The organism is Oribacterium sp. oral taxon 078 str. F0263 (genome assembly GCF_000469565.1).
In the GTDB taxonomy this organism is placed as follows: Bacteria; Bacillota; Clostridia; order Lachnospirales; family Lachnospiraceae; genus Oribacterium.
Window position 1 is genome coordinate 223997 of record NZ_KI273122.1, and the last position, 57671, is coordinate 281667.

At 56.0% G+C, this 57671-nt stretch carries 51 protein-coding genes (1 of these 51 cut by a window edge); 49 read left to right on the top strand and 2 right to left on the bottom strand.

The features are described 5' to 3' along the window. The first annotated feature begins 355 nt into the window (after window positions 1–355). The 49 genes from HMPREF1986_RS08285 to HMPREF1986_RS08530 all read left to right on the top strand — a co-directional run bounded on the left by HMPREF1986_RS08285 (window position 356) and on the right by HMPREF1986_RS08530 (window position 56273). A complete protein-coding gene (locus HMPREF1986_RS08285; protein ID WP_021774384.1) occupies window positions 356–1075 on the top strand; it encodes an MBL fold metallo-hydrolase in 720 nt (239 codons plus the stop codon). A gap of 53 nt (window positions 1076–1128) precedes the next feature. Beyond that, the gene (locus HMPREF1986_RS08290; RefSeq protein WP_021774385.1) at window positions 1129–1929 is read left to right on the top strand and encodes a L,D-transpeptidase family protein; all 801 of its coding nucleotides are present in this window, start codon (window positions 1129–1131) and stop codon (window positions 1927–1929) included. Window positions 1930–2198: 269 nt separating this feature from the next. Beyond that, a complete protein-coding gene (locus HMPREF1986_RS08295; protein WP_021774386.1) occupies window positions 2199–3050 on the top strand; it encodes a YitT family protein in 852 nt (283 codons plus the stop codon). 1 nt (window position 3051) lies between these two features. Then, the gene (locus HMPREF1986_RS08300; RefSeq protein WP_021774387.1) at window positions 3052–4173 is read left to right on the top strand and encodes an SLC13 family permease; all 1122 of its coding nucleotides are present in this window, start codon (window positions 3052–3054) and stop codon (window positions 4171–4173) included. A gap of 53 nt (window positions 4174–4226) precedes the next feature. Next, window positions 4227–5708, top strand: a complete 1482-nt coding sequence (locus tag HMPREF1986_RS08305; protein ID WP_021774388.1) for a DUF1846 domain-containing protein — start codon at window positions 4227–4229, stop codon at window positions 5706–5708. A 272-nt stretch (window positions 5709–5980) separates the two neighbouring features. Beyond that, entirely contained in the window at window positions 5981–6316 is a 336-nt protein-coding gene (locus HMPREF1986_RS13570; RefSeq protein WP_021774389.1) for a hypothetical protein, read from the top strand. A gap of 89 nt (window positions 6317–6405) precedes the next feature. After that, a complete protein-coding gene (locus HMPREF1986_RS08315; protein WP_009214758.1) occupies window positions 6406–7323 on the top strand; it encodes an ABC transporter permease in 918 nt (305 codons plus the stop codon). Between the two features lie 13 nt (window positions 7324–7336). Next, window positions 7337–8392: an ABC transporter permease gene (locus HMPREF1986_RS08320; RefSeq protein WP_021774390.1), complete on the top strand. Its 1056-nt coding sequence runs from the start codon at window positions 7337–7339 to the stop codon at window positions 8390–8392. Between the two features lie 12 nt (window positions 8393–8404). Further along, window positions 8405–9424, top strand: a complete 1020-nt coding sequence (locus HMPREF1986_RS08325; protein ID WP_009214756.1) for an ABC transporter ATP-binding protein — start codon at window positions 8405–8407, stop codon at window positions 9422–9424. Continuing rightward, window positions 9417–10418 carry an ABC transporter ATP-binding protein gene (locus HMPREF1986_RS08330; RefSeq protein WP_021774391.1) on the top strand — a complete coding sequence of 334 codons (1002 nt, stop codon included), beginning with the start codon at window positions 9417–9419 and terminating at the stop codon, window positions 10416–10418. Before HMPREF1986_RS08325 ends, HMPREF1986_RS08330 begins: the two co-directional genes overlap by 8 nt. A 252-nt stretch (window positions 10419–10670) precedes the next feature. Further along, window positions 10671–12374 (top strand): peptide ABC transporter substrate-binding protein, encoded by a 1704-nt coding sequence (locus HMPREF1986_RS08340; RefSeq protein WP_036599846.1) that lies wholly within the window; start codon window positions 10671–10673, stop codon window positions 12372–12374. A 213-nt stretch (window positions 12375–12587) separates the two neighbouring features. Beyond that, on the top strand, window positions 12588–14285 hold the full coding sequence (locus HMPREF1986_RS08345) for a peptide ABC transporter substrate-binding protein (protein ID WP_021774393.1): 1698 nt from the start codon (window positions 12588–12590) through the stop codon (window positions 14283–14285). A 154-nt stretch (window positions 14286–14439) separates the two neighbouring features. Beyond that, a complete protein-coding gene (pyrH, locus tag HMPREF1986_RS08350) occupies window positions 14440–15147 on the top strand; it encodes a UMP kinase (protein WP_036599992.1) in 708 nt (235 codons plus the stop codon). 85 nt (window positions 15148–15232) lie between these two features. Beyond that, entirely contained in the window at window positions 15233–15787 is a 555-nt protein-coding gene (gene frr / locus HMPREF1986_RS08355; RefSeq protein ID WP_009214751.1) for a ribosome recycling factor, read from the top strand. After that, window positions 15784–16569, top strand: coding sequence for an isoprenyl transferase (locus HMPREF1986_RS08360; protein WP_021774395.1), 786 nt, complete (start codon window positions 15784–15786; stop codon window positions 16567–16569). Before frr ends, HMPREF1986_RS08360 begins: the two co-directional genes overlap by 4 nt. After that, window positions 16562–17422: a phosphatidate cytidylyltransferase gene (locus HMPREF1986_RS08365; protein ID WP_330365144.1), complete on the top strand. Its 861-nt coding sequence runs from the start codon at window positions 16562–16564 to the stop codon at window positions 17420–17422. The genes HMPREF1986_RS08360 and HMPREF1986_RS08365 overlap by 8 nt, the downstream gene beginning before the upstream one ends. 57 nt (window positions 17423–17479) lie before the next feature. Continuing rightward, the gene (gene dxr / locus HMPREF1986_RS08370; RefSeq protein WP_021774397.1) at window positions 17480–18634 is read left to right on the top strand and encodes a 1-deoxy-D-xylulose-5-phosphate reductoisomerase; all 1155 of its coding nucleotides are present in this window, start codon (window positions 17480–17482) and stop codon (window positions 18632–18634) included. Beyond that, a complete protein-coding gene (locus HMPREF1986_RS08375; RefSeq protein ID WP_021774398.1) occupies window positions 18631–19821 on the top strand; it encodes a M50 family metallopeptidase in 1191 nt (396 codons plus the stop codon). Before dxr ends, HMPREF1986_RS08375 begins: the two co-directional genes overlap by 4 nt. A gap of 129 nt (window positions 19822–19950) precedes the next feature. Further along, window positions 19951–21009 carry a flavodoxin-dependent (E)-4-hydroxy-3-methylbut-2-enyl-diphosphate synthase gene (gene ispG, locus HMPREF1986_RS08380; RefSeq protein WP_036599996.1) on the top strand — a complete coding sequence of 353 codons (1059 nt, stop codon included), beginning with the start codon at window positions 19951–19953 and terminating at the stop codon, window positions 21007–21009. A gap of 3 nt (window positions 21010–21012) precedes the next feature. Further along, complete coding sequence (locus HMPREF1986_RS08385; RefSeq protein WP_021774400.1) at window positions 21013–25515, top strand: PolC-type DNA polymerase III; 4503 nt, start codon at window positions 21013–21015, stop codon at window positions 25513–25515. A 68-nt stretch (window positions 25516–25583) separates the two neighbouring features. Beyond that, window positions 25584–26669, top strand: coding sequence for a 3-phosphoserine/phosphohydroxythreonine transaminase (serC, locus tag HMPREF1986_RS08390; protein ID WP_036599848.1), 1086 nt, complete (start codon window positions 25584–25586; stop codon window positions 26667–26669). After that, window positions 26666–27844: a phosphoglycerate dehydrogenase gene (locus HMPREF1986_RS08395; RefSeq protein ID WP_021774402.1), complete on the top strand. Its 1179-nt coding sequence runs from the start codon at window positions 26666–26668 to the stop codon at window positions 27842–27844. Before serC ends, HMPREF1986_RS08395 begins: the two co-directional genes overlap by 4 nt. Before the next feature lie 15 nt (window positions 27845–27859). Further along, the gene (locus tag HMPREF1986_RS08400) at window positions 27860–29143 is read left to right on the top strand and encodes a DUF1015 domain-containing protein (RefSeq protein WP_021774403.1); all 1284 of its coding nucleotides are present in this window, start codon (window positions 27860–27862) and stop codon (window positions 29141–29143) included. After that, on the top strand, window positions 29140–30234 hold the full coding sequence (locus HMPREF1986_RS08405) for a prephenate dehydrogenase/arogenate dehydrogenase family protein (RefSeq protein WP_021774404.1): 1095 nt from the start codon (window positions 29140–29142) through the stop codon (window positions 30232–30234). The genes HMPREF1986_RS08400 and HMPREF1986_RS08405 overlap by 4 nt, the downstream gene beginning before the upstream one ends. Window positions 30235–30580: 346 nt before the next feature. Next, entirely contained in the window at window positions 30581–32329 is a 1749-nt protein-coding gene (locus tag HMPREF1986_RS08410) for an ABC transporter ATP-binding protein (RefSeq protein ID WP_021774406.1), read from the top strand. Next, window positions 32326–34047, top strand: coding sequence for an ABC transporter ATP-binding protein (locus HMPREF1986_RS08415; RefSeq protein ID WP_021774407.1), 1722 nt, complete (start codon window positions 32326–32328; stop codon window positions 34045–34047). Before HMPREF1986_RS08410 ends, HMPREF1986_RS08415 begins: the two co-directional genes overlap by 4 nt. Window positions 34048–34155: 108 nt before the next feature. Then, on the top strand, window positions 34156–36252 hold the full coding sequence (locus HMPREF1986_RS08420) for an elongation factor G (RefSeq protein WP_036599850.1): 2097 nt from the start codon (window positions 34156–34158) through the stop codon (window positions 36250–36252). Between the two features lie 284 nt (window positions 36253–36536). Then, window positions 36537–37580: a phosphate acyltransferase PlsX gene (plsX, locus tag HMPREF1986_RS08425; RefSeq protein ID WP_036599998.1), complete on the top strand. Its 1044-nt coding sequence runs from the start codon at window positions 36537–36539 to the stop codon at window positions 37578–37580. 3 nt (window positions 37581–37583) lie between these two features. Further along, the gene (gene acpP / locus HMPREF1986_RS08430; protein ID WP_009214734.1) at window positions 37584–37829 is read left to right on the top strand and encodes an acyl carrier protein; all 246 of its coding nucleotides are present in this window, start codon (window positions 37584–37586) and stop codon (window positions 37827–37829) included. Continuing rightward, window positions 37822–38526: a ribonuclease III gene (rnc, locus tag HMPREF1986_RS08435; RefSeq protein ID WP_009214733.1), complete on the top strand. Its 705-nt coding sequence runs from the start codon at window positions 37822–37824 to the stop codon at window positions 38524–38526. Before acpP ends, rnc begins: the two co-directional genes overlap by 8 nt. Further along, window positions 38507–41791 carry a chromosome segregation protein SMC gene (gene smc / locus HMPREF1986_RS08440; RefSeq protein WP_036599852.1) on the top strand — a complete coding sequence of 1095 codons (3285 nt, stop codon included), beginning with the start codon at window positions 38507–38509 and terminating at the stop codon, window positions 41789–41791. Before rnc ends, smc begins: the two co-directional genes overlap by 20 nt. A 2-nt stretch (window positions 41792–41793) precedes the next feature. Beyond that, entirely contained in the window at window positions 41794–42669 is an 876-nt protein-coding gene (gene ftsY, locus HMPREF1986_RS08445; RefSeq protein WP_021774411.1) for a signal recognition particle-docking protein FtsY, read from the top strand. Between the two features lie 117 nt (window positions 42670–42786). Next, window positions 42787–43101: a transcriptional regulator gene (locus tag HMPREF1986_RS08450; protein ID WP_009214730.1), complete on the top strand. Its 315-nt coding sequence runs from the start codon at window positions 42787–42789 to the stop codon at window positions 43099–43101. Continuing rightward, the gene (ffh, locus tag HMPREF1986_RS08455) at window positions 43091–44467 is read left to right on the top strand and encodes a signal recognition particle protein (protein ID WP_021774412.1); all 1377 of its coding nucleotides are present in this window, start codon (window positions 43091–43093) and stop codon (window positions 44465–44467) included. The genes HMPREF1986_RS08450 and ffh overlap by 11 nt, the downstream gene beginning before the upstream one ends. 118 nt (window positions 44468–44585) lie before the next feature. Continuing rightward, window positions 44586–44825 carry a 30S ribosomal protein S16 gene (rpsP, locus tag HMPREF1986_RS08460; protein ID WP_009214727.1) on the top strand — a complete coding sequence of 80 codons (240 nt, stop codon included), beginning with the start codon at window positions 44586–44588 and terminating at the stop codon, window positions 44823–44825. 34 nt (window positions 44826–44859) lie between these two features. Further along, window positions 44860–45087 (top strand): KH domain-containing protein, encoded by a 228-nt coding sequence (locus HMPREF1986_RS08465; protein WP_009214726.1) that lies wholly within the window; start codon window positions 44860–44862, stop codon window positions 45085–45087. Window positions 45088–45250: 163 nt separating this feature from the next. Beyond that, a complete protein-coding gene (gene rimM, locus HMPREF1986_RS08470) occupies window positions 45251–45787 on the top strand; it encodes a ribosome maturation factor RimM (RefSeq protein ID WP_021774415.1) in 537 nt (178 codons plus the stop codon). Next, complete coding sequence (gene trmD / locus HMPREF1986_RS08475; protein WP_021774416.1) at window positions 45784–46509, top strand: tRNA (guanosine(37)-N1)-methyltransferase TrmD; 726 nt, start codon at window positions 45784–45786, stop codon at window positions 46507–46509. Before rimM ends, trmD begins: the two co-directional genes overlap by 4 nt. 119 nt (window positions 46510–46628) lie before the next feature. Further along, window positions 46629–46979 (top strand): 50S ribosomal protein L19, encoded by a 351-nt coding sequence (rplS, locus tag HMPREF1986_RS08480; protein ID WP_021774417.1) that lies wholly within the window; start codon window positions 46629–46631, stop codon window positions 46977–46979. Between the two features lie 413 nt (window positions 46980–47392). Beyond that, window positions 47393–47923 (top strand): signal peptidase I, encoded by a 531-nt coding sequence (gene lepB / locus HMPREF1986_RS08485; RefSeq protein ID WP_036600001.1) that lies wholly within the window; start codon window positions 47393–47395, stop codon window positions 47921–47923. A 50-nt stretch (window positions 47924–47973) separates the two neighbouring features. After that, entirely contained in the window at window positions 47974–48855 is an 882-nt protein-coding gene (gene ylqF / locus HMPREF1986_RS08490) for a ribosome biogenesis GTPase YlqF (protein WP_021774419.1), read from the top strand. A gap of 34 nt (window positions 48856–48889) precedes the next feature. Next, window positions 48890–49561: a ribonuclease HII gene (locus HMPREF1986_RS08495; protein ID WP_051273914.1), complete on the top strand. Its 672-nt coding sequence runs from the start codon at window positions 48890–48892 to the stop codon at window positions 49559–49561. After that, window positions 49536–49892, top strand: a complete 357-nt coding sequence (locus HMPREF1986_RS08500; RefSeq protein WP_021774421.1) for a YraN family protein — start codon at window positions 49536–49538, stop codon at window positions 49890–49892. Before HMPREF1986_RS08495 ends, HMPREF1986_RS08500 begins: the two co-directional genes overlap by 26 nt. Before the next feature lie 187 nt (window positions 49893–50079). Beyond that, window positions 50080–51225, top strand: a complete 1146-nt coding sequence (trpS, locus tag HMPREF1986_RS08505; RefSeq protein WP_021774422.1) for a tryptophan--tRNA ligase — start codon at window positions 50080–50082, stop codon at window positions 51223–51225. Continuing rightward, window positions 51198–51758 (top strand): Holliday junction resolvase RecU, encoded by a 561-nt coding sequence (locus HMPREF1986_RS08510; RefSeq protein ID WP_021774423.1) that lies wholly within the window; start codon window positions 51198–51200, stop codon window positions 51756–51758. The genes trpS and HMPREF1986_RS08510 overlap by 28 nt, the downstream gene beginning before the upstream one ends. Then, complete coding sequence (gene trkA, locus HMPREF1986_RS08515) at window positions 51755–53116, top strand: Trk system potassium transporter TrkA (protein ID WP_021774424.1); 1362 nt, start codon at window positions 51755–51757, stop codon at window positions 53114–53116. The genes HMPREF1986_RS08510 and trkA overlap by 4 nt, the downstream gene beginning before the upstream one ends. 18 nt (window positions 53117–53134) lie before the next feature. Continuing rightward, entirely contained in the window at window positions 53135–54580 is a 1446-nt protein-coding gene (locus HMPREF1986_RS08520; protein WP_021774425.1) for a TrkH family potassium uptake protein, read from the top strand. A 154-nt stretch (window positions 54581–54734) separates the two neighbouring features. Then, window positions 54735–55829, top strand: coding sequence for a tyrosine-type recombinase/integrase (locus tag HMPREF1986_RS08525; RefSeq protein ID WP_021774426.1), 1095 nt, complete (start codon window positions 54735–54737; stop codon window positions 55827–55829). Between the two features lie 42 nt (window positions 55830–55871). Beyond that, on the top strand, window positions 55872–56273 hold the full coding sequence (locus tag HMPREF1986_RS08530) for a hypothetical protein (RefSeq protein ID WP_021774427.1): 402 nt from the start codon (window positions 55872–55874) through the stop codon (window positions 56271–56273). A gap of 338 nt (window positions 56274–56611) precedes the next feature. On the opposite strand, the gene lexA is transcribed toward HMPREF1986_RS08530, so the two are convergent. Together lexA and HMPREF1986_RS08545 are read right to left on the bottom strand one after the other, a co-directional pair. Continuing rightward, a complete protein-coding gene (gene lexA / locus HMPREF1986_RS08540) occupies window positions 56612–57262 on the bottom strand; it encodes a transcriptional repressor LexA (protein WP_021774429.1) in 651 nt (216 codons plus the stop codon). 104 nt (window positions 57263–57366) lie between these two features. Then, window positions 57367–57671: the 3' portion of a DUF5714 domain-containing protein gene (locus HMPREF1986_RS08545; protein ID WP_021774430.1), read on the bottom strand. The gene runs 397 nt beyond the window's last position; only the last 305 of its 702 coding nucleotides appear in the window; the start codon falls outside the window, past its right edge — the gene reads right to left on this strand; it ends in the stop codon at window positions 57367–57369.

Sequence of the window (57671 nt, forward strand, 5' to 3'; positions counted from 1 at the left end):
GAAAGAAGAGAAGAGCGCGATTTCCGAAGAGCTGTCAGGATTGCGGGAGCGCGAAAGCGCGGAGCAATCCGAAAGCTTATGCAGGGGAAATGAAGCGGCGGGGCGCGCCCGTGCGGGCACGGGGGCGCGTCCCGACATCCGGCGAGGCAACAGATCTGAGGAAAAAAGCGCTCGAAAGGAGAGAAGAGCGCGATTTCCGAAGAGCTGCCAGGATTGCGGGAGCGCGGAAGCGCGGAGCAATCCGAAAGCTTATGCAGGGGGAATGAAGCGGCGGGGCTCGCACAGATGGAATAGCTTCCATAGAAATTGGCTTTGCAGGGGAAAAAAGCGGCGGTCCGGGCGCAGGAGAGCGGCAATGAAAATCAATCTTATCTATCACAGCGGCTTCAGTCTGGAGCTGGAAAAGAGCATCCTGCTCTTTGACTGGTACAGGGGGGAGCTTCCGGAATTCCAAAGGCGGAAGGACGGAGAGGAGAAGGATTATTATATTTTTGCGACGCACAGCCACAGCGACCATTTCTCAGAGAAAATCTTTTCCTTGAGAAAAAACGGGAGAAGGACGCACTATATCCTCTCCTCTGATATTCGGGAAAAGCTTCCCCCTTCCCTCTCTTCGGACTGCTCCTTCCTCTCCCCGGGGGAAAGTCTTTCCCTTCCCGGGCTCTTCGTGCGGGCTTTTTTCTCCACGGACCTCGGCGCGGCCTTCCATGTGGAGATCGAAGGAAGGAACATCTTCCATGCCGGAGACCTGAATCTATGGTACTGGGAGGGGGAGCCGGAGGAGGAGAATCTCTGGCAGGAGAAGAGGTATCGGGAGGAGATCCGCTCCTACCGGAATTTCCTCGGAGGAAGGACGCTGGACTGTGCCTTTCTCCCGCTGGACCCGAGACTGGAAAAGCATGCATTGGACGGATTCCTCTATTTCCTGGAGGGGATTTCCGCCCGGGCCTTTATCCCGATGCATTACTGGGACTCTGTTTCCGAGGCGAAAGCCTATCTCTCGGATCCGCGGCTCTCCCCCTGGCTCGATAAGATTCATTTTTTGAAAAAGACAGAGGAATTCGATCTGCAATAAATTTCTCTGCCCCACGTCGCAGTCGAAAGAGATTGTATCTAAGGAGATTGTAAATGAAGAGATCCCTGTCAGTATTTTTCTTTCTTTGCTTTTCCTCCTTTCTTCTCGCTTTTCCGGCCTTTTCCTCCCGCCTTGTGAGCGGAAGCCACGCTGTCTCTTTTGACAGCGGAAAAGCAGAGGCAGATAAGGCGGAAAGCGGAAAGACGGAAGAGAGCAAGGCGGAGAGCGGAAGGATGGAAAAGACGGAAGAGAAAAAGGAAGAGGAAGAGGAGGCGAAGCTCCTCGCCGCGACGAAGACTTCGGAAAAAACAAAGCAGATCATCCTAAAGCTGGATCACCGTCTCTCCCTTTGGAACAAAGGGGAAGATGGACGCTGGAAGAAGGCCGCAGAATACTACTCCGGGCACGGAAGAAACGGTTTTAAAAAGGCGGAAGAGAGGAGAGAGGGAGACGGTACTACTCCCATCGGAAGCTTCCCCATCCTGTTTTCCTTCGGACAGGGGGACAAGCCGGAAACGGAGATGAGCTATCGGAGAATCAGCCGGAACTCCTATTGGTCTTCCGGGAGAAAGGACTATAACAGCTGGGTGGAGAGCGGGAAGAAGATCGAGGGAGAGCATCTCATCGAATATCCGATCTGCTACCAGTATGCAATGGCCGTCGGCTTCAATCAAAATCCTGCAGTCTTTGGCAGAGGTTCCGCGATTTTTCTCCACATCAAGGCGCCAGATACCTGGGAAAGCTCGGGCTGCATCACTCTCGAGAAGGAAGCGCTCCTGGAGCTTCTCCGCCTTTGCCGGGACGGCTGCTATATCCTGATCATTCCGGATGCCTCCTCCATCGGAAGCTACTAAGCCAAGGCACCGGATAGCTGGGAAAGCTCGGCTGCATCACTCTCGAAAAGGAAGCGCTCCCGGAGCTTCTCCGTCTTTGCCGGGACGGCTGCTGTATCCTGCTGCCTCCTCCATCGGAAGCTGCCAATACTGCAAGCTCGCGGGTCTAATCGAGCACGGCGCTGCAGCGCCCGGGGCCGAGAGATCCTTTTCTCTTTCGCTGCCTGAAATAAACGCGGCGTCTCTTCTGTCTGCCTGCTGATAACAAAAAGGAAAGGGGAAGCTCCCCCATGAAGCTAAGAAAACGTCAGATCCGGGATTATTTCTTTCTTTTTCTCGGAGTCCTGCTCATCGGAATCTCCTCTAAAAATATCTATTCTCCGATGAACCTGATCATCGGAGGCGTCTCCGGCGTCTCTATTATACTGAATCATCTCATCGGCATGCCGCTTTGGCTCAGCAATACCGTGATCAACATACCCCTCTTTCTCATCGGCGGCCGGGTCAAGGGCTGGAGATTCATCCGGAGAACCTTCTTTGCGACGATGCTTCTCTCCCTCCTTCTCTGGCTGATTCCAGATGTCCCCATCATTCCGAAGCAGGATCTCTTCCTCTCCTCGATATTCGGCGGCATCATCATGGGAATCGGATCGGGGCTCATCTTTCTCGCCGAAGCCACAAGCGGCGGGACGGATCTTTTAGCCGCAATCATTCAAAAGTATCTGAGGCACTATACGCTTCCGCAGGTCATGCAGTTTCTGGATGCCATTATTGTTCTCTGGGGGCTTCAGATCTTCGGCGTGGAGCATGCCCTCTATGCGATTGTCTCGATCTATGTCTTTACCCGGGTCTCGGACGGTATCCTGGAGGGGATGCATTTTGCGAAGGCGGCCTACATTATCTCCGCGAAGTCGAAGGAGATTGCAGAGAGGATTCAGAAGGACATGGAGCGCGGCGTGACGGGCATCCCCTCCCACGGACTCTACAGCGGCGCAAGCTTTGAGATGCTCTACTGCGTGCTCTCCAGGAGGGAAATCACGAAGCTCAAGGATCTCGTCCACGAGATCGACGAACGGGCCTTTCTGATCATCGCCGATGTGCGGGAGGTCCTCGGCGAGGGCTTCAATACCTACAAAGAGTGAGATGAACGGCTTTCTCTGGAAAAACAAAAGAAAGATCGGAATGGCGCTCTCAGGGGCTCTGGCGGCCCTGTCCTGCCTCCTTGTGCCGCGGGACACAGGAATCCTACGGGCCTTGGATACCGGATTTCTGTCTCTGCTTTTTGGCTATCTCCTGCTCCAGGCGGCTCTCAGGGATTCCGGTCTTCTGAGGAGCGCAAGTCTCTGTCTCCTCCGGAGGGTAAAAACTGTGAGGGGACTCTGCCTCCTTCTATTAGTGCTAAGCTTTCTCTCTTCCCTTTTCTTCGGAGAGGCCGCGCCCCTTTTTTCTTTGATTCCCTTCAGCATCCTCCTCCTCTCCGCTCTGCCGGATTCCAGGGCCCTGCTGATCCATATCCTGGTCCTCGAGACGATTGCCGCGAGCCTGGGAGGGATGCTCCTTCCCTTCGGAAATGTGCAAAGCCTGTATCTTACTCAGAGCCATGCTGTCTCTCTCCTTCCCTTTCTGCGCCTGATGCTTCCGTATGTCCTGCCGGGCTGCCTCCTTCTTTTCTTCTTTTTCGTGACCTTTCCGATCAAAGGGGCGGAGTTTCGGATCGAGGAGGAGAGAGGGGAGGGGACAAAGCCCTTCAGGCTCTTCCTGCTCTTTTCCCTCTACCTTCTTCTCTTTCTATCCGCGGGACGGCTTCTCGCTCCCGAAGCGGCTCTTGTCCCGATGCTCCTTCTCGGGCTTCTCTACGACAGGGGGATTCTCCGGAGGATCGATTATCCTTTGCTTTTGAGCCTTTCCTTCCTTCTTATCCTCTCCGGAAATCTCGCGGGCTCAGAGCTTCTCAGAGGATGGCTTTTCCGGATTTTAAAGGGAAGGGAGTGCGCTCTCTCCATTATTTTTTCCCAGTTCATCGGGAGTGCGCCCTGCGCTTTGCTTTTCTCCCCGTTCGCGCTCAATGGGGGAAGGCTTATCACGGGATGCAATATCGGAAGTCTTGGGATCTTCCTCTCCTCCCTCCCCGCTCTCATAAGCATTCGGCTCTATCTCAGGGTCCGGGAGGGCAATGTCAGGGGATTTTTGATCCATTTCCTCTGGATTCGTCTCCATTTCATGCTGGTGTTTTGCTTTTTCGCATTTTTCAGGAGGAGTTTATGATCCCGGAAAAGAGCAGTATAAGTCCTGTCTTTATGTTTTAGGAAGGAGGAAATGTGAAAATCGGTTTTGACAATGAAAAGTATCTGAAGACGCAGTCACTTCGAATCAAGGAGCGGATTTCAAAGTTCGGGGGAAAGCTCTATCTGGAATTCGGGGGGAAGCTCTTTGACGACTATCACGCAAGCCGCGTGCTCCCCGGCTTTTGCCCGGACTCCAAGATCCGTATGCTGGGGGAGCTCAGGGAGGAGGCGGAGATCGTCATCGCGATCAACGCAGGGGATATTGAGAAGAACAAGGTCCGGGGGGATCTCGGGATCACCTATGATATGGATGTCCTCCGCCTGATCGATGCCTTTCGGGGCTACGGCCTCAGCGTGGCCTCCGTCGTTCTGACCCGCTTCGAGGGACAGGAGAGCGCCGTTTTCTACCAGAAAAAGCTGGAGTCCCTCGGAATCCGCGTCTATCGCCACTACAGCATACCGGCCTATCCCTCCAATGTCCCGCTGATTATCTCCGAGGAGGGCTTCGGAAGGAACGACTATATCGAGACCTCCCGTTCCCTCATCGTGGTGACGGCTCCCGGTCCGGGATCCGGGAAGATGGCGGTCTGCCTCTCTCAGCTCTATCAGGAGCACCGGCACGGAATCGATGCGGGCTATGCCAAGTTCGAGACCTTTCCGATCTGGAATCTCCCTTTGCAGCACCCCGTAAATCTCGCCTATGAGGCCGCGACCGCGGATCTCAACGATATCAATATGATCGATCCCTTTCATCTGGAGGCATACGGGGAGAGCGCGATCAACTACAATAGAGATGTGGAGGTCTTTCCTGTTCTGAACGCCATGTTCAACCGGATCTACGGCAAGAGCCCCTATCAATCCCCCACGGATATGGGAGTCAATATGGCCGGAAACTGCATTATTGACGATGCGGCCGTGAGAAAGGCCGCGGAGCAGGAGATCATCCGCCGCTATTACGCCGCTCTCGTGGAGCTCCGGAAGGGGAGCGGGGGAAAGGAGATCGTCGACAAGGAGCAACTCCTCATGGAGAAGGCAAATGTCGGCCCGGCGGACCGCCCGGTCGTGGCCGCGGCAAAGCAGAAGGCGGAGCTCAGCGGAGGTCCGGCGGCGGCGATAGAGCTCCCCGATCAGACGATTGTCTGCGGCAAGACCTCTCCCCTCCTTGGAGCCTGCGCCGCGATGCTTTTGAATGCGCTGAAAACCCTCGCGGGGCTGGAGGATTCCATCAAGCTCATCTCTCCGGAGATCATCGAGCCGATTCAGCATCTGAAGACGGAGCACCTGGGCAATCACAATCCGAGGCTCCACACGGATGAGATCCTGATTGCGCTCACGATCTGCGCGAACTCCGATGCCAACGCGGAGCTTTGCATGCGCCAGCTCTCCCGCCTCTCCGGCTGTGAGCTGCATTCCTCCGTCATCCTCTCCGGCGTGGATGAAAGGACGCTCCATAAGCTTGGCATTCACATCACCTGCGAGCCGCAGTACCAGAGCAAGAAGCTCTTTCACCACTGAAACTCTTTTACCACTGAAACGAGAGTTTTTCCCGGGGCCTTCCGAGGCCCCTTTTTTTATTTAGAAAGCCCTGCTGCGCAGTCCTGTAATTAACGATTCAGAGGCTCCGGAGGAGAGCAGCGCGGCGGATCGGGCCTTGCTTGCGATCGGGCAGGCATCGATTTTCGAAAATTTGCGGAATACTCCGGGATCAAGATCGAGCAGGGCAGGATCAGTGCGCTCGATACCTCGGAGATCGAGGATGCGAAGGGGATCTTTGCGGGGGCGACTGCGTGACCGGGCCGGCTATCGTAATCCGCGCGATCGCGGCGGAAAAGACGGCGGCCGCCAATATCGATGAGGACCTCGGATATCAGCATGAGCTTCCGTCCGATGTCATACTTCCCCCCGTGCGCTTTGACGACGATGCTCCCACAGGAAGGATCAATATGCGGGAGAGAGCGGCAGAAGAGAGGGGGAAGGAATACGCCGGTCATGGACGGTATGGTCATTTTGCCGCGGGGAAATTTTACAAAAACATTTCGGACATGAGATTAGGGATTTACTTTTTGTGTCCGATGTGTCATAGTATGGGGAAAAGGAAAGTTTATGCATCCCGCCTTGTATGAATTTTTGAAAAAGCGGTGCAGGACTTGAAACGCTTCCTGCTTTCGTGTATATTTCCTTTCATATTTTATACTATTTCAGGAGGAGAGATATGCCGAAGTACATCGCGAAGCGTGTCCTAATGGCGCTTGTGACCGCTTTTTTAGTGGCGACCCTTACATTTTTCGTCATGAACATGGTCCCCGGGGGACCCTTTCTCGCAGAGAAGGCAGTGACGCCGCAGGCGCAGGCCGCCATGGAGGCAAAGTACGGGCTGGACAAGCCCCTTCACGTCCAATATCTGACCTATATGTCGGGGCTTCTTCATGGGGACTTCGGCCTCTCCCTTAAGAAGAGGGGGCGGACTGTGGCGCAGATCATCTCCACGAAATTTCCGGTCTCCGCGAGGCTCGGGGGCATCGCCCTTCTGGTCGCCGTCTTTTTCGGAGTGCCCTTTGGCTCCGTGGCCGCCTTTAACCGCGGAAAAGCGGTGGACAATGTGCTCGTGGTCTTTTCCACGGCGGGGATTGCGGTTCCGTCCTTTCTCTCCTCGACGCTTCTTATGTTTATCTTTACGACGAAGCTCAATCTTCTCCCCTCTCTGGGCTTGAAAAATCCGCAGAGCTATATCATGCCGGTGATCGCTCTTTCGCTCTATCCGGCCTCCTATATCGCCCGCCTGATGCGCTCCTCCATGCTGGATGTGATGGGGCAGGACTATATGCGGACTGCGCGCGCAAAGGGCGTGAGCAATTTCATGTCGATCTTCAAGCACGCGATGAGAAATGCGATTCTCCCCGTCATCACCTATCTGGGACCGCTCCTTGCCTCCCTCATGACGGGCTCCTTCATCATCGAAAAGATCTTCAATATCCCGGGTCTCGGCTCGGAGTTCGTGGGAGCGATCACCTCCCGGGACTATCCGATGATCATGGGTACGACGATCTTTCTCGCGGTCTTTATCATCGCAATGAATGTGATCGTGGATATCACCTACGCGATTGTGGACCCGAGAATCAAGCTGAGATAAGGAGAGTGGAGGGATGGAAGAAAACAGGAAAACAAACTCGCTGAGTTTTCAGCCTGCTCTGGATGACTTTGCCCCGGCGTCAGTATCCGAGAGGGAATCTCTCGTCGTCATGAGGGAATCCGTCAGCTTCTGGCGGGACGGAATCCGGCGCTTTCGAAAAAACAGGATCGCGATGTCCGCTCTTTTTATCGTCTTTCTCATCGTCATCTTCTGCTTCATCGTACCGACGTTCTATCCCTATCAGTACGAGCAGCAGATGAAGGGATCGGAGAGACTCTCTCCCATGCAGTATTCGAAGACGGAGCAGGAGAGCATGGCACGGGGAGAGAAGGTTTTTCCCCACTTTCTCGGAACGGATCAGAACGGGCGGGACTATATGATCCGGGTTTTGGTCGGCGGCAGGGTATCCATGACCGTCGGCCTCGTGGCCTCCTTCCTCATCCTTTTGATCGGCTCCGTCTACGGATCGATCGCGGGATACTTCGGAGGCATGGTGGATATGATTATGATGCGGATCGTGGACATTATCTATACCGTGCCGGATGTGCTCATCATCATCCTCCTCGCACAGACCCTGAAATATCCGCTGGAAAAACTGGGGAACGCGCCGGGCTTTGGCTGGATTCAGAAGCTCGGGCCGAACATGGTCTCCATGTTCCTTGTCTTTGCGCTCCTCTACTGGGTCGGCATGGCGCGGATCGTCCGCTCTCAGATCATGGTCTTAAAACAAAGTGAATATGTCACCGCCGCAAAGGCGCTGGGGGCAAATGACAGGCGAATCATCGGAAAGCACCTGATTGTGAACTGCATCGGGACTCTGATCGTCACAACGACGCTCCAGATTCCGAGCTCGATCTTTACGGAATCCTTCCTCTCCTTTCTGGGACTCGGGGTTCAGGCACCGATGCCTTCCCTCGGCTCTCTCGCCAGCGCCGCTCTGAACGGCTTCCAGACCTATCCGGAGAAGCTCTTTGCCCCGGCCTTCCTGATCTTCGTCATCATCCTGAGCTTCAACCTGCTCGGAGACGGACTCCGGGATGCCTTTGATCCGAAGCTGAAGCAGCAGTAGGGAGGAGAGACTATGTCAGAAGAGAAATATCTTGTGGATATCCGGCATGAGCAGCTCTCCTTTTTCACCTCCGCGGGAGAGGTCAAGGCCTTAAATGATGTCAGCATCCGGATGAAGGAGGGGGAGGTCCTCGGAATCGTGGGGGAGTCCGGCTCCGGGAAGTCGGTCACGGCCTACTCGATCATGGGCCTCACGGCGCAGAACGGGCGTATCGTCGGCGGAAGCGTCGAATTCAACGGGCACCGCATCGATGAGATGAAGGAGAAGGAGCTCCGAAAGATCCGCGGCAGCGAGGTGAGCATTATTTTCCAGGATCCGATGACCTCCCTGAACCCGGTCTGGACGGTCGGAAATCAGATCGAGGAGTCCATCCGCCTCCACACGGAGAAGAGGGGGGCAGAGGTCCGGAAGAGGGCGAGAGAGCTGCTGGAGCTCGTGGGGATCAATGAGCCGGAGAAACGCCTCGGGCAGTATCCCCATGAGCTCTCCGGGGGGATGCGCCAGAGGGTCATGATCGCCATCGCCCTGGCCTGTGAGCCGAAGCTTCTCATCGCGGATGAGCCGACGACGGCTCTCGATGTGACGATACAGGCGCAGATCCTGGAGCTGATGCAGGATCTGAAGAAAAAGCTCGGCATGGGAATCATCATGATCACCCATGATCTCGGAGTCGTCGCCTCGATGTGCGACAATATCGCCGTCATGTATGCGGGGGAGATCGTCGAGTACGGCACGACGGACGACATCTTCTACCGCCCGATGCACGAGTACACAAAGGGGCTTCTTCGCTCGATCCCGAAGTTCCACGAGAAGGACTACGAGCGTCTCATTCCGATCGAGGGGCAGCCGGTGGATCTTCTGAATCCCCCGAAGGGCTGCGGCTTTGCGCCGCGCTGCCAAAGCTGCATGAAGATCTGCCTTGCCAAAAAGCCGCCCCGGACGGATTTCGACGGGCTGCACTATTCCCGATGCTGGCTTTTGCAGAAGGAGGAATTCCTGAAGAACAGGGAGGGGGAGCTTTCGCATGTCTGAGAATCTGCTGGAAATCGAGCATCTGAAACAGTATTTTCCCGTGGCCGGCTCCCGGAAGACCGTGAAGGCCGTGGATGATGTCAGCTTCTTCATAAGAAAGGGAGAGACCTTCGGACTGGTGGGGGAATCCGGCTGCGGAAAGACCACGACGGGGCGCTCCATCCTCCGGCTGACAGAGCCGACAGCGGGGAAGATTGTCTACGACGGAAATGTCATCTTCGATTCCGAGACCGGGAAAAAGGCGGATATGCTCCCCTACCGGAGAAAGATGCAGATCGTCTTTCAGGACCCCTATGCTTCTCTGGACCCCAGGATGACCGTGGGGGATATCGTGGGAGAGGCACTGGACATTCATAAGCTCTGCCGGACAAGGGCGGAGAGGAGAGAGCGGATTCTATCCCTCCTGTCCACGGTGGGCCTGAATTCCGAGCACGCAAACCGCTATCCGCATGAGTTTTCCGGCGGACAGCGGCAGAGGATCGGCATTGCGAGGGCGCTGGCCGTGGACCCCGAGTTCATCGTCTGCGATGAGCCGGTATCGGCACTGGATGTGTCGATTCAGGCGCAGGTCGTCAACATGTTCGAGGATCTGCAGAAGAAGCTGGGCCTGACCTATCTCTTCATCGCCCACGACCTCTCGATCGTAAATCACATCTCCGGCAGAATCGGCGTCATGTATCTCGGGCATCTCGTGGAGATGGCGGATGCGGATGAAATCACCTTTCACTCGATGCATCCCTATACCCGCTCCCTGATCTCCGCCGTCCCGATCGCGGACCCGAAGATCGCGCGCTCCTCGAAGCGGATTATCTTAAGCGGGGATGTGCCCTCCCCCGTGGATCCGCCCTCCGGCTGCCCCTTCCGCACCCGCTGCCTCTATGCGGATGGAAGATGCGCGGAGGAGAACCCGGCGTTCCGGGAGGAAAAGCCCGGCCACTTTGTGGCCTGCCATCATCTGGATAAATTGAATCCGGCGGATCAGGGCAAATCTTAAGCCCGGAGAACGAAATCGGACGGCCTTCGGAGGCCTGAGAGAGGCTTTCGTTTCTGCCATCAGACTTCCCTGACGATTCCGCGGAATCGGACAGCTTTTGGAAGCCTGCGGCACGGCACAGCCTGCCGCTTGTCATAGATCATCCATCTCCGCTTTGAGATGGAGAAGCTTTCATCGTATCCCCTGAGATCTTCCCTGAGAGAAGGACTTCGGAGAGGGGAGACGAAGGAGAGAGAACAAGGAGGGAGTATCATGAAAAAGAAGAATGCGGCCATGCTGCTTTCCGCGCTTCTCCTTTTGGGATCGGCGCTCACAGCCTGCGGCGGCTCCGCGGGCTCCTCGGATTCTGCGGGGACAAAGGGCGCGAAGGAGGGAGGAAGCACGGCGGAGGTCGAGTCCGGCAGTGTGGAAAAGACCTCTTCCGGAGGGCAGCTCGATGTGCAGATCGGCCCGTCCCCGGAGACCATGGACCCGGCCTTAAACTCCGCTGTGGACGGCGGCAATATGATCGTCCACGCCTTTGAGGGACTCCTCAAGTTCGATAAGGACAATAAGATCATCGGCGGACTTTCCGATCAGTGGAACTGCTCGGAGGATGGCCTGACCTGGACCTTCCATCTCCGCCCGGACTTAAAGTGGTCCGATGGCACGGAGCTCACGGCGGAGGACTTCGTCTATTCCTGGAAGAGGCTTGCGGATCCCGCGACCGCCGCGCCCTACGGCTACGATCTCTTGAATCAGATCGAGGGCTATGACAAGGCGGCGGAGGGTGATCTGGATGCGCTCAAGGTGGAGGCCGCGGCAAAGGACAGCTTCGTCGTCCATCTCTCCAGCCCCTGCTCCTATTTTGACAAGATCGCGGCCTTCACCTCCATGGTTCCGGTGCAGAAGGCGACGATCGAGGCGAACGGGGACAGCTGGTCCACAAAGCCCGAAAGCTATGTCTCGAACGGCCCCTACAAGATGACGGAGTTTACGGACGGGGACCGCATCGTCTTTGAAAAGAACGAAAACTACTGGGACAAGGAGCATATCACCTTCGATAAGATCGTATGGCACCTGATCGAGGACGGAAATTCCGCCTACACCGCCTATAAGGAGGGGACGCTGGACATGATGAAAACCGTCCCCTCAGAGGAGATCCCGAGCCTCAAGGGACAGGAGGACTTCCACCTGGATCCGATCATGGGGACCTATTATGTGAGCTTTAACCTGAAGAAGGCTCCCTTTGACAACGAGAAGGTCCGGGAGGCGCTCTCCCTTGCAATCGACCGGGACTATGTGGGAAACACCATCATGCAGGGGACCTATAGCCCGGCGAAGAACTTCGTCGGCCCCGGCGTATCCGATGCGGAGCCCGGGAGCTCCTTTGAGAAGGTGACGGAGGAGAAGTACGGAGATTTCTTCGACAACTCGAAGTATCAGGAGAATCTCGAGAAGGCGAAGCAGCTTCTCGCGGAGGCGGGATATCCGAACGGCCAGGGCTTCCCGGAATTCAGCTATATGGCAAACGACGCCTCCTACCATAAGGCCGTCGCGGAGTATCTGCAGAAGGCCTGGGGAGATCTCGGACTCAAGATGACGATCGATATCCAGGAGTGGAAGACCGTCACCGCGAACCGCCGGAGCGGAAACTATGATACGGCGAGAAACGGCTGGGTCTACGACTGGGACGATCCCTCCAACATGATCAACCTCCTGGAGACAAACAACGGAAACAACGATGGAAAGTACTCGAATCCGGACTTTGACGCGCTCGTAAAGAAGGCGAGAGAGGCCAAGGATCTGAAGGAGCACTATGAGCTTCTCCACGAGGCGGAGCAGCTTCTCCTTAAGGATTATGCGATGGCGCCGCTTGCCTACTACAACGAGTTCTATCTTCAGAAGCCAAACCTAAAGAATACCTGGCACAGCCCCTATGGCTATTGGTTCTTTATGTACGGCACGAAGGAATAAAGAATCGGGGCAGGGCGGAAGCTCTCGGATGGCCTTTTGAAATCCTCGGCCGCGGCAATTGCTGCGGCCGTTTTCTTATGATATAATTCCCCGGTATGCCGCAAAAGCTCATTTGTTTCGGGAATAATGACGAAGAGCGGAAGGTTTTTGAGCCGGGAGGCGGCAGCTTTGGGAATTATTTTATGCGGGCGGTTCCGCCCGGGAGGATGAATTATGAAGAAAAAAAGTGTAGTGCTTCTGAGCGCGGCCCTTTCTCTGGGACTTGCGCTCACAGCTTGCGGAGGCGCGTCGGGCTCCGCGGCTTCTTCCGGAGCGAAGGAGGAGAAGGAGGGAAGCACGGCGGAGGGAGAAGCCGGGAGCGCGGAGAAGAGCTCCTCCGGGGGACAGCTCGACGTGGAGGTCGGCCCGACGCCGGAGACCATAGACCCGCAGCTCAACAGCACAAGGGATGCCTCCGTCATGATTCTGCACGCCTTTGAGGGACTTCTTCGGACCGATAAGGACAACAATATCATCGGAGGACTCGCCGAGAGCTGGGAGAAGTCGGATGACGGCCTAAGCTACACCTTCCACCTTCGCCCGGGCTTAAAGTGGTCCGACGGCACCGATCTCACGGCAAAGGACTTCGTCTACTCCTGGAAGAGACTTGCGGATCCCGCGACGGCAGCGCCATACTCCTATGATCTTATGAATATGATCGAAGGCTTCGATGAGGCGCAGACCGGAAATCTCGATGCTCTTAAGCTAGAAGCCCCGGATGACAATACCTTCCTGGTCCATCTTTCCAAGCCCTGCGACTACTTTGACAAGATCGCGGCCTTCCCCGTCATGGTTCCGCTGCAGGAGAAGAGCGTCGAGGAAAATGGAGACAGCTGGACCACGAATCCGGAGAGCTATATCACGGACGGGCCCTATAAGATGACGGAGTACACGGACGGGGACCGCGTCGTCTTTGAAAAGAATGAGAACTACTGGGACAAGGAGCATATCACCTTCGATAAGATCGTCTGGCATCTGATCAGCGATGCGAACACGGCCTACACCGCCTATAAGCAGGATGAGATCGATATGATAAAGGATGTCCCGACGGAGGAGATCGCGGGTCTTCGGGACAATCCCGAGTTCCGGGTGGAGCCGATCCGGGGCACCTACTATGTCAACTTCAATATTGCAAAGAAGCCCTTTGACGATGCAAAGGTCCGGGAGGCGATGACGCTTGCGATCGATCGGGACTATGTCGCAAACACCATCATGCAGGGCATCTATTCCCCCTCGAAGAATTTTGTCGGGCCCGGAGTCACGGATGCGGCGGAAAACTCTTCTTTTGAGAAGGTGACGGAAGAAAAGTACGGTGATTTCTTCGATAACTCGAAGTATCAGGAGAATCTGGAGAAGGCAAAGCAGCTTCTCTCCGAGGCGGGCTATCCGAACGGCCAGGGCTTCCCGAGCTTCAGCTATCTCGTCAATGACAACGGCTACAACAAGGCGGTCGCGGAATACCTCCAGTCAGCCTGGAAGGAGCTTGGGCTCAATATGACGATCGACGTACAGGAGTGGAAGACGATGACGGTGAACCGCCGCGCCGGAAACTATGATACGGCGAGAAATTCCTGGGTCTATGACTGGGACGATCCCGCAAACCTCATCGATCTTTTGGAGACAAACAACGGAAACAACGACGGGAAATATTCCAGCGCGGAATTTGATGCTCTGGTGGAGAAGGCGCGGATCTCGACCAATCGAGAGGAGCGATTCGATCTCCTGCATCAGGCGGAACAGCATATGCTGAAGGACTATGCCGTCGCTTCCATCGCAAGTCAGAACGATTTCTGGATGCAGAAGGAGAATCTGAAGAACACCTGGCACAGCCCCTCCGGCTACTGGTACTTCATGTACGGAAGCAAGGGCTAGGCAGAGGAAAGAGAGATTTTCTCCGGAGGCCTTCCGGCTCCCGGAGACGGATATGAGAGCCGAGAAAAGAGCTCCGCTATGATTGCCGAGCTCTTTTTTCTATGGTAAACTTAGGAAAATGCGGATTCATTTTGCGGCAGAGAAGAGGATTTTTATGGGAAAAGAGAGAAGAGTGATGCTGAAGCTCTCCGGAGAAGCGCTCGCCGGGGAGAAGCGTTTCGGCTTTGACGATGATATCATCCGGGAGGTGGCCCGGGAGGTAAAGCCTGCCCTGGAGGAGGGGGTGGAGCTCGCGATCATGATTGGAGGCGGGAACTTCTGGAGAGGGCGCCAGTCGGAGTCTGTGGACCGCTATAAGGCGGATCAGATCGGGATCCTTGCGACCGCCATGAACTGCATCTACACCGCGGAGCTTTTCCGCACGGAGGGGATCAGGACGAAGGTCATGTCCTCCATCCCGATCGGCGATATGGCGGAGCTTTTCTCAAAGGACAAGGCGCTCCGCCTCATGAAAAAGGGGACCGTGCTCTTCCTCGCCGGAGGGACGGGGCATCCCTATTTCTCGACGGACACCGGCGTGGTGCTCCGCGCCCTGGAGCTTTCCTGTGAGGAGATCCTCCTCGCAAAGGCTGTGGACGGAGTCTATGATAAGGACCCGAAGAAGGACAGGACCGCGCAGCGCTACGATACGATACCGCTCCGGGAGCTTGTGGATAAAAGGCTTGAGGTCATTGATCTTGCGGCCTCCGTCCTCTGCCTGGAGAATCATCTTCCGCTCGCTGTCTTTTCTCTCCGGGAAAAGCACGGGATCTCCAATGCGCTCAGAGGGAAGATCAACGGGACGAGAGTGACTGCGGTCTGAGCCGGCCTCCTGCCGCTGAGAAGGAGGGCGCAACTATTCATGCCGAAAACTTCGGCGCTGCCAAAGAGAGAGGACAGGAGGAAGTATGGACGACCAGTTTACCATCCATATCGAAAAGATGCATAAGACCCATGACAATTTGATGTCGGAGCTTGCGACGATCCGGGCGGGACGCGCGAATCCCCACGTTCTGGACCGGATCACAGTGGATTATTACGGCACGCAGACACCGCTTCAGCAGGTCGGAAATATCTCTGTGCCGGAGGCCCGCATGCTCCAGATTCAGCCCTGGGACAAGGGCATGCTGAAGGAGATCGAGAAGGCCATCAATCTCTCGGATCTCGGCATCAACCCGACCAATGACGGAAATACCATCCGCCTTGTCTTCCCGGAGCTCACAGAGGAGAGAAGAAGGGAGCTCACAAAGGAGGTCAAAAAGAAGGGGGAGGCCGCGAAGGTCGCAATCCGGAATATAAGGAGGGACGCGATGGAGCTCGCAAAGAAGCTCGAGAAGAACTCCGAGATCACAGAGGATGATCTGAGCCGCCAGACAAAGGATATCCAGGATCTGACCGATCATATGATAGAGAAGATCGACCGCTCGGTGGAGGCGAAGAATAAGGAACTGATGACGGTATGAGGGAGCAAAGAGAAGGAGAGGAGCCGGCTCATATCGCGATTATCCTGGACGGAAACGGCCGCTGGGCGAAGCAAAGAGGCCTGCCGAGAGCCATGGGGCATAAGAGGGGCTGCGAGACGCTGGAGCGCATCGTGGAGGACTGTGCGAGGCTCGGCATCTCCTATCTCACGGTCTACGGCTTTTCCACAGAGAACTGGAAGCGCCCCCCCGAGGAGGTTGCAGCTCTCATGCAGCTTTTTCGCATCTATATGAAGAAGCTGATCAAGGTCGCAAATGAGAACAATGTCCGCGCGAGGATGATCGGGAGCCGGGAGGGCTTCGCCCGGGATATCCGGGAGGGCATAGAGGATCTGGAGCGGGAGACTGCGAAAAACACGGGGATGTGCTTTGTCTTTGCCGTGAACTACGGTTCACGGGACGAAATTATCCGCGCCGTCAAAAAATACACGATACAGGCGCTCTCCGAGGGAAGGAGCCGGGAGGAGATCGAGAGCCTCACAGAAGATGACTTTTCCCGTCTTCTGGACACAGCGGGAATGCCGGATCCGGATCTTGTGATCCGGACCTCGGGAGAATTCCGCCTCTCAAACTATCTCCTCTGGCAGTGCGCCTATTCGGAATACTATATCAGTCCGGTCCTGTGGCCGGATTTTGACAAAGAGGAGCTTTTCCGCGCGATCGACAGCTTTCGGAAGAGGGAGCGGAGGTTTGGCGGAAGGCCGGAGGGCTCCTCCTCTTCCCATGCCCGGGGCGATGGAAGGGAGGGAGAAGGCAATGTCTGATTCTGCACTGGATGACCTGAGACAGCCTCAGAATGAAAAGAGAAAGAGCTCGTTCATGAAAAGACTGCTGAGCGGCGCGGCGCTTCTGCTCCTCGCGTTCCTGTTTATTCCTCTGGGCGGGCTTCCGCTTTTTCTCCTGACGCTTGCCCTTTCCCTTCTGGGGCTCTTTGAGCTCTACCGGGCCTTTTCTCTGGAAAGGACGGCACTGGGAGGCCTCGGCTGTCTCGCCCTTCTCCTTTCCTATCTGCTCCTCTACCTCGGGAGGGAGGAGCTCCTTCCGATGCTTCTCATCCTAAGTCTTATGGCGATGCTCTCCCTCTATGTGCTCTCCTATCCGAAATACCACATCGATTCCGTCTCGGAGTGCTTCTTCGGTCTCGTCTATGCGGGACTTATGATGAGCTACCTCTACCGGACCAGAATGCTGCCGGATGGGAAGATTCTCTCCTGGCTGATCCTGCTCTCAAGCTGGGGGACGGATACCTTCGCCTACTGCGCGGGGATGCTCTTTGGGCGCACCAAGATGACTCCCGTCCTCAGTCCGAAAAAGACTGTGGAGGGAGCGATCGGCGGGGTGATCGGGGCCTCGGCCCTGGGCTTTTTCTATGCGCTTCTTTTCCGGCGCTACTTCACGGCGGTGGAACGGCCGGAGATCATCTCCGCCGTCTCCTCCGCGGCCGCCTCGCTGATCTCCATGGCGGGGGATCTCGCGGCCTCCGGCATCAAGAGAGACCGGGGAATCAAGGACTACGGAAGGCTGATCCCCGGGCACGGCGGAATTTTGGACCGCTTCGATTCCATGCTGTTTACCGCACCGACGGTCTACTACGCGCTTCGCTTTCTGAGCTTTTAAGGAGATGTCTGCCGGGATGAGAAAAAGAGAGAAAGAGAGGGACATGGGAGAAAGAGGATGAGAAATATCGTGATACTGGGATCCAGCGGATCCATCGGGAGGCAGGCAGTCGATGTCATAGCGAGGGACCCGGAGCTTCGGATCTCCGGCCTTGCAGTCCGCTCCTCCATTTCCCTTCTCCGGGAGCAGACGGAGCGCTTCCGCCCGGAGGCGGTCTGCGTTTTTGAGCGGGAGGCGGCCGAGAGATTTTCCTCCTTCGGCCTTCCTGTCCGCGTACTCAGCGGCATGGAGGGGCTCATCGAGCTCTCGGAGATGGAGGACTTTGATGATCTCCTGGTCTCTTTGGTGGGGATGATCGGTATTGAGCCCACGATCGCAGCGATACGGAAGAGGAAGAGGATCCTCCTCGCAAACAAGGAGACTCTGGTCTGCGCGGGGCATCTCATCATGCCGCTTCTAAAGGAATGCCGCACGGAGCTTCGGCCGATCGATTCCGAGCACTCTGCGATCTGGCAGTCCTTAATGGGAGAGGATCCGGAGTCTTTGGAGAGGATTTTGCTCACGGCGAGCGGCGGACCCTTCCGCGGGCTGAAGAGAGAGGAGCTTAAAAATAAGACAAAGGAGGATGCATTGAAGCATCCGAACTGGTCCATGGGACGGAAGATCACGGTTGACTCCGCGACACTGATCAATAAGGGACTGGAATTTATCGAGGCAAAGTGGCTTTTTTCCGTGCCGCCGGAGAAGATCACGGTTTTGATCCAGCCGGAGAGCATCATCCATTCCGCGGTTCAATTCAAGGACGGCTCCGTGAAGGCCCAGCTCGGCGCTGCGGATATGAGGATCCCGATCGAATACGCGCTCTATGCGCCGTCCCGGCGCTTTCTTCCGGCGGCGAGGCTGGATTTCGCCGCTCTTTCCTGTCTCCACTTTGAGAGACCGGACACGGAGACCTTCCGGGGGCTTTTTTGGGGAATAGAGGCGGGAAAGAGGGGAGGATCCCTTCCGACGATCTACAACGCCGCAAATGAAGAGGCGGTCGCGAGCTTTCTCAGAGGAGAAATCGGCTTTCTCAGGATCGCGGAGCTTGTGGAAGAGGCGATGCGCGCCCACGAGGAAGGCTATCTTCCCAATCCCGATCTTTCGGAGATCCTGGAGGCGGAGAGATGGGCGAGGGAATTTGTCAGAAAAAGGAAAGAGGGTAGAGCTTGAGTATTATCGTTGCGATTCTTGCGTTGGGGTTTTTGATCTTTTTCCATGAGCTCGGACATTTTCTTATGGCGAAGGCCTGCGGCGTCGGCGTATTGGAGTTCTCTGTCGGCATGGGCCCGAGGCTTATCTCCCGGGTCTTTCGAAATACAAGGTACAGCCTTAAGCTTCTGCCCTTCGGGGGCTCCTGCGCGATGCTCGGAGAGGACAGCGCGGGCTCCGGGGATTTCAGCACTGCGGAAGGGGAGATCATCGAGGAAGAAAGGGAAGAGGAGGACCCCTGGATTGACTTCGACGGAGTCCGCTACCGGGAATCCGAGCTTTCCCGGAGAAGCTTCCAGAATCGCCCCGGCTGGCAGCGCTTTCTGATCTGCTTTGGCGGTGTTTTTCATAACCTCCTCCTCGCCTTCCTCCTCGCTCTCTTTGTCGTCCACTTCAGCGGTATGGACAGGCCGGTCATCAATGCCGCGCAGCCCGGTTCCTCCGCGGAGAGCGCGGGCTTTGAGAGAGGAGATCTTCTGAGCGGCATATCGCTGGACGGGAAACGCTTCCGAAGGATTGAAACCTTCCGGGAGCTCTATCTTTGGCTCTATCTTCATTCGGATTCCATAAAGGAGAATTCCGTCCTGGAGCTCCGCTGCCAAAGGAACGGACAGGAGGAGAGGATGAAGTTCAGCCCCTGGTATGATAAGGAGAGCGGGAAATACCGCCTGGGCCTGGAATTCTCCGGAAAGAGAGTCCGGCCGGAGACGGTCGGAGATTCCCTCCTCTATGCCTATCAGGAGCTTCGCTACAATGTCGTCGTGGTCTTCGACAGTCTTCAGCTTCTCTTTCGCGGAAGGATCCGGAGGAATGAGCTCATGGGACCGGTGGGGACCGTGACCGTGATCGGGGATACGGTGGAGCAGTCCACCCGCTATGGACTCTTCAATGCCTTCCTCGTCCTCTTAAATCTCTGCATCATGCTGAGCGCGAATCTCGCCGTCATGAACCTCCTTCCGATACCGGCTCTCGACGGGGGAAGGCTCCTTTTTATCCTTTTGGAAATGATCAGCAGGAAGAGGCTCAATCCGAAAGTCGAGGAGACGATCAATCGGATCGGCATGATCGTTCTCCTCCTTCTGATGGCGCTGATCTTCTTAAATGACATAGTAAACCTCTTTAACGGAGCCTACCGAAATATCGGCTGACTTCGGAAGGGGAGCAGCTTCTCCCTTTTTGTGAAAAATATTTCGGAGGGAAAAGGGAAAGAAAAGGGGAGCGGAAGAGCTTTTCCGGAAGAAGGCAAAGAAGATAGAGCAAAGGGGAGGAGCAAAGCGGTGACGGCGAGAGAAAAAACGAAGGTGATCCGGATCGGGAATCTAAAAATCGGCGGGGGGAACCCGATCGCCATTCAGTCCATGTGCAATACAAAGACAGAGGATGTGCATGGGAGCATCGAGCAGATCCGAAGACTGGAGAGAGCGGGCTGTCAGATCGTCCGCCTCACTGTACCGGACCGGGAGGCGGCGCTCGCCTTCGGAGAGATCCGAAGGGAGGTCTCTCTCCCCCTCGTAGCGGATATCCACTTCGACTACCGGATGGCGATTCTTGCGATGGAAGAGGGGGCGGATAAGATCCGCATCAATCCCGGAAATATCGGAGGAGAGGAAAAGGTGCGCGCGGTCGTCGACTGCGCAAAGGACAGAGGGATCCCGATCCGGGTGGGGGTGAATTCCGGCTCCCTCGAAAAAAGATTCCTTGAGAAGTACGGGGGCCGTGTGACGGCGGAGGGACTTGTGGATTCCGCGCTGGATAAGCTCAGCCTTATAGAGAGCATGGGCTATGACAAGCTTGTGGTCTCCATCAAATCCTCGGATGTTCTCATCGCAGAACGGGCACATATCCTGATCTCCGAGCGGACAGACTATCCTGTCCATGTCGGAATCACCGAGGCCGGGACGCTCTGGTCGGGGAATATCAAGTCCGCCGTCGGTCTCGGCATGATCCTTTCCAGGGGGATCGGGGACACCGTGCGGGTGAGCCTGTCCGCGGATCCCGTGGAGGAGGTGAAATCCGCAAAGCTGATCCTCCGAACGCTCGGACTGAGAAAGAGCGGTGTCACGGTGGTCTCCTGCCCGACCTGCGGGCGGACCAACATTGACCTCATCCGTCTTGCGGGGGAGGTCGAGAGCATGGCGGAGGAATTTGAGGAGAAGGATCTCAAGGTAGCCGTCATGGGCTGCGTCGTGAACGGACCCGGGGAGGCACGGGAAGCGGATATCGGAATCGCGGGCGGAAAGGGCTATGGGATTTTGTTCCGGCACGGAGAGATCCTTCGGAAGGTCCCGGAGGCGGAGCTTCTTGCGGCGCTCCGGAGGGAGATGGAGAGACTTTGAGAAATGAAACGCTTTTTTGAGGTTTTTGAGGAGCTGGAGCTCTCCGGAGAGGCCGAGGGCCTGTTTCAGGATGTGCTGGTCCGCCGCGTCACCTTTTCCCGGGACAGATCCCTTCTTCGGATCTATATCGAAAGCCCGCATCTCATCGAAAAGGAGCGGGTGAGAGAGGCGGAGCAGGCGATCCGAAGGCAGCTTTTTCCGGGGAAAAGGATCGAGGTCCGAATCATGGAGCGCTTTCGCCTCTCCGCCCAGTACACATCCCGCGCTCTCTACAGCCTCTATTCAGGCTCCATTCTCTCGGAGCTAAAGGACTATGACATCCTTCTATACAATATGCTTTGCAGCGGAAGAATCTCCTGGGAGGATGAGGAAACGCTGAGACTCAGCGTTCCGGCCCTCTCCCTCTATCTCCGCTCCGAGAAGCGACTCCGCTATATCTTGGATAAGCTTTTCTCCGAGCGCTGCGGCCTTCCCTTTCGCCTGCTCCTCTCCTATGAGGAGAAAGAAGAGAGAGAGGAGAAGGAGAGAGAAAAAGACAGGAAGGAGCAAGGAAAAGAGCTACCCTATCTTCCTCCGGAAAACATGCCAAAAGGCGCGTCTCAAAAGACGGATTCCCGCCCGGAGAAGTCTCAGAGTACTTCTCCTCGTTCGAGAAGGCCTGAGCTTCCCGAAAAGAAAGCGCCTTCCTCTCGGATCCTCCCCGGAGAGGGCGGAAAGGGGGAGTACAGCGCCTCCTCATCGGACGGCCTGCGAAAGGGAAGGAAATTTCCTTTTAAGCGCTCCGAATCCGAGGATGTTCTCTATGGGAGAGATTTCTCGGAGCAGCCGACTCCGATGTCGGAGCTTAGGGAGGAGAGCGGGATGGTCGTGCTCTGCGGACGCATCTTCACGGTCGAGGAGCGCAGCACAAAAAGCGGAAAGACCATACTGAGCTTTCGCTTTACGGATGAAACGGATTCCATCGCCTCCAAAATCTTTGTGGAAGAGGAGGATCTCCCGGAGGCGCGGGCCTTTTTACAGGTCGGAAAGGGAATCCTCGCAAAAGGGATGATCGAGTACGACAGCTTTGACCGGGAGCTTGAGCTCTCCCATCTAAGCGGCATCAAAAAGTACGAGTTTCAGAAAAAGAAGCGGACGGACAGCGCGAAGGAGAAGAGGGTAGAGCTCCATCTCCACACGAAGATGTCCGATATGGACGGCGTATCCGATGTGAACGACTACATCGATACGGCGCTTTCCTTTGGCATGGATGCGATGGCGATCACGGATCACGGCGTCGTGCAGGCCTTTCCGGATGCGGCCTCCCATCTGAAAAAGCTCGGGAAGGAAAGGGATTTTAAGCTGATTTACGGCCTGGAGGGTTATTTGGTCGACGATCTTAAGACCATAGTGCAGAGGGACAGAGGGCAGGAGCTCTTTTCGGAGACTGTCGTCTTCGATATTGAGACCACGGGCTTCCATCCGCAGACGGATAAAATCATAGAGATCGGCGCGGTGAAGCTCAGAGAGGGAAAGATCTGCGATCGGATGGATGTCTTCGTGAATCCCGAAATTCCGATCCCCTTTCGGATCACGCAGCTCACTTCCATCGACGACTCCATGGTGATCGGAGAGAGGACGATCGAGGAGCTTCTCCCGGAATTCCTCTCCTTCTGCGGGGACGCTGTGATTGTTGCGCACAATGCGGACTTTGACACGGGCTTTATCCGCGAAAACGCAAGGCGCCTGGGTCTTTCCTATGATCCCACTGTCGTGGACACAGTGGGACTTTCGCGTCTCCTCCTTCCGAAGCTGAACCGCTTTAAGCTCGACACCGTCGCAAAGGAGCTCGGAATCAGCCTTTTGAATCATCACCGGGCGGTGGATGATGCCGAGGCGACGGCGGAGATCTATCAAAAGGAGCTTTCTCTCCTCAGAGAGCGCGGTGTCAAAAAACTGTCGGAGATCGACAGTCTCCTCTTTGATTATGAGGCCAATGTGCGGAAGCTCCCGAGCTTTCACTGCATCCTTCTCGCTAAAAATGATATCGGCCGCATCAACCTCTACCGCCTGATCTCGGAATCGCATCTTAAGTATTTCCGGAAAAATCCGAAGATCCCGAAATCCCTTTTGAAAAGGTACAGGGAGGGGCTGATTCTGGGATCGGCCTGCGCAGCGGGGGAGCTCTTTCAGGCGATCCTCAGGGGGGCGGAGGAGGAGCAGCTTCTCTCCATCGCATCCTTCTACGATTATCTGGAAATTCAGCCCCTGGGAAACAATGCCTTTATGCTGGGCTCTGATCGCTACTCCGCAAAAAGCCGGGAGGATCTCATCGCCTATAACCGGAAGATTCTCTCTCTCGGGGAGCAGCTTGGGAAGCCGGTCTGTGCGACCTGTGACTGCCACTATATCGAGCCGGAGGACGATATCTACCGAAGGATCATCATGGCGGGGCGGGGCTTCGAAGAGGAGGAGAGCGATGCCTCCCTCTATTTTCGGAATACGGAGGAGATGCTCTCGGAATTTTCGTATCTGGAGCCGAACAAGGCGAAGGAGGTCGTAATTGAAAATCCGAAAAGGATCGCGGATATGTGTGAATTCATAGAGCCGGTCCGCCCGGACAAGTGTCCTCCCGTGATCCCGGACTCCGACGCGGAGCTTCGGAGAATCTGCTCCGAGACCGCCCATAAGATGTATGGTCCCAGCCTTCCGAGGATCGTGGAGGAGAGGCTTGAGACAGAGCTTCGATCCATCATCTCAAACGGCTACTCCGTCCTCTACATCATTGCGCAAAGGCTCGTCGACAAGTCCAATGAGGACGGCTATCTCGTCGGGTCCCGGGGCTCCGTCGGCTCCTCCTTTGCCGCGACGATGGCGCATATCACGGAGGTAAACCCGCTTCCTCCGCATTATGTCTGCCCGGACTGCTACTGGAGTGACTTCGACTCCCCGGAGGTAAAGGCCTTCTCCGGGATGGCGGGCTGTGACATGCCCAAGAAAAAGTGCCCGCACTGCGGTGCAGAGCTGAACCGCTGGGGCTTCGACATCCCCTTTGAGACCTTCCTCGGCTTTAACGGAGACAAGGAGCCGGATATCGATCTGAACTTCTCCGGGGAGTACCAGGCGAAGGCGCACGCCTATACCGGAGAGATCTTCGGAGAGGGACATACCTTTAAGGCGGGGACCATAGGCACTTTAGCCGACAAGACAGCCTACGGCATGGTGAAGAAATATTATGAGGAGCGAAATCTCATAAAGCGGGGGGCGGAGATCGAGAGGATGGTCCAGGGCTGCGTCGGCGTGAGAAGGACGACGGGGCAGCACCCGGGGGGCATCGTCGTCCTCCCCCACGGGGAGGAGATCAATACCTTCACTCCGGTGCAGCACCCCGCAAATGATCTTGGCTCCCCCATCATCACCACGCATTTTGACTACCATAAGATCGACCATAACCTCCTAAAGCTCGATATCCTGGGGCACGATGATCCCACGATGATCCGAAAGCTCCAGGATTTGACCGGGATCGACCCGGTGAAGGATATCCCGCTGGATTCTCCGGAGGTCATGAGCCTCTTCCGATCCACGGAGGCGCTCAGGATCCGCCCCGAGGACATCCAGGGCGTGCGGCTCGGCTGCCTCGGCATCCCGGAGTTCGGGACCTCCTTCGCGATGCAGATGGTGGAGGACACAAAGCCGAGGTATTTCTCGGATCTCATCCGGATCTCCGGCCTCTCCCACGGGACGGATGTCTACCTGAATAATGCCCAGGATCTGATTCTGGAGGGTGTCACGACACTGCAGGATGCGATCTGCTGCCGGGATGATATTATGGTCTACCTCATGCACAGGGGCATGGACCCCGGGGAGAGCTTCTCCATCATGGAGGCCACGAGGAAGCATAAGCCCCTGAAGGAGGAGTGGTGCAGTGACATGCTAAAGCGCGGTGTCCCCCAGTGGTATATCGACGCCTGCAAAAAGATCAAATACATGTTTCCGAAGGCGCACGCCGCGGCCTATGTCATGATGGCCTGGAGAGTGGCCTACTGCAAGGTCTTCTACCCGAGGGAATACTACGCCGCCTACTACTCGATCCGGGCGGACGGCTTCGACTACGACAAGATGTGCTTTGGTCTTGACAAGCTCCGCTATTATATCAAGCTCTACCAGGAGATCGAGCGTCCCACGGCGACGGAGTCCGTCTGCCTCCGGGATATGAAGATCTGCGAGGAAATGTACGCAAGGGGGATCGAGTTCGCGCCGATCGATATCTATCGGGCAAGGGCAAAGGACTTCCAGATCACGGGGGACGGGAAAATCATGCCGAGCTTTAACTGTATGGCGGGACTCGGGGAGGCCGTGGCGCTCGGGATCGAGGAGGGGGCCAGGAAGGGGGCCTTTCTCTCGAAGGACGACTTTTTAAACCGCACCCATTGTCCGAGGGCCTTCGCGGATAAATTCTCGGAGCTCGGTCTCCTCGGAGATATCCCAAGCTCCAACCAACTCTCCATTTTTGATTTAAAGATATGATGCCGGGCACTTGATAAAAGCGCTTCCCTGTTTTATCATAAGTAAAAGTCATGAAAGGGGGAAGCGATATGAGAAGAGTTTATAATTTCAGCGCAGGGCCCGCGATGCTCCCGGAGGAGGTCCTCCGGGAGGCCTCGGAGGAGATGCTGGACTACCGGGGGCATGGGATGTCCGTCATGGAGATGAGCCACCGATCCTCGATGTTTCGCGAGATTATAGAGCAGGCGGAGAGGGATCTGAGGGAGCTCATGGATATCCCCGAAAGCTACCGCGTTCTCTTCATCCAGGGGGGCGGCCATGTGCAGTTCGCCATGGCGGCTTTGAATCTCATGGTTCATCGGAAGGCCGAGTATATCGTGAGCGGGCAGTGGGCCAAAAAGGCCCTCTCGGAGGCGAAGCGCTATGGGGATGCGAGGGCCGTCGCATCCAGTGAGGACAAATGCTACAGCTATATCCCGGACTGCAGCGACCTTCCGATTCGGGAGGATGCCGATTACCTCTATTACTGCATGAACAATACGATCTACGGGACGGCCTTTCACAGCATCCCGGACGGAAAGGGTAAGATCCTCGTCTCCGATATCTCCTCCTGCTTCCTCTCGGAGCCTCTCGATGTCCGTCCCTTCGGGCTTCTCTTTGGCGGAGTCCAGAAAAATGTGGGGCCGGCCGGGATGGCGATCGCGATTATCCGGGAGGAGCTCATCGGGAAAGCGCTCCCGGAGACTCCGACGATGCTCGATTACAAAACCTACAGTGAGAGCGCTTCTCTCTACAATACTCCCCCCTGCTACAATATCTACATCTGCGGCAAGGTCTTTCAGTGGCTGAAAAAGCAGGGCGGCCTTTCCGCCATGAGGGAGATCAATGTGGAAAAGGCGAAGCTCCTCTATGATTTTCTGGATCAGAGCCGCCTCTTCCGTAATCCCGTGACGAAAAAAGACCGCTCCATCATGAATGTGACCTTTGTGACGGGGGATCCGGAACTCGACGAGAAATTCGTGAAGGAGGCAAAGGCGGAGGGACTTGAGAATCTGAAGGGACACCGGACGGTCGGCGGAATGAGGGCGAGCATCTATAATGCGATGCCCAGGGCCGGAGTGGAAAAGCTGATCCGCTTTATGAGAGATTTTGAAGAGAGGGAGAGAAGAGCATGAGATATCTGAACTGCCTGAATCCGATTTCAAAGCGAGGCACGGACAGCCTGAGCGAAAGCTACGCTCTCACGGAGGAGCTGGATCGGGCGGACGGCGTTCTCGTCCGATCCAAGGACATGAAGGAGCTCGTACTTCCAAAGCGGGTGCTCGCCGTCGCAAGGGCGGGCGCCGGTGTGAACAATATCCCACTGGAGCGCTATGCAGAAGAGGGAGTCGTCGTCTTCAATACGCCGGGCGCAAATGCGAACAGCGTGAAGGAGCTCGTGCTCTGCGCCCTCGTCATGGCATCCCGAAATGTCCTTTCCGCCGCGAACTGGCTCCGCACCCTCTCCCCCGAAGAGGAGATCCAAAAGGCCGCGGAGCAGGGGAAAAAGAAATTCGTCGGCTCGGAAATCCGCGGGAAGAGTCTCGGAGTGATCGGGCTTGGCGCGATCGGAGCGGAGGTCGCAAATGCCGCCTCCTCCCTCGGGATGATCGTCTACGGCTATGATCCCTACCTCTCTGTAAACGGCGCGTGGCGGCTCTCCCGGGAGATCCGCCATGCCTCCTCCCTCGCGGAGCTCTGCGAAAAATCGGACTTCATCTCGCTCCATGTCCCCCTCACGGAGAAAAATCCCGGCCTGATCGGGGAGAAGGAGATCCGCTCCATGAAAGACGGTGTGATTCTTCTGAATTTCTCCCGGGATAAGCTCGTGGATGAGCGAGCGATGGACAGAGCTCTCGGGGAGGGAAAGGTCCGCTGCTATTTCTCGGACTTTGCAAACCCCGTCTCCATGGGGATGGAGCACGCCGTCATCACCCCTCATCTTGGCGCCTCTACGGAGGAGGCGGAGGAGAACTGCGCTGTGATGGCGGTCAAGGAGCTCATGGACTATATCGACAACGGAAACATCCGAAACTCCGTAAACTATCCGGACTGCGACATGGGGATCTGCCAGAGCAGGGAGCGGATCGCGCTCCTCCATAAAAATATCCCGAATATGCTGGGACAGATCACCGCCGTACTCGCAAGGAGAGAGATCAATATCGAGAACATGCTAAACAGAGGACGGGGCGGCTTCGCCTACACACTTCTCGATCTCGGAAAGCCCGTGGAGGAGAGCGATGTGAGAGAGCTCGAGGCCATAGAGGGGATCATCCGCTTCCGCCTCGTCTCGGAGAATAAAGGGGCATAGCGAAGGGAGGAAAGCATGGCGGTTCTGAGAGCATTTCGCGCCGTCCGCCCGAGGGCGGAGCTCGCGGAAAGGGTCGCGGCGCTCCCCTACGATGTCTATACCTCGGAGGAGGCCAGGAGAGAGGTCTCCGGGCGCCCTCTGTCCTTTTTAAATATTGATCGCCCGGAGACACAGCTTCCTCCGGGAGCCGGGATCTACTCCGACGATGCCTATGAAAAAGCGAGGGAGCTTTTTCAAAAGGAGAGGAGGGAGGGCGTCTTTTTGCAGGAGGAGAGGCCCGTCCTCTATCTCTACGAGGAGACGGTGGTATCGGGCGAGCTCTTCCCCCTCATGCCCTTCCACAGCCAGACCGGAATCGTGGGCTTATCCTCGGTGGACGACTATCTCTTTGGACGGATCCGAAGGCATGAAAATACCAGAAGAGAAAAAGAGGAGGACAGGGTCCGGCATATCCGTGCCTGTAGGGCGCAGACCGGTCCGATCTTCCTCTGCTTTCGGGAGAGCGAAGAGCTCAGGCTTCTCTTTTCGGAGTGGAAGAAGAGAAGTCCTCTTTTCGACTTTGTATCGGAAGACGGCATACGACACCGCGTCTACCGCCTGGATCGGGAGGAGGAGATCCGGGCGGCGGAGGAGGCCTTCTCTCCTATCGAAAGAAGCTATATCGCGGACGGACATCACCGTGCGGCGAGCGCCGTCAGGGTCTCGGAGGAGATGCGGAGGGAGCAGCCGGACTACAGCGGGAGAGAAGAGTTCAACTTCTTTCTCTCCGTCCTTTTTCCCGAAGAGGAGCTTCGCATCCTCCCCTATAACCGGCTTCTCGGAGATCTCTCCGGCATGGATGAAGCTGCCTTTCTCCGCGCGCTCTCCCCGTTCTTTTCCCTCGAGAGATCGGAAAAGGGGGCGGTCCTTCCCGCTTCGAGAGGAGATTTCGGCCTTTTCCTTCCGGGGGGCTGGTATCGGCTTCGCGCGAGGGAGGAGCTTCGGGGAAAAGATCCCGTACACAGTCTGGACGTCTCCTTTTTACAGGATTTTGTCTTCGACAAAATCCTCGGGATCAAGGATCCCGGAGTGAGCAAAAGACTTCGCTTTGTCGGAGGGATCCGGGGTGCGGGAGAGCTCGAGGAAGCGGTAAAGAGCGGGGAGATGGCCGCCGCCTTTACGCTCTTTCCGACCTCTATGGAAGAGCTCCTTTGTGTGGCAGACGCAGAGCTTCTCATGCCGCCGAAATCCACCTGGTTTGAGCCGAAGCTTCGGAGCGGGCTCTTTATTCACGATATCTCCGGAAAGGAAGAAGCATGAAAACGATCGCATTTATCGGTTTCGGCCTGATCGGCGGCTCTATCGCAAAGGGACTTCGGAAAAGGGATCCGGAGCTTCGGATCATGGCCTTCTCGAAAAATCGCTCGGAGCTTGAGCTCTCCCAGGAGGAGGGGATCTTGAATCTCATCCTGGATCGGCCGGACGCAGAGCCTATCGCGGACTGTGATTTTGTCTTTCTCTGCGCCCCGGTCCGGGATAACGTGCTTCTCCTGGAGAAGCTGGCTCCTCTTTTAAAGGAGGGGGCGGTCCTCACGGATGTCGGGTCCACGAAGACGGAGATCTGCGAGAGGGCGATAGCGCTTCAGCTTTCCCACTGCTTCATCGGGGGGCATCCCATGGCGGGCTCGGAGCAGAGCGGCTACCGCGCGAGCACGGACTACCTCTTCTCCAATGCCTACTATATCCTCTGCCCGATCTCGGAGGATCATCCTGAGCTCAGCGAAAAGCTCTCTAAGCTCAGCTCTCTCCTCTCCGCCATTCCGATCCTCTCCGACTTCCGGGAGCACGACCGGGCGGTTGCGGCGGTCTCCCATCTTCCGCATCTGATCGCGAGCTCCCTTGTGAATCTTGTGAGAGAGTCCGATGATGAGAAAAAGCTCATGATGCGGATTGCCGCCGGGGGATTTCGGGATGTTACGAGAATCGCATCCTCAAGTCCGCCGCTCTGGGAGCAGATCTGCGAGAGCAATGCCGGGCCTCTCTCCGAAGTCCTGGACCGCTATATCCTTTCGCTCTCCGCACTCTCTCTCCATCTTAAGGGGGAGAGGAGGGAGCTCTCACTCCTTTCACTCTTTGAGAGCTCCCGCAGCTATCGGGATGCTCTGAGCTCGCAAAACCGCGGGGCTCTGAGTCCGGATTACAGCTTTTCCGTCGATATCGAGGATGAGGTCGGAGCGATCTCCACGATTTCCGTGATCCTGGCCTCGAAGGGGATTTCCATCAAAAATATCGGGATCAACAATGCGAGGGACCACGGCGAGGGAGCGCTCCGGATCTCCTTCTATGAGGAGGAGGCTATGGAGAAGGCTCTTACTGTACTCGAACGATATCGCTATGACCTGAGAAAATAATCGGATTATCTGACGGAATCGGATCATCTGACGGGAAAAGATTCGAAAAGACCCCAGAGGGAAAAAACAGTATTGTATCTGCAGATATGTTAGCTTATACTAACCATATCGGAGCTCCGAAGTATATTCGGAATCCCCGTTTTGTCTCCGCTCTGTTTTATCCCATGGGGTCTTTTGGCATCGCTTTTTTATTTATCGGCCTTTTTTCGGCCAGGCGGCAGGGACTTAAGCCTTTGTTCCTGCTTTGTACTCGATTATCCCCGGATTTTGGGTGTTGACAGGCAGCGGATGAGGAAGCTGTATCGACTATGGAGCCTGCCGCGGCTGCGGCGGATCGGGGGATCGTATGTTTGATGTCTATAAGAAGCTGCTGCATTATGTGCCGCGGGAGCGCTATCTTGCTTATCTCGCGCTTTTCTTTTCCGCCCTCTCCTCGTTCTTTACCGTGGGAGGATATTTTTATCTGAACCGTTTTCTGGAAAGGCTGATCCTTCAAAAGGACGGCTCCGGGGCGGGGAGCGCGGCCCTTCTCATCGCCGGGATGCTCGCGCTCGCTTCCCTGATCTATGTGACAGCAGTGCTTATAAGCCATGTGCTCGGCTTTCGCCTGGAGACCAATCTCCGAAAGAGGGGCATCGACGGACTGACGGATGCGAGCTTCCGCTTCTTCGATCTGACTCCCTCCGGGAAGACGCGGAAGATCATCGATGACAATGCCGCACAGACGCATATGATCGTAGCGCATCTGATCCCGGACAATACGGGCGCTCTCATCACGCCTCTCCTCCTTCTCTTTCTCGCCTATCTCATCAGCCCAAGACTTGGGATCACGCTCACACTTGTCTTTCTCCTCTCTCTGCTTCTCCTCTATCTCATGATGGGGAATAAGAACTTCATGGAGATCTACCAAAGCTCTTTGGAAAAGCTCAGCGCGGAAACGGTGGAATATGTGCGGGGAATCCAGGTCATCAAGATCTTCGGCGCCGATCTGGACTCCTTTAAGAGCCTGAGCAGGGCGATTCAGGACTATGCCCGCTACGCCTACGAGTATTCGAAGAGCTGCAAAAAGCCCTACGTTCTCTTTCAGCTTATTTTCTTCGGCCTCGTCCTCTTCCTGATCCCTCCGATCTCGCTCTTCATCGCCCCCTCTTCCGATGCGGGAAGGCTCGCGTCGGAGCTCATCATGCTCTTCTTCCTCGGAGGGACGCTCTTTAACAGCATCATGAAGATCATGTATGTCTCCCAGCACGCCTTCGAGGGAAAATACGCCGTGAACCGCCTGGAGGAGCTCTATGCTTCCATGCAAAGGGACAAGATCTCCTTCGGAAGCGAGGAGAGCTTCCCGCACTGCGATATCGACTTTGAGGAGGTGGACTTCTCCTATCTCGAGGGAAGGCCGGTGCTTGAGAAGCTGAGCTTCCATCTTCCGGAGAAGAAGATCTATGCCCTCTTAGGGGACTCGGGGAGCGGGAAATCCACGATTGTGAAGCTGATCTCCGGCTTTTATAAGATAAACGGCGGATGCATCCGGATCGGAGGACGTCCCATCGAGAGCTACTCCGAGAGGGCCCTTTCCGAAAATATCAGCTTCGTCTTCCAGGACGCCCGCCTCTTCAAGATGAGCATCTATGACAATGTGAGCCTCGCCAGGCGGGATGCGAAGAGGGAGGAGGTTATGGAGGCCCTGCACCTTGCGGGCTGCGACAGCATCCTGGACAAATTCAGGGAGCGGGAGAACACTCTGATCGGGTCTAAGGGTGTCTATCTCTCCGGGGGAGAGAAGCAGCGGATCAGCATCGCGAGGGCGATCCTTAAGAAAAGCCGCATTGTCATCCTGGACGAGGCGAGCGCCGCCGTGGATCCGGAGAATGAGCATGAGCTACAGCTGGCTTTTTCCCATCTCATGAAGGGGAGGACCGTCATTATGATCGCCCACCGGCTGAGCAGCATCCGAAATGTCGATGAAATCCTCGTGCTGGAAAAGGGAAGGATCATCGAGCGGGGGAGTGATGAAGCTCTTATGGCAAAAGACAGCCGTTACCGGAGGCTGCAGGAGCTCTATGGCAGAGCCAATGAATGGAGGGTAGAGGGATGAAAAAGTATCTGCAGCATAAATTCGCCCTGACAGAGCAGGGCGCAGAGGGCCTTATCCGGGCGAGCATTGCCTGCTTTTTCGGCTATCTCCTGAATATGATTCCGGCCATGATTTTAATGCTTTTCCTTCAGGGACTTCTCTTTACGGGACTCCGCGGAAGTGCGTTCTACCTGCTTCTCTCTGTCCTCGTCCTTCTCCTCATGGCCTTTCAGCTCGGATTGGAGTATGACTCCCTCTTCAATGAGACCTATCGGGAGAGCGCGAATCTTCGGATCGAGATCGCAAAGAGACTCACAAAGCTCCCTCTGTCCTACTTTTCAAAGCATGATCTCTCGGATCTTTCGCAGACGATCATGAGCGATGTGACGGCGATTGAGCACGCGATGAGCCATGCGATGGCGAGGACGATCGGATTTTTCCTCTTCTTCCCCTTGGTCTCCGTCCTCCTTCTCGCGGGGAATTTTCGCCTGGGGCTCGCCGTCATTATTCCCGTCCTCGCGGATCTTCTCCTGATTCGCCTTTCCCGGGGGATACAGGTCAGCGGCGCGCGGAAATATTATGAACAATTAAGGGAGAATTCCGAGAAATTCCAGGAGACGATCGAGATGCAGCAGGAGCTTCGGAGTCTGGGGCTTTCCCTGGAAAAAAGAGCCGAGCTCTACCGGACGATGGAGGAGAGCGAGCGGCTTCATATCCGAACGGAGCTGATGCAGGCGGTTCCGGTGACGCTCTCGGGACTTCTCATGCAGCTGGCTCTCCCCGCGGTCATCCTGACGGGAACCGCTCTTTATCTCTCGGGGGAGATCAGTATCCTCTACCTCATCGGCTATATCCTCGCAGCGATGAAGATAAAAGAGGGGATGGACGGACTCTCCATGTTCAGTGCAGAGCTTTTCTACCTGAATGCGCGGGTGCAGAGAATCGATGCGATACGGCAGACGAAGCTCCAGGGGGGAGAGGAGCACGAGCTGAAAAGCTGTACGATCGATCTGGAAAAGGTCGCCTTCTCCTATAATGATGAGACGCCGGTATTGAGAAGTGTCTCCTTCTCCGCAAGGCAGGGAGAGGTGACAGCCCTGGTCGGCCGGAGCGGCTGCGGAAAGACCAGCATTCTCCGGGTGGTATCCCGGCTCTATGACTATGAGAAGGGCAGCATCCGGATCGACGGAAGGGATATCCGGGAAATCTCCACGGACTCCCTCTTTCGGAAGGTCTCGATCGTCTTTCAGGATGTGACGCTTTTTAACAGCTCCATCCTGGAAAATATCCGGATCGGACGGAAGGACGCCTCGGATGAGGAGGTGATGGAGGCCGCCCGCCTCGCAAACTGCACGGACTTCATCGAAAGACTGCCGGATGGGATTCACAGCATTATTGGAGAGAACGGCGCCTCTCTCTCCGGAGGAGAGCGGCAGAGGATCTCGATCGCGAGAGCCTTTCTTAAAAATGCTCCGATCCTCATTCTGGATGAAATCGCAGCCTCTCTCGATGTGGAAAACGAGGAAAAGATCCAGGAGAGCCTGAACAGCCTGATCCGGGGGAGAACAGTGCTCATCATCTCTCACCGCCTGAAATCCGTCGAAAACGTGGACAAGATCGTGGTCATCGAAGAGGGAAGGACGGAGGCGGAGGGAAGCCATGAGGAACTCTTAAAGAGCTCCAGGAGCTATCAAAAGCTTGTGGAAAATGCCGCGCTTGCGGAGAGCTTCCGCTATTAGAAAAGCCCCCAAAGCGTATAAATACGCCATATAAATCTTGTATTCTCCTATCTGTTTTAGTACAATAGGCATAGTTTAATGAGCTCGACGACAGGAGGGAAAGAGGATATGAAGGTTTATGACACCGGAAGCATTCGGAATGTGATTCTCTTGGGCCACGGCGGGGCGGGAAAGACCACAGTCGCGGAGGCTCTCGCCTATGTGACGGGGACGATCCAGAGAATGGGAACCGTTCCGGACGGAAATACGATTTCCGATTATGAGAAGGAGGAGAAGAGGCGGAAGTTCTCGATCTCCACTTCTCTCATTCCGATTGAATACAAGGGGGAAAAGGGCGAGTACAAGATCAATGTCCTGGACAGCCCGGGATACTTCGACTTTGTGGGTGAGGTGGAGGAGGCGGTCTCCGCCGCCGACGCCGCAGTCATCGTCGTAAACTGCAAGGCCGGCATCGAGCCCGGAACCGTGAAGGCCTGGGAGCTCTGCGAGAGGGAGAAGCTTCCGAGACTCTTCTTTGTCACAAATATGGATGATGACCATGCCTCCTTCCGTCAGCTTGTACTGGACCTGGAGAAGCGCTTCGGCCGCTCCGTCGCCCCCTTCCAGCTTCCGATCCGCGAGAACGAGAAATTCGTCGGCTTTGTCAATGTCGTAAAGATGGCGGGCCGCCGCTTCACGAAGAAAAATGAGTACGAGGCCTGCGATATCCCGGACTATGTTCAGAAAAATCTCGGCATCGCAAGAAGCGCCCTCCTGGAGGCGGTGGCGGAGACCTCCGACGAGTATATGGAGAAATACTTCTCCGGGGAGGAGTTTACGATAGAGGAGATCCAGAATGCGCTGAAGGAGAATGTCAGGACCTGCAGCATTGCCCCCGTCCTGATGGGCTCCGGCATCCATGCCCAGGGCTTTAACGTCCTCCTTCAGATCATCGAGAAGTATTTCCCGGCTCCAAACGAATCCGAGACGGTGGGAGTGGACGCCTCCTCCGGGGAGCACTTCAGCGCGAAGTTCAATCCCGAGGCCTCTCTGAGCGCCAAGGTCTTCAAGACCATCGTCGATCCCTTCATGGGGAAGTACAGCCTCATGAAGATCTGCACCGGGACGCTCCGCCAGAGCTCTGAGATCTACAATGTAAACCGGGAGAGCATGGAAAAGGTCGGAAAGCTCTACATCCTCCGGGGAAGCGAGGCCATCGAGGTCCCCGAGCTCCCCGCGGGGGATATCGGTGCCGTCGCAAAGCTCAGCGTCACGGAAACGGGAGACAGCATTGCGGTGAGAAATGCCCCTGTCCTCTACCACGGCCCGCATTTCCCGACACCCTATACCTATATGGCTTATCGCGCGGAAAACAAGGCCGATGAGGACAAGATCTCCACAGCTCTTTCCCGGATGATGGAGGAGGATCGGACGCTTCGAACCGCTCCGGACCCGGAGAATCGCCAGGCCCTTCTCTACGGCATCGGAGAACAGCAGCTCGAGGTGGTTCAGTCCAAGATCCGGGAGCGCTATAATGCGGCCCTGCTCCTCGAAAAGCCCCGCTTTGCCTACCGGGAAACCATCAAAAAGACGGTGAAGGTCCAGGGCCGCTATAAAAAGCAGTCCGGAGGACACGGGCAGTACGGAGATGTCATCATGGAGTTCTCCCCCAGCGGGGACAATGAGAAGGCCTATGTCTTTGAGGAGAAGGTCTTCGGAGGCTCCGTCCCGAAGAACTACTTCCCCGCGGTCGAGAAGGGGATTCAGGAATCCTGCAAAAAGGGACCGCTCGCCGGTTATCCCGTGGTCGGACTGAAGGCAGTGCTCCTGGACGGCTCCTATCATCCGGTGGACTCCTCGGAGCAGGCCTTCAAGACCGCCGCGAGTCTCGCCTTTAAGGATGGCTTCCTGCAGGCGCAGCCAGTCCTCCTGGAGCCGATCGTGTCTTTGAAGGTCACGGTCCCGGATTCCAATACGGGGGATATCATGGGAGATCTCACGAAGCGGCGCGGAAGAGTGCTCGGCATGAATGCCCTGCACGGCGGAAAGCAGTGCATCGAGGCGGAGCTTCCGATGAGCAATCTCTACGGCTACAATACCGATCTTCGCTCCATGACAGGGGGAAGCGGCATCTACGAGTACGAATTTGTGCGCTATGAGCAGACGCCGGGAGATATTCAGAACCAGCTTGTCGCGGAAGCGGAAGAGGCAAAGGCACAGGAATAGGCGGAAGCCTCCCTGGCAGAGCTCCGAAACAGAGAGGGGCGCGGAAACCCGCGCCCCTCTCCCCTGTGCGGAATAAGGACGGTTGACGGCTTCTTTGGAATTTACTATAGTACTGTATAAGTCTCCGTCAAGCAGACAAATGCGAAGCAAGCTTGCTTGCAGGAGCATTTGGATGGCAGACGGCCCGCGCCCAGGCAGACAAAGCGGCCGGGCGGCCGGGCGAAGCCGAGTCTTACAAAAGCTTATGTTTATGGATGCCGGGCATTTTGGCATGGGAGTTTTTTATGATCAAAGTTGCGATCGATGCGATGGGGGGAGATGAGTCTCCGGAGGCCATCGTAAAGGGGGCCGTCGAGTCCCTCGGAGAGACGGAGGACACGAAGCTTTTCCTTTTCGGACCGAAGGAGAGGATTTCCGCTTTGCTTTCGCAGTATTCCTTCGACAGGGAGCGGGTGGAGCTTGTCAATGCGGAGGATGTGATCTCTCTTCACGAGTCTCCGGTGCTTGCGATCCGGAGAAAGAAGGATTCCTCCATTGTGAAAGGGATGCAGTTTGTAAAGGAGGGAAAGGCGGATGCGCTGATCTCCGCCGGATCCTCCGGGGCAATCCTTGCGGGAGCCCAGCTGATCGTCGGGAGGATCCGCGGCATTTACCGGCCGCCCCTCGCCGCGCTGATTCCGACCAGGAGAGGGGTCTGTCTCCTCACGGACTGCGGGGCCAATGTGGACGCGAGTCCGGAATGGCTTTTGCAGTTTGCGAAGATGGGAAGCATTTATCTTCGGGAGATGCTCGGCATCGAGAGGCCTTCGGTCGGACTTGTGAATATCGGCGCGGAGGAGGAGAAGGGAGATAGACTGGTGAAGGAGGCGATGCCTCTTCTCAGGGCGGATGAGGAGCTCAATTTTCAGGGCTCTGTCGAGGCAAGGGATATCGTGGAGGGAAGCTGCGATGTCGTTGTCGCAGACGCCTTCGTCGGGAATGTCGTCTTAAAGATGTATGAGGGGGTCGGAAAGATGCTCCTCACGGAAATAAAGGATTGCCTCAGGCAAAGCGGTCCCATCACCTTGCTCGGTGCAGCCTTAATCCGGAAAAGCCTGAAAAAGGGGCTTTCTAAATTCGATGCAAAGCGCTACGGCGGCGCGCCGATTCTCGGACTGAAGGGGCTCGTCGTAAAGGTGCACGGCAACACGGATGGTACGGAGCTAAAGCACGCTGTCAGACAATGCGCGGACTTTTGCCGAAGGGATATCGTTGGGAAGATCGAGAGAAGTCTTTTGGCGGAGAAGAGCGAAGAGGCGCTCCCGGATCGGGAAGAGGAGAAAGGATAAAGGATGGAACTGGAAAAGCTGAAGAAGATCATTCAGAAGGAGATGAATCTCGGAACGGAAACGGAGATTCATATGGAAAGCCGCTTCGTCGAGGATCTCGGGGCGGATTCTCTGGATGTTGTGCAGATCGTAATGGCAATCGAGGAGGAGTTCGGAATCGAGATCCCGGAGGACGCCGCGGAGAAGATCCGGACCGTCGGAGAGGCCGCAGAAGCGATCCGGAAAGCGACGGGAGAGGTGGATGGATAGGCTTTCTCTTTTGGAAGAAAAATTAGCCTATTCCTTCCGAGACCGCGAACTTCTTCTCCATGCTCTCACGCATCCCTCCTATTCCAATGAACAGGGAGATCCGAAGGAGGCGTCCAATCAGCGGCTGGAATTTCTGGGAGACGCGGTGCTGGAGCTGGCCGCAAGTGACTTCCTTTACCATAGAGTGCCGGTGATCCAGGAGGGCGTCATGACGAAGCTCCGGGCCGCGCTTGTCTGTGAACCGACGCTTGCGGAGGCCGCGAGGAAGCTCTCCCTGGGAGACTATCTTGTCTTAGGGAGGGGAGAGGGCCGGGAGGGAATTCAGCTTCGGGATTCCGTGCTCTCCGATGCCTTCGAGGCCGTGATCGGCGCGATCTATCTGGACGGCGGCTTCTCCGCAGCGCAGTGCTTTATCAAAAGACTGGTGCTCTCCGACATCGAGAACAAGAGCCTTTATCGGGACGCAAAGACGATGCTTCAGGAGTATGTCTCCAAGCAGCGCCTTTCTCTTCGCTATGCTCTCCTGGAGGAGAGCGGTCCCTGCCACGAACGCTTCTACCGGGTTTCCGCGCTTATCGAGGAGAAAGAATACGGAAGAGGCGAAGGCTCCTCCAAGAAAAAGGCGGAGCAGGCGGCGGCGTACCAGGCTTTACTAAAGATCAAGGCGGAGAGCGGATATGTATTTAAAATCCATTGAGATTCAGGGCTTTAAGTCCTTTGCCAATAAGACGGAGCTGGACTTTTCCCGCGGCGTCACCGGGATCGTAGGACCGAACGGTTCCGGAAAATCCAATATCTCCGATGCCGTTCGCTGGGTACTGGGAGAGCAGAAGATCAAGCAGCTCCGGGGAGCCTCCATGCAGGATGTCATCTTCTCCGGCACACAGAAGAGGAAGCCCCAGAGCTACGCCTATGTCAGCATCACGCTCGACAACGCCGACCACGCGCTGAATCTGGACTATGATGAGCTCACGGTGACGAGGCGGATCTACCGCTCCGGGGAGTCCGAATATCTTTTGAATGGAACGGACTGCCGCCTGAAGGATATCAATGAGCTTTTCTATGATACCGGGATCGGGAAGGAGGGCTACTCCATCATCGGCCAGGGGCAGATCGACAAGATTCTCTCCGGGAGAGCCGAGGAGAGGAGGGCCCTTTTCGACGAGGCGGTCGGGATCGTAAAATATAAGAGAAGGAAGGATGTCGCGGAGCGAAAGCTCGGGGAGGAGCAGCTGAATCTCCAGCGGGTTACAGACATCCTGAACGAGCTTGGCCGTCAGATGGAGCCGCTCCGGAAGCAGTCCGAGCAGGCGAAGCAGTATCTCTCTTTGAGAGATCAGCTGATTCTCTATGAGGCAAATCTATTTCTTCGGGAAATGGATGCCGCATCGAAGGAGCTCGCGGATTCCTCGGAGAACGAGGAGAATGTGCAGGCAGAGCTCGCCTCCGTCCGGGCGGAATCCGAGGAGCTTGCGAAAAAATATAAAGAGATCGAGGAAAAGCAAAGAGAGCTGGAGGAAGTGCTCGCAAAGGGCCGAAGTGAGCTCTCAAAGTCGGAGCTTTTGAAAACGGAGCTCCTCGGTCAGGTCGAACTGCTGCGGGAGCAGATGAGGAGCGGAGAAAGCGAAAAGAGCCATTTCAGGGAGAGAATCGCCGCGCTGAAGAAGGAGGAATTCGAGAGAATTGCGGGGATTGAAGACGCCGTCTCCGTGCTTCTTTTTATCCGAAAGCAGATTGCCTTTATCCGGGAGAGCTGCGGAAAGGAAGCGGAGCCGGAGAATATCGAGCTGGATCTCAGTCTGATCGATGCAAGTCTCAAGGGGGCGAGATCCGTCGTCAGCTCCTGTATGGGAGCAGACTATTCTCTCGAAGAGCGCCCGATCCGGGAGGCGGAGAAGGCGCTCCCCGGAAAGTCCGATGCTTTCCTCCATAAGCTTGAGGAAAAGCAAAGAGAACTTGAGGAGCTCACCAAAAGGCAGGAAGCTCTCGAAGCGGAGCGAAGGGAGAAGAAAGGAGAGGAGGCAGAGCTTCGAAGGCAATTCGAGGAGGGACAGAGCCTCCTTCAGGACAAGATCCGGGAGAGGGATCGGGAGAAAAATCAGCTCGAGCTTCTCCGAAATCTCGCAGAGCGCTATGAGGGCTACGGGCACGCGGTAAAATCCGTCATGGAAAGAAGAAAGACCTGTCCCGGCATTCTCGGTGTGGTATCGGAGCTTCTGGATGTCCCGGGGCAGTACGAGACCGCGGTGGAGACCGCGCTCGCCGGAGCCCTCCAGAATATTGTGACAGGAGATGAGGCCACAGCGAAGGAGATGGTCGATTACCTGAAGAAAAACCGTCTCGGGAGGGCGACCTTTCTCCCCCTTCCGAATCTTCGGAGCAGGAGGGATGAAAATTGCTTAAGGGCAAGGGAGGAAAAGGGCGCGCTCGGACTCGGAAGCGAGCTCGTCCATTCTGAGGATCGCTACCGGGGGCTTCTGGACTACCTCCTGGGACGGATCCTCATCGTGGATCGGATGGAGAACGCGCTTTCGATCGCGAGGAAATATCATCAGAGCATCCGTATCGTCACGTTGGAGGGGGAGCTCTTAAATCCGGGGGGCGCCATCTCCGGAGGGGCCTACCGGAATAGTTCCAACCTCGTTGGACGGAGGAGGGAGCTCTCCGAGCTCTCGGAAAGACTGAAGCAGACGGAGGAGGAGCTCTCGAGGCTCTCAGAGAAAAGGACTCATTCTCAGGAGAAGCTCCGTCAAAGCGGGGAGAGACTTCTCCATCTGGAGGAGGAGCTTCGCAGACTGGAGCTTGAGAGAAACACAAGCTCTCTTGGCATCGCTTCGGAGATCAACACAGAATACAGCACTCTTTCCGCGAGGACGGATCTTGTGACGGAGAATCTGAATCGACTGAGCGATCAGCTCGGGAGACTGTTCGAAGAGAGAGCAGGGCTCGAGGATTCGGAGGAGAGCTTCGGAAGGAAGGCCAGGGAAAGGGAGGAAAGGATCGAAGAGCTTTGCTCTCTCATCGAGAATACGGAGAAAAAGAAGCTTCTTTTAGAGAAGGAGCTCTCTCTTTCCGAGCAGAGAAAGGAGGAGATCCTCTCGGAACGGAGCAGCTTCTTTGGCAGGAAGGATGCCCTGTCCGAACGCCTGCTTCTCATGGAAAAGGAAGCGCTCCGCGTCCAGAATAAGAGAGAGAAGCAGGAGCAGCGGATTGAGAGCCTGACAAGCTATATGCTCGAGGAATATGATCTGAGCTACCAGGGCGCGAAGGAGCGCTACTCCCCGGAGCTTTCCGACACAAAGGAGCTTCGGGCCGGAGTGAACCGCCTGAAATCCGGAATCCGGGGCCTCGGTTCCGTCAATCTCGATGCGATCGGACAGTACAAGGAGATCTCCGAGCGCCACAGCTTTCTGGACAGACAGTATCAGGATCTTGTGAGCTCGGAGGAGAGCCTCACAAAGATCATCCGCGATCTGGACAGCGGGATGCGCAGGCAGTTTCGGGAGAACTTCTCGAAGATCCAGCTCAAATTCGACGAGGTCTTCCGCGTGCTTTTCGGGGGAGGACAGGGGAAGCTCTCGCTGGATCCGGAGGACCCGGATGTCCTTACGGCGGGGATCAATGTCATCGCGGAGCCGCCGGGGAAGAAGCTCCAGAACATGATGCAGCTCTCCGGGGGAGAGAAGGCTCTCACTGCCATATCTCTCCTTTTTGCCCTGCAAAGTCTGAAGCCCTCCCCCTTCTGTCTCCTGGATGAGATCGAGGCTGCACTGGACGATTCCAATGTCATCCGCTTTGCGGAGTACCTGAACCGTCTCACGGACAAGACCCAGTTCATTGTCATCACCCATAGAAGGGGGACGATGGAGCGGGCCGACCGCCTCTTTGGCATCACCATGCAGGAGAAGGGGGTATCGACCCTGGTATCCGTGGACCTTGTGCAGGACCAGCTGGAGGAGTAAGTATGGCGAATTTTTTTTCCAAATTATTGAACAATATCTTTTCGTCCAGTGAGGTCGCGGACGACAGCTTCTATGAGGAGCTGGAGGATGCGATGATCATGAGCGATGTCGGAGCCGACGCGGCGCTTCGGATCATCGATGCGGTGCGCCGGGAGGCGAAGCGGAAGGGCTGCAATCTGACGAAGGATGTCCGGAAGATCCTGAAGGATTATCTCTATGAGCTAATGCGGACAGACGAGAGCTACTATGAGTTCGAGAGGCAGAAGAGCATCATCTCCGTGATCGGCGTAAACGGCGTCGGAAAGACGACCTCCATCGGGAAGCTCGCGGAGCATTTTAAGTCCATGGGGAAAAAGGTCATCCTCGCCGCGGCGGACACCTTCCGCGCGGGTGCGATCGAACAGCTCGTGGAATGGGGGAAGAGGGTCGGAGTGGACGTCATCCGGCAGAGGGAGGGCTCTGACCCCGCGGCGGTCGTCTTTGACGCTCTCCAGTCCTTCAAGGCAAAAAATGCGGATATCCTCATCATCGACACCGCCGGGAGACTCCATAATAAGAAAAACCTCATGCAGGAGCTGGGAAAGATCAATCGGATCATCGACCGTGAATTTGCGGAGGGCTTCCGGGAGACTCTGGTCGTTTTGGATGCCACCACCGGACAGAACGCGCTGAGTCAGGCGCGGGTCTTTCAGGAGACCAGCCAGGTGACGGGGATCATTCTGACGAAGATGGACGGCAGCGCCCGGGGCGGAGTCGCGCTCTCCGTCCAGTCCGAGCTCGGCATCCCGGTGAAATATATCGGTTCCGGCGAGAGGGCGAAGGATCTGCACCGCTTTGACGCGGGAAGCTATGTGGATTCCCTCTTCGAAAAGCAATAGCACTCGCCCGGGAATGCGGAGCAGCTGCCAGGATTTTTCCTTGACAGCTGCTTTTTGATTTGCTAGGATAGCTTCCGCGGGACTTCGGACTTCCCGTTTTTCGGGCGGAGGGCGAGGATGGAAGATTTTGTGAGGAAGGGAAATCTCTACGAGCTCTACGGCGGACTTTTGAAGGAAAACCCGCGAAGGGTCTATGAATACCATGTCGTAGACGATATGAGCTTCTCTGAAATCGGAGAGGAGCTGTCGATCAGTCGGCAGGCGGCACAGGAGCTTTTTCGGAGGGCGGACAGGAAGCTGCAGTCCTTTGAGGAGATACTGAGGCTCCAGGAGAAGCTGCTTCGGATACGGGGCCTTGCGCTTTCGATCCGGGAGCAGTGCCGCGACCCGAAGATAGAGGCACTTGCAAGGGAGATCATCGATGGCATTTGAGAATCTGACAGATCGGCTGAGCAATATTTTCTCCGGACTTTCCGGGAAGGGGAGACTCACGGAGGACGATGTCAATGCGGCGCTTCGCGAGATCCGCATGGCCCTTCTCGAGGCAGACGTCAATTTCAAACTCGTGAAGGACTTCACCGCGAAGGTCAAGGAAAAAGCCGTCGGGGAGGATGTCATGCATTCCCTCACTCCGGCGCAGATGGTCGTAAAGATCGTAAACGAAGAGCTCACGGAAATGATGGGCTCCGAGACGACCGAGATCCGGCTTCGCCCCCAGAGCGAGATCAGCGTCATCATGATGGTGGGACTCCAGGGAGCCGGAAAGACGACGAGCGCCGCAAAGCTCGCCGGCAAATTCAAAAAGCAGCACAGAAAGCCGCTGCTCGTCGCCTGCGATGTCTACCGCCCCGCCGCCATCGACCAGCTCCGCGTCAACGCGGAAAAGCAGGAGGTCCCCTTTTTCTCGCTGGGCGATAAGCTGAGTCCTGTCGAAATCGCGAGGCGCTCCCTGGAATATGCGAAGGAGCAGGGGCAGAATCTCGTGATTATCGACACCGCGGGGCGGCTCCAGATCGATGAGAGGCTGATGAAGGAGCTCCAGGATATCAAAAAGGCCGTCCGGGTCGACTGGAGCATCCTGACCGTCGACGCCATGACCGGACAGGAGGCTGTCAATGTGGCGGAAAGCTTCTCGGAGAAGGTGGGGATCGACGGCGTAATCCTCACAAAGTGCGACGGAGATACCCGCGGGGGAGCGGCTCTGTCCATCCGGGCGATGTGCGGAAAGCCGATCCTTTATCTCGGTATGGGGGAGAAGCTCTCCGACCTCGAGCAGTTCTATCCGGACCGCATGGCCGGCCGCATCCTCGGCATGGGGGATGTGCTCTCTCTCATCGAGAAGGCGCAGGGCGAGATGGACGAGAAGAAGGCACGGGAGTCCGTCCGGAAGCTTTCCAAGGGCCAGTTCAACTACGACGACTTCATGGATCAGATGAATCAGCTGAAGAAGCTCGGCGGACTCGGCGGGATCCTGAAGCTCCTCCCCGGCATGAACAAGGCGATGCAGGGCCTCGATCTCGAGGAATCCGAGAAGCAGATGGGGAGGGTGAAGAGCATCATCCAGTCGATGACGCTCAAGGAAAGAGCCAACCCGAAGCTCATGAATCCCTCGAGGAAAAAGCGGATCGCAAAGGGAGCCGGAGTCGACATCTCGGAGGTCAACCGCCTTGTAAAGCAGTTCGAGCAGATGCAGAAGATGATGAAGCAGCTCGGCGGAAATATGAGGGGCGGAAGGGGCGGCTTCCCCGGTATGGGCGCTCTCGGGGGCATGCGGGGCGGAGGAAAATTTCCGTTCTAGGATACCCGGCGGCTCATTCCATCCGCCCGGGGATTCTCCCTGAGGCAGAGGATTCCCCTGCGCAGCGCCGTAATTTAAAAATCACAGAAATCCACAGAAAAGGAAAAGGAGAAAAGAAATGGCAGTCAAGATCAGATTGAGAAGAATGGGACAGATTCACGCACCTTATTACAGAGTCATCGTCGCGGATTCCAGAAGCCCCAGAAACGGAAGATTCATCGAGGAGCTCGGCATCTATGATCCGACGAAGGAGCCGACCGTTTTAAAGCTCGACGCGGCTAAGGCGAAGAAGTGGATTGAAAACGGCGCACAGCCCACAGAGACCGTTGCGAGACTCCTGAAAAAGGTCGGCCTCTAAGAAAAGCGGATGGATGCAGTGATTGGAGTTTAAGATGAAGGAATTGCTTGAGACGATTGCGAGAGCCCTCGTCCAGTTTCCGGAGGATGTCCATGCCACAGAGGAGGAGAGGGACGGAGAACTCGTTCTGACGCTCTCTGTCAATGAGCAGGACATGGGGAAGGTGATCGGCCGCTCGGGGCGTATCGCAAAGGCGATCCGTTCTGTCATGAATGCCGCGGCGTCCAAGGCGGATCTTCGGATATCGGTCGACATCAAATAGCTCTGCCGCCGTTTTCGCCCGGGAAAGAGGGCTCCTGCTCAAAGTAAAGACCGGACAAAGGACAGCCGGGCTCTGCGAAGGCAGACAAAGGTAAAAGGGCGGCAGTCCGAAGCGCGGGCAGAGCGATGCCGGGCTTTACTCGCTTTAGGGAGGAAGGAGAGAGATGCTTCAGGAGCTCAGAGTCGGGATGATATCGGCGACCCACGGACTGAAGGGAGAGCTCAAAGTGATCCCGACGACAGACGATCCGAAGCGTTTTCTGGAGCTGAAGAAGCTGAGACTTCGGAAAAAAGCGCGGGGCCTTCGGAGAGAGGATGAGACGGAACGGGAGTTTTCCGTGGAATCCGTCCGCTTCCAAAAGGAACTCGTCCTTTTAAAGCTTTCGGGCATCGACCGGATCGAGGATGCGGAGAATCTCCGGGGCTCCGAGCTCTGGATCGACCGCGCGGATGCCGTCGCGCTCGCCGAGGGCGAATACTTCCTGGGGGATTACATCGGACTTCGCGTCCTCACAGAGGACGGAGAGGAGCTCGGGAAAATCCGCTCCATCCTGGAGACAGGCGCCAACTATGTTTTTTCCGTGGAGAGGGAGGGAGGAAAGGAGCTCCTCATCCCGAATTCGGAAAACTGCGTGCTGGAAAAAAAGCCGGAGGAGGGTTATCTTCGCATCCATCTTCTGGAGGGCCTGCTGGATCTATGAAAAGCTACTATGTGATGACGCTTTTCCCGGAAATGATCGAAAACGCCGCCTCTTTTTCCATCACGGGCCGGGCGATCCGGGATGAAAAGATCTCTGTCAAGGCCTTCGACATCCGGGATTATACGAAGGACCCGCATCGGCATGTGGATGATGCCCCTTACGGGGGCGGAGCCGGGATGCTGATGCAGGTACAGCCGATCCATGACTGCTTTCTCGCGATCCTGGAGCACTGCGGCGGAATCCCCAGGGTGCTCCATCTCTCCCCCCAGGGGAGATGCTTTGACCAAAGGCTCGCAGAGGAACTCGCAAAGGAGGAAGAGCTCGTCTTTCTCTGCGGTCACTACGAGGGGGTGGATGAGCGGGCGCTGGAGCTTTTGCACACGGAGAATATCTCGATCGGAGACTATGTCCTTACCGGGGGAGAGCTTCCCGCACTCGTCATGATCGATGCGATCTCACGCCTTGTCTCCGGTGTCTTAAATAAAGAAGCCTCCCATGAGATCGAGAGCTTCTCCAACGGTCTCCTGGAGTATCCCCAGTATACCCGGCCGGAGATCTATGAGGGAAAGAAGGTCCCGGAGATCCTGCTCTCGGGGGATCATAAAAAGGTCGATTGCTGGAGGCAGAGGCAGAGCCTGCTTCGGACCAAAGAGCGCCGTCCGGAGCTCTATGAGGCCTATATCCGCTCTCACCCGGAGGAGGCGCTGGAGGGGGCCGAATAGTCTGAAAAGGCTTGTGTTTCCTTTCGGATTATGATAAAATTTCTAAGTTAAACGTTTGATGTTCCGCTGGCGCCAGGATCGCGTATGAACATCATAGTTAGTTTCAGGGAGGTATCAGCATGACAGCGTATGAGATCATCAAGGGGATCGAGGATGGACAGAAAAAGGCGGAGCTTCCGCTTTTTCGCACCGGGGACACCGTCAAGGTCTACAATAAGATCCGAGAGGGAAGCCGGGAGAGAACACAGATTTTTGAGGGGACTGTCTTAAAGGTCCAGGGCGGCTCCAACAGAAGAACCTTCACCGTCAGGAAGTCTTCCAACGGTGTCGGGGTCGAAAAGACCTGGCCGATTCACAGCCCGTTCGTTGAGAGGGTCGAGGTCGTCCGCCGGGGTAAGGTCAGGAGAGCTAAGCTCAACTACCTTCGGGATCGAGTCGGAAAAGCGGCGAAGGTCAAGGCGGCAAACTGAGGCCGGAATCAAAGCGGAGACCGGAAACAGACAAGCGAATGGGTGCTCCTGTCAGCGGGAGCGCCCATTCTTGCTGTATAAGTGTATCAGTCCCGTCAAGCAGCCAAATGCGAGGCAAGCTCGCTTGCGCGAGCATTTGGATATTTGACGGGAATACCGCGAGAGACTTATCTTCGTCATGAAGTACTGCCGCCCGATCTGCCGTTTGTCCGCCCGGCACAGGACGCTCTCGCTCCGACTGCCGCGGCCAGCGGCCGCATAAGCGATTTTGAAGGACCAAATCGCTACGCCGGGGCGGCAGACGGCCTGCGCCCAGGCAGCCAAAGCAGCAGGGCGGAATTTGAACTATGTCCGGAGACGGCGGTCCGAGCTGTCTGCATTCCGGGAAAACGAAGAGAGGAGAGACGGAAGCGATGAAGGAGAAAAATCCGATCCGAAAGTGGGTCCGTTTTCTGATGGATGTCATCGTCATGATCAGTCTGGCCTGGCTTGTGGTCCACAGCTTCCTCTCACAGACCACGATCTCCGGGCACAGCATGGAGCCCGGAATCTCCGCCGGAGATATCGTTTTAGTGGACATACTCAGCTACCGTTTCTTTGCCCCCCGCCGGATGGACATCGTGATCTTTCAGCGCGGCGGGAGCGCGGAGAATGTCAAGCGGGTGGTCGGACTTCCCGGGGAGACCGTCACGATCCAAAATGGCTCCGTCTATATCGACGGAAAGCTTCTGGATAAGCAGAGAGTCTCCAATATTGCCCTGCCCGGCATCGCGGCAAATCCGGTAGAGCTCCAGCAGGATGAGTATTTCCTGATCGGGGACAATGCGGATTCCTCCGAGGACAGCCGTTTCCAGAATGTCGGAAATGTCAAGAGATCTCAGATCAGCGGAAGGGTATGGTTCCGCCTCCTTCCCTTCCGAAAGTTCGGACCTCTTCCGCGCTAGGAGGGAAGCGGCATATCCCTATCGCAGCGCTGACGAAAGGAGGGCTCTCAATGAATATTCAGTGGTATCCCGGCCATATGGCGAAGGCGAAGCGGAATATCCGAAACGACCTGCAGCTTGTTGAGCTCGTGATCGAGATTTTGGATGCGCGCTGTCCGGAGTCCTCCAGGAATCCGGATATTGACAGCTTCGCAAAGGACAAGGCCCGGATCATGCTTTTGAACAAGGCAGATCTCGCGGACCCCGTACAAAACCGCGCCTTTTCCGAGGCCTTTCGGAAGAGAGGCTTTTACAGTATGGAGATTGATGCGAGAGAGCGCGCCGGTTTAAAGAAACTGAATCCTCTGATCGAGAAGGCCTGTGCCCCGATCATCGAGCGAAATCAAAAGCGGGGGATCCTCACACCGGTGATACGGGCCATGGTGCTCGGCATCCCGAACGCGGGGAAATCGACCTTCATCAACAGCTATGTCGGAAAGGCTATGGCGAGGACGGGAAACCGCCCCGGTGTCACGAGGGGAAATCAATGGATCAAGGTGAACCGGCGCCTGCAGCTTCTGGACACACCGGGCATCACCTGGCCGAAATTCGAGCGGGAGATTGTCGGGCTGAACCTGGCCCTGATCGGCTCCGTCAACGATGAGATTCTGAATCTGTCAGAGCTTGTCTTCTATCTTCTCAAGTACCTGATCCGCTACTACCCGGACAGTCTCCCCGAAAGATACGGGGAGGGGCTTATGTCGGTCCGGGAGGCGCTTCCCGCCTTTTCGGAGATCGCGAGGAAGAGGGGCTGTGTGAAAAAGGGGGGAGAGGCGGACTACGAGAGGACGGCCCGCATCATTTTGGATGATTTTCGCTCCGGGCGCCTGGGAAGGATCACGCTGGAGCACGGATCATCGGAGGGAGAGGGCTGTGAGAGAGCGGGGGAATGAGCGTCTGGAGAAGGAGCTTCTCCGTCTCCGGAAAATGCGTTTTTACGAGGAGCAGTACCCCGGCCTCTCCCTGATCGGAGGAGTGGATGAGGCGGGGAGGGGGCCGCTCGCAGGACCCGTTGTGGCGGCCTGCTGCGTGCTCCCAAAGGATGCCCTGATTCTTTATCTCAATGACTCCAAGAAGCTCAGCGAGAAGAAAAGAGAGCTCCTGTTTCCGGAGATCACAAAGAAGGCGCTCGCCTTTGGCGTCGGCATCGTGGGGGAGAAGAGGATCGATGAGATCAATATCCTGAATGCAAGCTATGAGGCGATGCGGCTTTCGATCCTCTCTGTATCTTCCAAGCTCGGGCGCCCTCCTGAGCTTCTCCTAAATGATGCCGTCACGATCCCGGGCATCGAGATTCCCCAGCTTCCGATCATACGGGGGGACTCCAAGTCCCTGTCCATCGCGGCGGCCAGCGTGATCGCGAAGGTGATCAGGGACCGTCTGATGCTTCGCTATGACAGAGAATTTCCGGGCTACGGCTTCGCAAGGCATAAGGGCTACGGCACCGCTCTCCACCGGGAAAAAATCCTGTCGAAGGGCCTGTGCCGTATCCACAGGAGAAGCTTCGTTAAAAAGCTTTTCGAAAGGGCGCGGGAGGAAGAGGAGAGAGACGCGGGAGGACGGGATCCGGGAGATGGAGGACAAGAAGAAAAATCATGAGAAGGGGCAGCGCTACGAGTCGCTCTCCGCGGATTATCTCCGTTCCCAGGGCTTTCTTATCCTGTCGAAAAATTATCGCTTTCACCGAAATGAGATCGACCTCATCGCAAAGGAGGGGGACTGCCTTGTCTTTATCGAGGTGAAGGCGAGGAGCCGCTCGGAGAAGGGCTATGGCTTCCAGGCGGTGGACCGAAGGAAGCAGGAGAGGATCCGAAGAGTCGCGGAGCATTATCTTTTGCAAAATCAGCTCTCCCTCTGGGATACTCCCTGTCGATTTGATATTATAAGTATTGACGAGGGAGAATTAAGGCATTACAGAAATGCGTTCTAGGAGGAAAAGAGCGGATAGAGCTTAGGTCTTCTGATATCCGGACTTTCTGTGCCCGGAATCCGTGTTTCTCCGGATTTTGCAAAGAAAAGAGGAGGGCGGAGTCCCGCACTAAAGATCGGCGAATGATCGGAAGAGCCGGGCGGGACTCAAATTTTGACGGCGGATTAGAGATTGGGAGGATGGAAAAATGGAAGCAAAGGATGCGGGCAGAAAGGTGATTCTCACGGGAGACCGTCCGACGGGGAAGCTTCATCTTGGGCACTACGTGGGTTCCCTTCAGAGAAGGGTAGAGCTTCAGAATTCCGGGAAATTCGATGAGATCAATATCCTCATCGCGGATGATCAGGCGCTGACCGACAACTGGGACAATCCGAAAAAGATCCGGGACAATATCATAGAGGTGACGCTGGACTACCTCTCCGTCGGAATCGATCCGGAGCTCTCCACGATCTGCATCCAATCGGCCCTTCCCGCTCTTCACTCCCTCAGCTTCTACTATATGAATCTCGTGACGACGCAGCGGCTGAGCAGAAATCCCACCGTGAAATCGGAGATGAAGCTCCGGGGCTTCAGCGCCGGAGAAAATGGAAACGAGAATGAGGCCGGGCTCCCGGCGGGCTTTTTCACCTATCCTGTCTCGCAGGCTGCGGATATCACCGCCTTCAAGGCGACCACCGTGCCCGTAGGGGAGGATCAGCTTCCGATGCTCGAGCAGACGAGAGAGATCGTGCGCCGCTTCAATCAGACCTACCACAGGGATATTCTGGTCGAGCCGGATATCCTCCTCCCGGAAAATGAGAGCCGGAGGCGTCTCCCCGGGACAGACGGGAGAGCGAAGATGTCGAAGTCCCTCGGGAACGGAATCTATCTCTCAGACGATGAAAAGACCGTGAAGACGAAGGTCATGAGCATGTATACCGACCCGGAGCACATCAATATCAATGACCCCGGGCATGTCGAGGGAAATGCCGTCTTTACCTATCTCGAGGCCTTCTCCGGGAAGGATGCGTTTTCGGAATATCTTCCGGAATACAGCTGCCTCAAGGAGATGGAGGAGCACTACCGAAAGGGCGGACTGGGAGACGTCAAGTGCAAGAAATTCCTCTTAAAGGTTCTGGAGGAGCTGCTTTCTCCGATCCGGAGGAAGAGAGCGGACTGGGAGAAGCGCATTCCGGAGGTCTATGAGATTCTCCGCGATGGGACAAAGCGCGCGGCGGAACGCACGGAGAAGACTCTGTCCGAGGTCCGCTCCGCGATGAGAATCGATTATTTCGAGGACCGCTCCATTGTGAAGGACTGGGAAGCATGGGTACATGGAACTCAAGAGGGCTGAGGGGCTCTCAGCTTGAGGAGCTGATCAATCTCACGGTGGAGAGCTACCGGGAGAAGCATCTTGCGCTCGTCCAGAAGGTTCCGACTCCCATCACCCCGATCAGCATGGACAAGGGGCTGCACCAGATCAATCTGGCTTACTTTAATCAAAAGTCCACCGTGGACTACATCGGTGTCGTCCAGGGAATTCCGGTCTGCTTTGACGCGAAGGAATGTGCGGAGAAATCCTTTTCCCTTCGAAATCTTCATCCGCATCAGGTCCTCTTTATGCGGGACTTCGAGTCACAGGGCGGCGTCAGCTTCATTGTGCTTTCCTTTACCAAAATGCAGGAATGCTACTATGTCCCGTTCCGGGACATTTATCGTTTCTGGAAGAGGAGAGAGGAGGGGGGGCGGAAGAGCTTTCGCTACGAGGAGATCGACAGGAGCTACCGGATCCGCGCCCACAAGGACATGTTCATCCATTTTCTGGAGCCGCTCAAGGAGGACCTTCTGCGGCGGGACAGGGAGAGAGAAGAGGAGCAGAAGGCATGAATATCATTGTCGTCGGATGCGGCAAGGTGGGGCTCACCCTGGCGGATCAGCTGAACCGGGAGGGGCATGACCTGACCATTATTGATAACAATGAAAAGGCGCTGCGGCATGCCGTGGAGTCCATCGATGTCATGGGAATCCACGGAAACGGAGCCATGCTTCAGACGCAGAGCGAGGCGGGCATACAGAATGCGGATGTTCTGATCGCCGCTACAAGCTCCGATGAGATCAACATGCTCTGCTGCCTGATCGCGAAAAAGAAGGGAAACTGCAGCACCATCGCGAGGATCCGGGACCCCCAGTATACGAATGAAATCGGATACCTTCGGGATGAGCTCAATCTCGCGATGGTCATCAATCCGGAGATGGCGGCGGCGAAGGAGGCGGAGAGGCTGCTCCGCTTTCCCTCCGCCATGAAGATCGACAGCTTCTCCCGCGGACGCCTCGACCTGATCCGGACGAAGATCCCGGGAGGGAGTCTCCTCTGCGGGCTGAAGCTTCGGGATCTCCCGGAGAAGATTGGCGTGAATGTATTGATCTGCGCCATCCGAAGGGGAGAGGAGGTCCGGATTCCCGGCGGAGACGACGAGATCTTCGGGGGGGATGAGATCAACTTCATCGCAGACCCCGGAGATATCACCCCCTTCTTCCAGAAGATCGGCATCAAATACGAGCCGGTCCGAGACTGCATGATCGTCGGAGGGGGAAGAATCAGCTATTATATCGCAAAATATGTCGAGGAATCCAGGCTCCGGATGAAGCTGAAAATCATCGAGTCGAACCGGGAGCGCTGCGATTATCTCTCCGACGCCCTGCCCGCCGCGACCATCATCAACGGAGACGGCGTGGATCAGGAGCTTCTCCTTCGGGAGGGCATTGAGACGACCGACGCCTTTTGCTCCCTGACCGGCTTTGACGAGGAAAATATCATGCTTTCTCTCTACGCGGGGAAGCTCTCCGATGCGAGACTCATCACGAAGATCAACCGCATCGCCTTTGAAAATGTGACCAGCGAGATGAACCTGGGCTCCGTGATCTACCCAAAGCAGATCGTCGCGGAATCCATCATCCAGTATGTCAGGGCTTTAAAGAATTCCCTCGGCTCCAATGTCGAGACGCTCTACCGGATCGCGGACGGGAAGGCCGAGGCCCTGGAGTTTAAGGTGGGAGAGGACAGGGCGCTCATCCGGAGAAGCTTCTCGGAGCTTCGCTTTAAGCCAAACGTCCTGGTGGGGGGCATCATCCGAAACCACAAGGTCATCACCCCCGGCGGATCGGATTATATGCTTCCCGGAGACCGCGTCATCATCGTGACCACCAATACCGGCTTCAACGACTTAAAGGATATTCTGGCATAGCAAGGAGAAGAGCTTTCGATGAATTTCGGAATGATAGTCTATATTCTCGCGTGGGTTCTGAAGATCGAGGCGCTGTCTTTGCTCCTTCCTCTCCTTATCTCACTCATCTACCGGGAGCAAAGTGCTGTTCCCATCCTCCTGGTCGCCCTCCTATCAGGGATTTTCGGGACCGTACTCGGCTTTAAAAAGCCGCGGAAGACCGCCTTTTATGCCAGAGAGGGCTTTGTAGCCGTCGCGGGCTGCTGGATCGTCCTCTCCCTGGTCGGCGCGCTCCCTTTTTTTCTGAGCGGAAGAATCCCGCGCTATGTGGATGCGGTCTTTGAGATCGTTTCCGGCTTTACGACGACGGGATCCTCCATCCTCGGGGATGTGGAGCTCCTCGGGAAGGGGCTCCTTTTCTGGCGCTCCTTCTCCCACTGGATCGGCGGAATGGGAGTCCTCGTGCTGGTGCTCACCATCCTCCCACTGGGGGGCGGCTATAATCTGATGATCATGAAGGCCGAGTCTCCGGGCCCCGATGTGAGCAAGATGGTCCCGAGAGTCGCGGACAGCGCGAAGGCTCTCTATAAGATCTACCTCGCCCTGACGGTCCTGATGATCGCGGTCTTCCTTTTGACGGGAATGCCCCTCTTCGATTCGCTCTGCATCGGCTTCGGAACAGCGGGGACCGGCGGCTTCGCGGTTCGAAACAGCGGCATGGCGGACTACAGCATGCTGAGTCAGTTCTGCATCACGATCTTCATGATCCTCTTCGGCGTGAACTTCAATGTCTATTATCTCATGCAGAAGAGGAGATTCCGGGATTCCCTCCACTCGGAGGAGGCGAGATATTACCTTCTCATCATCGCCTTCTCCACGCTGTTCATCGCCTTCCAGATCCTCCGGCAATGCGGAGGGGACTTCCTCTACGCTCTGCATCATTCCTTCTTCACCGTGGGGTCCATCATCACGACGACGGGCTTTTCCAGTCTGGACTTTAATCTCTGGCCCGCGCCCTGCCAGATGCTTCTCCTTTTTCTCATGATCTGCGGAGCCTGCGCGGGATCCACCGGGGGAGGGATAAAGGTCTCGAGGCTCATCATCATGGGGAAGGAGATCGGGAAGGAAATGCACCTCATCATACACCCGGAGGCTGTGAGAAGGATACGGCTGGAGGGGAAGAGTCTGGATCACCCCATTGTCCGATCGGTGAACTGCTATCTGATTCTCTATTGCTTCCTCTTCATGAGCTCGGTCTTTCTCCTTTCCTTCGACGGCTTCGATTTCACGACGAATTTCTCCGCGGTCGCCGCAACCTTCAACAATATCGGTCCGGGGCTTGGCATGGTGGGCCCTGTGAGGAATTTTTCCGCCTACTCGGATTTCTCGAAGCTCGTCATGATCTTTGACATGCTGGCGGGCCGGCTGGAGATCCTGCCCATGCTGATCCTGTTTTCACACAGAACCTGGAGGAAGACGAATTGAAGAATCGGCATAGAAACGATAGGATAAGATGGTATTTAATGAGAACAGCCATGTCTGAAAAGGGAAAGAGAACGCGGGGGAGCAGACCCACATCTATTCGCTAAACTCTTGTTTAACGAATAGATATGTCGAAAAACAGAGAAAGGAGGAAAAGATGCCTCTGAAATACCATGAACAGATGGATCGCGACAATACCTTAAAGCTCCGCGGGCTCCTTCAGGAGCTCCCGCCGTTTTGCCGCTGCTTTTTCCGAGCGATTGAACCGAGGACCTCCTCCCGGACGAGAATCGCCTATGCCTATGATCTTCGCGTCTTTTTTCAGTTTCTCTCAGACTCCGTCCCGGAGCTCTCGGGAAAGCCGATCGAAAAATTTGTCCTGTCGGATATCGCGGACCTTCCGGTTCTCCGCCTGGAGGAATATATGGAATACCTGAAGTATCGGGTCCGGGAACAGGAGGAGCTCCCGGAGGACCGGACTCCCGGGCGGAAAGGAAAAGGAAGAGTCGAGATTCTGAACCATGAGCGGAGCATCAAGAGAAAGATCTCCTCTCTCAAGAGCTTTTACAAGTATCTCTACCGGGATCAGCTGATTTCGGAGGACACGGCCTCTCTCCTCATCCTCCCAAAGCTCAGGGAACGAGAAATCGTCCGTCTGGACGAAAACGAGGTCGCGGATCTTCTGGATACAGCGGAGAGCGGGGAAAAGCTGACGGAGAGGCAGCAGCGCTTTCACGAAAAGACGGCCCTTAGGGACACCGCGATCCTAAGCCTCATGCTCGGCACCGGGATCCGCGTCTCCGAGTGCGTAGGGCTGAACCTACAGGATCTGGACCTGAATTCGGACGGAATCCGCATTCACCGGAAGGGTGGAAAGGAGGTCACAGTCTACTTCAGCGATGAGGTAGAGCGCATCCTCTCCTCTTACCTCAAGGCCCGGAAAAAGATGGCTGCGCTCTCCGGCTCGGAGGACGCTCTCTTCCTCTCCCTTCAGAAAAAAAGGATCGGCGTACGGGCAGTCGAAAACATGGTCAAAAAATACGCCTCTGCCGTCACGCCGTTAAAGCATATTACTCCGCATAAGCTCCGGAGCACCTATGGCACGAATCTCTATCGGGAGACCGGGGACATTTATCTCGTGGCGGACGTCCTCGGGCATGAGGATGTCAATACGACGAAAAAGCACTACGCCGCTTTGGAGGAGGAACGCCGGAGAAGCGCGAGAAACCGCGTGCACTTAAGAGAGGATTAGGGAAGTATCGCGGAGGGATAAATACGAAAAGGGAGAAAAGACATGCTGAAGCGCTGGTCTGAAATCGGAGTGGGAAGACATTGGACGGAATCCGTCCGCATCCTCTGCCCGTCCCGGGAGGACTACGGGAAGCTTCAGAAGGAGCTCTCTCTCCTGTCAGAGCTCACAGAGCGGCACGGAACCCGCTATCTCCTCTCCGAATGGCGGGACGGAAGCGCCCTCCTCCAGATCACGGTCTACGAGGATCTCTTAAAGAGGAATGCCGGGAAAAGGAGGAAGCTTGGAAAGCTCCGAAGGATTTGCGAGGTCTACCTCTACCGACAGGGGCACAGCGCCGCAGAAACTGCGGACTACGCCGGTCTCCTCCTCCGAAGCTACCAGCGGCGCGTAAAAAAATATAAAGAGAATGGCCTCTGGGGAAGGGAAGCGGAAGGCTGGTTTTGAGCTGCGAGTCCGAGAGCTGGTTTTTAAGCGCAGGCTGACGCCCGGTTTTCCGATAAGTTCACGAAAGTATAAGTTAAAGTATAAGTTCAGGTAAGCATATCTCCTCGAAGGAGCTCCCGGAAGCATGTCATAATTAAAATTGACATATGCCCGAGAGCTCCTTCTGCTTCTCTATCTTTCTTTATCTTTATCCCAGTATGCTTCTATCCTGGCTTCCCTGGCTTTTCCGGCGCTGCCCCACTCTTCCTCCGCCTTTACTGTTTTTACCTGTCCCAATGAAAAGTGCTTTTTCCCTGTTTCCGTTCTTCCGCGGGGAAGGAAAAAGATCGGGACATGATTTAGTGAAGTCCCATCCGGATCAGGCCGATGACCTTTCCGAGGATCTCGCAGTTTTCCACCAGAATGGGAGACATGCTGTCATTCTCCGGCTGGAGCCGGATATAATCCTTTTCCCGATAGAAGCGCTTTACGGTGGCGCTGTCATCGATGAGGGCGACGACGATCTCTCCGTTTTCACAGCTGTTTTGCTGTGCCACAATGACGCGGTCTCCGCTCAGGATACCGCAGTTGATCATGGAATCCCCCTTCACATTCAGCATGAAGATCCTTTGATTGGGAAGCATATCTACCGGGATCGGATAATAATCGGTGATGTTTTCCTCTGCAAAGATCGGCTGCCCCGCGGCGACGGTGCCGAGAAGCGGGACCTGCACGAGCTCTCTCCCGCCCTCTTCCCGGGCATCCTGATTCAGCCCCAGGATCTGAATCGCTCTGGGATGCGTCGGATCCTTCCGGATGAGCCCCATGGCTTCGAGATCATTCAAGTAGCTGAAGACGCTGGAGGTGGACTTGAGCCCGACCGCGCGGCAGATATCCCGAACAGAGGGAGCGTAATTTTTTTCCTTGACATGGGCTTTCAGATATTGAAAAACTGCGGCCTGCATCTCTGTCATATGATTGGCATCCGGCTCCTTCTTTTTTCTTCCCATCTTTACCTCCCTTCCGTCCCCTCTCTCAAGGACCAGTCTATTCCGGCTAATTCTTGGATCCCTTCCATTTTAACATATCTTTCCGGCATCTACAAACATTTGTACTAGGATCCCGAGTCAGCATTCCTGAAAAAGGGGCAGCGTTTTCTCAGACATTGTTCATTTCGGGAGGAGCGGGAGCAGCGGATTTTTTTGATCTCGATCGGGATATCGAAGTATTCTTTTATAAGCTTTACCGCCTCTATAAGTGCCAGATAGGAATTTCTCTTGCAGCAGCGGGGTCCTCCGTATCGTCCGATCCTTTCCAGAGCTCTCGCTGTCATAAGATTGGAGAGGCCCCAGCTTTCTTCGGAAAGAGGAGAGGAAAAAGTGAGCACAGAGACAAAGATTCCTGTGCTGATGCCGGCGC

Excerpts from the sequence above, each read along its gene's own strand:
- HMPREF1986_RS08285 (WP_021774384.1), top strand. The coding sequence starts at position 356 with ATGAAAATCAATCTTATCTATCACAGCGGCTTCAGTCTGGAGCTGGAA.
- rpsP (WP_009214727.1), top strand. The coding sequence starts at position 44,586 with ATGGCAGTCAAGATCAGATTGAGAAGAATGGGACAGATTCACGCACCT.
- HMPREF1986_RS08385 (WP_021774400.1), top strand. The coding sequence starts at position 21,013 with ATGAAACGCTTTTTTGAGGTTTTTGAGGAGCTGGAGCTCTCCGGAGAG.
- HMPREF1986_RS08525 (WP_021774426.1), top strand. The coding sequence starts at position 54,735 with ATGCCTCTGAAATACCATGAACAGATGGATCGCGACAATACCTTAAAG.
- HMPREF1986_RS08405 (WP_021774404.1), top strand. The coding sequence starts at position 29,140 with ATGAAAACGATCGCATTTATCGGTTTCGGCCTGATCGGCGGCTCTATC.
- HMPREF1986_RS08465 (WP_009214726.1), top strand. The coding sequence starts at position 44,860 with ATGAAGGAATTGCTTGAGACGATTGCGAGAGCCCTCGTCCAGTTTCCG.
- HMPREF1986_RS08315 (WP_009214758.1), top strand. The coding sequence starts at position 6,406 with ATGCCGAAGTACATCGCGAAGCGTGTCCTAATGGCGCTTGTGACCGCT.
- rnc (WP_009214733.1), top strand. The coding sequence starts at position 37,822 with ATGGATAGGCTTTCTCTTTTGGAAGAAAAATTAGCCTATTCCTTCCGA.
- acpP (WP_009214734.1), top strand. The coding sequence starts at position 37,584 with ATGGAACTGGAAAAGCTGAAGAAGATCATTCAGAAGGAGATGAATCTC.
- HMPREF1986_RS08450 (WP_009214730.1), top strand. The coding sequence starts at position 42,787 with ATGGAAGATTTTGTGAGGAAGGGAAATCTCTACGAGCTCTACGGCGGA.
- HMPREF1986_RS08300 (WP_021774387.1), top strand. The coding sequence starts at position 3,052 with ATGAACGGCTTTCTCTGGAAAAACAAAAGAAAGATCGGAATGGCGCTC.
- HMPREF1986_RS08495 (WP_051273914.1), top strand. The coding sequence starts at position 48,890 with ATGCGTTTTTACGAGGAGCAGTACCCCGGCCTCTCCCTGATCGGAGGA.
- HMPREF1986_RS08325 (WP_009214756.1), top strand. The coding sequence starts at position 8,405 with ATGTCAGAAGAGAAATATCTTGTGGATATCCGGCATGAGCAGCTCTCC.
- HMPREF1986_RS08295 (WP_021774386.1), top strand. The coding sequence starts at position 2,199 with ATGAAGCTAAGAAAACGTCAGATCCGGGATTATTTCTTTCTTTTTCTC.
- rplS (WP_021774417.1), top strand. The coding sequence starts at position 46,629 with ATGACAGCGTATGAGATCATCAAGGGGATCGAGGATGGACAGAAAAAG.
- ylqF (WP_021774419.1), top strand. The coding sequence starts at position 47,974 with ATGAATATTCAGTGGTATCCCGGCCATATGGCGAAGGCGAAGCGGAAT.
- rimM (WP_021774415.1), top strand. The coding sequence starts at position 45,251 with ATGCTTCAGGAGCTCAGAGTCGGGATGATATCGGCGACCCACGGACTG.
- frr (WP_009214751.1), top strand. The coding sequence starts at position 15,233 with ATGGACGACCAGTTTACCATCCATATCGAAAAGATGCATAAGACCCAT.
- HMPREF1986_RS08360 (WP_021774395.1), top strand. The coding sequence starts at position 15,784 with ATGAGGGAGCAAAGAGAAGGAGAGGAGCCGGCTCATATCGCGATTATC.
- trpS (WP_021774422.1), top strand. The coding sequence starts at position 50,080 with ATGGAAGCAAAGGATGCGGGCAGAAAGGTGATTCTCACGGGAGACCGT.
- lepB (WP_036600001.1), top strand. The coding sequence starts at position 47,393 with ATGAAGGAGAAAAATCCGATCCGAAAGTGGGTCCGTTTTCTGATGGAT.
- HMPREF1986_RS08320 (WP_021774390.1), top strand. The coding sequence starts at position 7,337 with ATGGAAGAAAACAGGAAAACAAACTCGCTGAGTTTTCAGCCTGCTCTG.
- HMPREF1986_RS08330 (WP_021774391.1), top strand. The coding sequence starts at position 9,417 with ATGTCTGAGAATCTGCTGGAAATCGAGCATCTGAAACAGTATTTTCCC.
- dxr (WP_021774397.1), top strand. The coding sequence starts at position 17,480 with ATGAGAAATATCGTGATACTGGGATCCAGCGGATCCATCGGGAGGCAG.
- plsX (WP_036599998.1), top strand. The coding sequence starts at position 36,537 with ATGATCAAAGTTGCGATCGATGCGATGGGGGGAGATGAGTCTCCGGAG.
- HMPREF1986_RS08500 (WP_021774421.1), top strand. The coding sequence starts at position 49,536 with ATGGAGGACAAGAAGAAAAATCATGAGAAGGGGCAGCGCTACGAGTCG.
- HMPREF1986_RS08520 (WP_021774425.1), top strand. The coding sequence starts at position 53,135 with ATGAATTTCGGAATGATAGTCTATATTCTCGCGTGGGTTCTGAAGATC.
- smc (WP_036599852.1), top strand. The coding sequence starts at position 38,507 with ATGTATTTAAAATCCATTGAGATTCAGGGCTTTAAGTCCTTTGCCAAT.
- ftsY (WP_021774411.1), top strand. The coding sequence starts at position 41,794 with ATGGCGAATTTTTTTTCCAAATTATTGAACAATATCTTTTCGTCCAGT.
- trmD (WP_021774416.1), top strand. The coding sequence starts at position 45,784 with ATGAAAAGCTACTATGTGATGACGCTTTTCCCGGAAATGATCGAAAAC.
- HMPREF1986_RS08395 (WP_021774402.1), top strand. The coding sequence starts at position 26,666 with ATGAGATATCTGAACTGCCTGAATCCGATTTCAAAGCGAGGCACGGAC.
- ffh (WP_021774412.1), top strand. The coding sequence starts at position 43,091 with ATGGCATTTGAGAATCTGACAGATCGGCTGAGCAATATTTTCTCCGGA.
- HMPREF1986_RS08365 (WP_330365144.1), top strand. The coding sequence starts at position 16,562 with ATGTCTGATTCTGCACTGGATGACCTGAGACAGCCTCAGAATGAAAAG.
- HMPREF1986_RS08345 (WP_021774393.1), top strand. The coding sequence starts at position 12,588 with ATGAAGAAAAAAAGTGTAGTGCTTCTGAGCGCGGCCCTTTCTCTGGGA.
- pyrH (WP_036599992.1), top strand. The coding sequence starts at position 14,440 with ATGGGAAAAGAGAGAAGAGTGATGCTGAAGCTCTCCGGAGAAGCGCTC.
- HMPREF1986_RS08400 (WP_021774403.1), top strand. The coding sequence starts at position 27,860 with ATGGCGGTTCTGAGAGCATTTCGCGCCGTCCGCCCGAGGGCGGAGCTC.
- serC (WP_036599848.1), top strand. The coding sequence starts at position 25,584 with ATGAGAAGAGTTTATAATTTCAGCGCAGGGCCCGCGATGCTCCCGGAG.
- HMPREF1986_RS08410 (WP_021774406.1), top strand. The coding sequence starts at position 30,581 with ATGTTTGATGTCTATAAGAAGCTGCTGCATTATGTGCCGCGGGAGCGC.
- HMPREF1986_RS08420 (WP_036599850.1), top strand. The coding sequence starts at position 34,156 with ATGAAGGTTTATGACACCGGAAGCATTCGGAATGTGATTCTCTTGGGC.
- trkA (WP_021774424.1), top strand. The coding sequence starts at position 51,755 with ATGAATATCATTGTCGTCGGATGCGGCAAGGTGGGGCTCACCCTGGCG.
- HMPREF1986_RS08340 (WP_036599846.1), top strand. The coding sequence starts at position 10,671 with ATGAAAAAGAAGAATGCGGCCATGCTGCTTTCCGCGCTTCTCCTTTTG.
- lexA (WP_021774429.1), bottom strand. The coding sequence starts at position 57,262 with ATGGGAAGAAAAAAGAAGGAGCCGGATGCCAATCATATGACAGAGATG.
- HMPREF1986_RS08510 (WP_021774423.1), top strand. The coding sequence starts at position 51,198 with ATGGGTACATGGAACTCAAGAGGGCTGAGGGGCTCTCAGCTTGAGGAG.
- HMPREF1986_RS08415 (WP_021774407.1), top strand. The coding sequence starts at position 32,326 with ATGAAAAAGTATCTGCAGCATAAATTCGCCCTGACAGAGCAGGGCGCA.
- HMPREF1986_RS08290 (WP_021774385.1), top strand. The coding sequence starts at position 1,129 with ATGAAGAGATCCCTGTCAGTATTTTTCTTTCTTTGCTTTTCCTCCTTT.
- HMPREF1986_RS08530 (WP_021774427.1), top strand. The coding sequence starts at position 55,872 with ATGCTGAAGCGCTGGTCTGAAATCGGAGTGGGAAGACATTGGACGGAA.